Source organism: Dechloromonas hankyongensis, assembly GCF_022012295.1.
Lineage (GTDB): Bacteria > Pseudomonadota > Gammaproteobacteria > Burkholderiales > Rhodocyclaceae > Azonexus > Azonexus hankyongensis.
This window is the reverse complement of the sequence record NZ_JAKLTN010000004.1, coordinates 112525-168506: the sequence shown is the minus strand read 5'-3', so window position 1 is coordinate 168506 and position 55982 is coordinate 112525. Positions and strand designations below refer to the sequence as shown.

52 protein-coding genes (2 of these 52 only partly in view) are annotated in these 55982 nt (G+C 66.3%); 25 read left to right on the top strand and 27 right to left on the bottom strand.

Features of this window, described 5'->3' with window-relative positions; translation table 11 throughout:
* Positions 1 to 2887, bottom strand: the 5' portion of a protein-coding gene (locus tag LZ012_RS17275; protein ID WP_275712149.1) for an EAL domain-containing protein. It extends 98 nt beyond the left edge of the window; the window shows 2887 of its 2985 coding nt (coding positions 1–2887); it begins with the start codon at positions 2885 to 2887; its stop codon lies off the left edge, out of view.
* Positions 2888 to 3093: 206 nt separating this feature from the next.
* On the opposite strand from LZ012_RS17275, the gene LZ012_RS17270 reads away from it, so the two are divergent.
* From LZ012_RS17270 to LZ012_RS17250, 5 genes are read left to right on the top strand one after another with little or no spacing between them, the layout of a single operon-like run.
* Positions 3094 to 3657, top strand: coding sequence for a ferritin-like domain-containing protein (locus LZ012_RS17270; protein ID WP_275712148.1), 564 nt, complete (start codon positions 3094 to 3096; stop codon positions 3655 to 3657).
* Between the two features lie 13 nt (positions 3658 to 3670).
* Positions 3671 to 5833, top strand: coding sequence for a VTT domain-containing protein (locus tag LZ012_RS17265; RefSeq protein ID WP_275712147.1), 2163 nt, complete (start codon positions 3671 to 3673; stop codon positions 5831 to 5833).
* Entirely contained in the window at positions 5830 to 6663 is an 834-nt protein-coding gene (locus LZ012_RS17260; protein WP_275712146.1) for an endonuclease/exonuclease/phosphatase family protein, read from the top strand. Before LZ012_RS17265 ends, LZ012_RS17260 begins: the two co-directional genes overlap by 4 nt.
* Positions 6660 to 7463, top strand: a complete 804-nt coding sequence (locus LZ012_RS17255; protein WP_275712145.1) for a 3-hydroxybutyrate dehydrogenase — start codon at positions 6660 to 6662, stop codon at positions 7461 to 7463. Before LZ012_RS17260 ends, LZ012_RS17255 begins: the two co-directional genes overlap by 4 nt.
* A complete protein-coding gene (locus LZ012_RS17250; RefSeq protein WP_275712144.1) occupies positions 7460 to 8740 on the top strand; it encodes a patatin-like phospholipase family protein in 1281 nt (426 codons plus the stop codon). Before LZ012_RS17255 ends, LZ012_RS17250 begins: the two co-directional genes overlap by 4 nt.
* A gap of 10 nt (positions 8741 to 8750) precedes the next feature.
* Here LZ012_RS17250 and LZ012_RS17245 read toward each other — a convergent pair whose 3' ends face one another.
* The 5 genes from LZ012_RS17245 to LZ012_RS17225 all read right to left on the bottom strand — a co-directional run bounded on the left by LZ012_RS17245 (position 8751) and on the right by LZ012_RS17225 (position 12498).
* The gene (locus tag LZ012_RS17245; protein ID WP_275712143.1) at positions 8751 to 10049 is read right to left on the bottom strand and encodes a cation:proton antiporter; all 1299 of its coding nucleotides are present in this window, start codon (positions 10047 to 10049) and stop codon (positions 8751 to 8753) included.
* A gap of 31 nt (positions 10050 to 10080) precedes the next feature.
* Entirely contained in the window at positions 10081 to 10998 is a 918-nt protein-coding gene (locus LZ012_RS17240) for a transglutaminase family protein (protein WP_275712142.1), read from the bottom strand.
* A gap of 21 nt (positions 10999 to 11019) precedes the next feature.
* Positions 11020 to 11892: a PRC-barrel domain-containing protein gene (locus LZ012_RS17235; RefSeq protein WP_275712141.1), complete on the bottom strand. Its 873-nt coding sequence runs from the start codon at positions 11890 to 11892 to the stop codon at positions 11020 to 11022.
* A 29-nt stretch (positions 11893 to 11921) separates the two neighbouring features.
* Positions 11922 to 12257 (bottom strand): BON domain-containing protein, encoded by a 336-nt coding sequence (locus LZ012_RS17230; RefSeq protein ID WP_275712140.1) that lies wholly within the window; start codon positions 12255 to 12257, stop codon positions 11922 to 11924.
* Between the two features lie 76 nt (positions 12258 to 12333).
* Positions 12334 to 12498: a DUF1328 domain-containing protein gene (locus tag LZ012_RS17225; protein ID WP_275712139.1), complete on the bottom strand. Its 165-nt coding sequence runs from the start codon at positions 12496 to 12498 to the stop codon at positions 12334 to 12336.
* Positions 12499 to 12645: 147 nt separating this feature from the next.
* Here LZ012_RS17225 and LZ012_RS17220 point away from each other — a divergent pair, with 147 nt between their 5' ends.
* Positions 12646 to 12804, top strand: coding sequence for a DUF3309 family protein (locus LZ012_RS17220; RefSeq protein ID WP_275712138.1), 159 nt, complete (start codon positions 12646 to 12648; stop codon positions 12802 to 12804).
* Positions 12805 to 13125: 321 nt separating this feature from the next.
* Here LZ012_RS17220 and LZ012_RS17215 read toward each other — a convergent pair whose 3' ends face one another.
* Positions 13126 to 14547, bottom strand: coding sequence for an RNA polymerase factor sigma-54 (locus LZ012_RS17215; RefSeq protein WP_275712137.1), 1422 nt, complete (start codon positions 14545 to 14547; stop codon positions 13126 to 13128).
* A 266-nt stretch (positions 14548 to 14813) separates the two neighbouring features.
* On the opposite strand from LZ012_RS17215, the gene LZ012_RS17210 reads away from it, so the two are divergent.
* Positions 14814 to 15536, top strand: coding sequence for a DUF4142 domain-containing protein (locus LZ012_RS17210; RefSeq protein ID WP_275712136.1), 723 nt, complete (start codon positions 14814 to 14816; stop codon positions 15534 to 15536).
* Positions 15537 to 15624: 88 nt separating this feature from the next.
* The gene (locus LZ012_RS17205) at positions 15625 to 16380 is read left to right on the top strand and encodes a hypothetical protein (protein ID WP_275712135.1); all 756 of its coding nucleotides are present in this window, start codon (positions 15625 to 15627) and stop codon (positions 16378 to 16380) included.
* A gap of 157 nt (positions 16381 to 16537) precedes the next feature.
* Here LZ012_RS17205 and LZ012_RS17200 read toward each other — a convergent pair whose 3' ends face one another.
* From LZ012_RS17200 to LZ012_RS17160, 9 genes are all read right to left on the bottom strand, one after another.
* Positions 16538 to 17491, bottom strand: coding sequence for a UDP-glucuronic acid decarboxylase family protein (locus LZ012_RS17200; protein WP_275712134.1), 954 nt, complete (start codon positions 17489 to 17491; stop codon positions 16538 to 16540).
* An 8-nt stretch (positions 17492 to 17499) separates the two neighbouring features.
* Complete coding sequence (locus LZ012_RS17195; protein ID WP_275712133.1) at positions 17500 to 18450, bottom strand: glycosyltransferase; 951 nt, start codon at positions 18448 to 18450, stop codon at positions 17500 to 17502.
* Positions 18437 to 19489, bottom strand: a complete 1053-nt coding sequence (locus tag LZ012_RS17190; RefSeq protein WP_275712132.1) for a glycosyltransferase family 9 protein — start codon at positions 19487 to 19489, stop codon at positions 18437 to 18439. The genes LZ012_RS17195 and LZ012_RS17190 overlap by 14 nt, the downstream gene beginning before the upstream one ends.
* Before the next feature lie 23 nt (positions 19490 to 19512).
* Complete coding sequence (locus LZ012_RS17185) at positions 19513 to 20502, bottom strand: glycosyltransferase family 2 protein (RefSeq protein ID WP_275712131.1); 990 nt, start codon at positions 20500 to 20502, stop codon at positions 19513 to 19515.
* Complete coding sequence (locus LZ012_RS17180) at positions 20499 to 22223, bottom strand: carbamoyltransferase family protein (RefSeq protein ID WP_275712130.1); 1725 nt, start codon at positions 22221 to 22223, stop codon at positions 20499 to 20501. The genes LZ012_RS17185 and LZ012_RS17180 overlap by 4 nt, the downstream gene beginning before the upstream one ends.
* Before the next feature lie 25 nt (positions 22224 to 22248).
* Complete coding sequence (locus LZ012_RS17175; RefSeq protein WP_275712129.1) at positions 22249 to 23367, bottom strand: glycosyltransferase family 9 protein; 1119 nt, start codon at positions 23365 to 23367, stop codon at positions 22249 to 22251.
* Positions 23364 to 23981 (bottom strand): D-glycero-alpha-D-manno-heptose-1,7-bisphosphate 7-phosphatase, encoded by a 618-nt coding sequence (locus LZ012_RS17170; RefSeq protein WP_275712128.1) that lies wholly within the window; start codon positions 23979 to 23981, stop codon positions 23364 to 23366. The genes LZ012_RS17175 and LZ012_RS17170 overlap by 4 nt, the downstream gene beginning before the upstream one ends.
* 70 nt (positions 23982 to 24051) lie before the next feature.
* Complete coding sequence (locus LZ012_RS17165; protein ID WP_275712127.1) at positions 24052 to 24783, bottom strand: SDR family oxidoreductase; 732 nt, start codon at positions 24781 to 24783, stop codon at positions 24052 to 24054.
* Positions 24780 to 26054 (bottom strand): glycosyltransferase family 4 protein, encoded by a 1275-nt coding sequence (locus tag LZ012_RS17160; RefSeq protein ID WP_275712125.1) that lies wholly within the window; start codon positions 26052 to 26054, stop codon positions 24780 to 24782. Before LZ012_RS17160 ends, LZ012_RS17165 begins: the two co-directional genes overlap by 4 nt.
* Positions 26055 to 26202: 148 nt before the next feature.
* On the opposite strand from LZ012_RS17160, the gene LZ012_RS17155 reads away from it, so the two are divergent.
* Complete coding sequence (locus LZ012_RS17155) at positions 26203 to 26661, top strand: hypothetical protein (RefSeq protein WP_275712124.1); 459 nt, start codon at positions 26203 to 26205, stop codon at positions 26659 to 26661.
* 20 nt (positions 26662 to 26681) lie between these two features.
* Here LZ012_RS17155 and LZ012_RS17150 read toward each other — a convergent pair whose 3' ends face one another.
* Positions 26682 to 27215 carry a DUF421 domain-containing protein gene (locus tag LZ012_RS17150; protein WP_275712123.1) on the bottom strand — a complete coding sequence of 178 codons (534 nt, stop codon included), beginning with the start codon at positions 27213 to 27215 and terminating at the stop codon, positions 26682 to 26684.
* 87 nt (positions 27216 to 27302) lie between these two features.
* On the opposite strand from LZ012_RS17150, the gene LZ012_RS17145 reads away from it, so the two are divergent.
* From LZ012_RS17145 to LZ012_RS17105, 9 genes are all read left to right on the top strand, one after another.
* Positions 27303 to 28169: an SDR family oxidoreductase gene (locus LZ012_RS17145; protein WP_275712122.1), complete on the top strand. Its 867-nt coding sequence runs from the start codon at positions 27303 to 27305 to the stop codon at positions 28167 to 28169.
* A 151-nt stretch (positions 28170 to 28320) separates the two neighbouring features.
* A complete protein-coding gene (locus LZ012_RS17140) occupies positions 28321 to 29763 on the top strand; it encodes a sigma-54-dependent transcriptional regulator (RefSeq protein ID WP_275712121.1) in 1443 nt (480 codons plus the stop codon).
* Between the two features lie 138 nt (positions 29764 to 29901).
* Positions 29902 to 30246: a hypothetical protein gene (locus LZ012_RS17135; protein WP_275712120.1), complete on the top strand. Its 345-nt coding sequence runs from the start codon at positions 29902 to 29904 to the stop codon at positions 30244 to 30246.
* 117 nt (positions 30247 to 30363) lie between these two features.
* Positions 30364 to 30684: a hypothetical protein gene (locus LZ012_RS17130; protein WP_275712119.1), complete on the top strand. Its 321-nt coding sequence runs from the start codon at positions 30364 to 30366 to the stop codon at positions 30682 to 30684.
* A gap of 1 nt (position 30685) precedes the next feature.
* Entirely contained in the window at positions 30686 to 31531 is an 846-nt protein-coding gene (locus LZ012_RS17125; RefSeq protein WP_275712118.1) for a PIG-L deacetylase family protein, read from the top strand.
* On the top strand, positions 31528 to 32400 hold the full coding sequence (locus LZ012_RS17120; RefSeq protein ID WP_275712117.1) for a glycosyltransferase family 2 protein: 873 nt from the start codon (positions 31528 to 31530) through the stop codon (positions 32398 to 32400). The genes LZ012_RS17125 and LZ012_RS17120 overlap by 4 nt, the downstream gene beginning before the upstream one ends.
* A gap of 128 nt (positions 32401 to 32528) precedes the next feature.
* Positions 32529 to 33593, top strand: coding sequence for a BON domain-containing protein (locus tag LZ012_RS17115; RefSeq protein WP_275712116.1), 1065 nt, complete (start codon positions 32529 to 32531; stop codon positions 33591 to 33593).
* Between the two features lie 63 nt (positions 33594 to 33656).
* Positions 33657 to 34100: a PRC-barrel domain-containing protein gene (locus tag LZ012_RS17110; protein ID WP_275712115.1), complete on the top strand. Its 444-nt coding sequence runs from the start codon at positions 33657 to 33659 to the stop codon at positions 34098 to 34100.
* 49 nt (positions 34101 to 34149) lie between these two features.
* Positions 34150 to 35952: an ABCB family ABC transporter ATP-binding protein/permease gene (locus tag LZ012_RS17105; protein ID WP_275712114.1), complete on the top strand. Its 1803-nt coding sequence runs from the start codon at positions 34150 to 34152 to the stop codon at positions 35950 to 35952.
* A 28-nt stretch (positions 35953 to 35980) separates the two neighbouring features.
* Here the strand turns inward: LZ012_RS17105 and cfa are convergent, their stop codons facing one another.
* Positions 35981 to 37156 (bottom strand): cyclopropane fatty acyl phospholipid synthase, encoded by a 1176-nt coding sequence (gene cfa, locus LZ012_RS17100; RefSeq protein WP_275712113.1) that lies wholly within the window; start codon positions 37154 to 37156, stop codon positions 35981 to 35983.
* A 208-nt stretch (positions 37157 to 37364) separates the two neighbouring features.
* Positions 37365 to 37907 carry a heme-degrading domain-containing protein gene (locus LZ012_RS17095; RefSeq protein ID WP_275712112.1) on the bottom strand — a complete coding sequence of 181 codons (543 nt, stop codon included), beginning with the start codon at positions 37905 to 37907 and terminating at the stop codon, positions 37365 to 37367.
* 138 nt (positions 37908 to 38045) lie between these two features.
* On the opposite strand from LZ012_RS17095, the gene LZ012_RS17090 reads away from it, so the two are divergent.
* A complete protein-coding gene (locus LZ012_RS17090) occupies positions 38046 to 38252 on the top strand; it encodes a DUF2795 domain-containing protein (protein WP_275712110.1) in 207 nt (68 codons plus the stop codon).
* 118 nt (positions 38253 to 38370) lie between these two features.
* Here LZ012_RS17090 and LZ012_RS17085 read toward each other — a convergent pair whose 3' ends face one another.
* The 5 genes from LZ012_RS17085 to LZ012_RS17065 form a co-directional block, all read right to left on the bottom strand.
* Positions 38371 to 39609, bottom strand: a complete 1239-nt coding sequence (locus LZ012_RS17085; RefSeq protein WP_275712109.1) for a type II toxin-antitoxin system HipA family toxin — start codon at positions 39607 to 39609, stop codon at positions 38371 to 38373.
* A complete protein-coding gene (locus LZ012_RS17080) occupies positions 39606 to 39944 on the bottom strand; it encodes a helix-turn-helix domain-containing protein (RefSeq protein ID WP_275712107.1) in 339 nt (112 codons plus the stop codon). The genes LZ012_RS17085 and LZ012_RS17080 overlap by 4 nt, the downstream gene beginning before the upstream one ends.
* Positions 39945 to 40073: 129 nt before the next feature.
* Positions 40074 to 40589: an inorganic diphosphatase gene (locus LZ012_RS17075; protein WP_275712106.1), complete on the bottom strand. Its 516-nt coding sequence runs from the start codon at positions 40587 to 40589 to the stop codon at positions 40074 to 40076.
* Between the two features lie 168 nt (positions 40590 to 40757).
* Positions 40758 to 41246 (bottom strand): hemerythrin domain-containing protein, encoded by a 489-nt coding sequence (locus LZ012_RS17070; RefSeq protein WP_275712105.1) that lies wholly within the window; start codon positions 41244 to 41246, stop codon positions 40758 to 40760.
* A 117-nt stretch (positions 41247 to 41363) separates the two neighbouring features.
* A complete protein-coding gene (locus LZ012_RS17065) occupies positions 41364 to 41573 on the bottom strand; it encodes a hypothetical protein (protein WP_275712104.1) in 210 nt (69 codons plus the stop codon).
* Positions 41574 to 41822: 249 nt separating this feature from the next.
* Between LZ012_RS17065 and LZ012_RS17060 the strand changes: the two genes are divergently transcribed.
* The 4 genes from LZ012_RS17060 (at position 41823) to LZ012_RS17045 (ending at position 45041) form a co-directional block, all read left to right on the top strand.
* A complete protein-coding gene (locus LZ012_RS17060) occupies positions 41823 to 42461 on the top strand; it encodes a type 1 glutamine amidotransferase domain-containing protein (protein WP_275712102.1) in 639 nt (212 codons plus the stop codon).
* 3 nt (positions 42462 to 42464) lie between these two features.
* Entirely contained in the window at positions 42465 to 42779 is a 315-nt protein-coding gene (locus tag LZ012_RS17055; RefSeq protein WP_275712101.1) for a DUF3175 domain-containing protein, read from the top strand.
* Positions 42780 to 42975: 196 nt separating this feature from the next.
* Entirely contained in the window at positions 42976 to 43203 is a 228-nt protein-coding gene (locus LZ012_RS17050; protein ID WP_275712100.1) for a WGR domain-containing protein, read from the top strand.
* On the top strand, positions 43203 to 45041 hold the full coding sequence (locus LZ012_RS17045; RefSeq protein ID WP_275712099.1) for a phage integrase family protein: 1839 nt from the start codon (positions 43203 to 43205) through the stop codon (positions 45039 to 45041). The genes LZ012_RS17050 and LZ012_RS17045 overlap by 1 nt, the downstream gene beginning before the upstream one ends.
* Before the next feature lie 171 nt (positions 45042 to 45212).
* Here LZ012_RS17045 and LZ012_RS17040 read toward each other — a convergent pair whose 3' ends face one another.
* Both LZ012_RS17040 and LZ012_RS17035 read right to left on the bottom strand, forming a co-directional pair.
* Positions 45213 to 46232 carry a ParB/RepB/Spo0J family partition protein gene (locus tag LZ012_RS17040; protein ID WP_275712158.1) on the bottom strand — a complete coding sequence of 340 codons (1020 nt, stop codon included), beginning with the start codon at positions 46230 to 46232 and terminating at the stop codon, positions 45213 to 45215.
* The gene (locus tag LZ012_RS17035) at positions 46232 to 47308 is read right to left on the bottom strand and encodes a ParA family protein (protein ID WP_275712098.1); all 1077 of its coding nucleotides are present in this window, start codon (positions 47306 to 47308) and stop codon (positions 46232 to 46234) included. The genes LZ012_RS17040 and LZ012_RS17035 overlap by 1 nt, the downstream gene beginning before the upstream one ends.
* A gap of 156 nt (positions 47309 to 47464) precedes the next feature.
* Between LZ012_RS17035 and LZ012_RS17030 the strand changes: the two genes are divergently transcribed.
* Positions 47465 to 48736 carry a replication protein RepA gene (locus tag LZ012_RS17030; RefSeq protein ID WP_275712097.1) on the top strand — a complete coding sequence of 424 codons (1272 nt, stop codon included), beginning with the start codon at positions 47465 to 47467 and terminating at the stop codon, positions 48734 to 48736.
* A 671-nt stretch (positions 48737 to 49407) separates the two neighbouring features.
* Here LZ012_RS17030 and LZ012_RS17025 read toward each other — a convergent pair.
* Positions 49408 to 53979 carry a response regulator gene (locus LZ012_RS17025; RefSeq protein ID WP_275712096.1) on the bottom strand — a complete coding sequence of 1524 codons (4572 nt, stop codon included), beginning with the start codon at positions 53977 to 53979 and terminating at the stop codon, positions 49408 to 49410.
* A 308-nt stretch (positions 53980 to 54287) separates the two neighbouring features.
* Here LZ012_RS17025 and LZ012_RS17020 point away from each other — a divergent pair, with 308 nt between their 5' ends.
* Positions 54288 to 55982, top strand: the 5' portion of a protein-coding gene (locus tag LZ012_RS17020; protein ID WP_275712095.1) for a two-component system response regulator. 729 nt of this gene lie beyond the right edge of the window; 1695 of the gene's 2424 nt are visible here — the first part of the coding sequence; the start codon lies at positions 54288 to 54290; its stop codon lies beyond the right edge, outside the window.

Here is a 55982-nt window from a genome sequence, read left to right as displayed (position 1 = left end):
GCAAGTACTGCAGCGTATCTTTCGACTCGATCCCCTCGCCGATCACATCCAGCTTCAAACTGCGTCCGAGCGCGATGATCGCCTCGGTCACGGCTCGGCTTGCCTGATCGCTTTCGATATTGCGCACGAAGGATTGGTCGACTTTCAGCTTGTCGAGCGGCAGGCTCGATAGCCGGCTCAGACTTGAATAACCGGTCCCGAAGTCGTCGAGCGCCACTTTGATCCCCAGTGCCTTGATCCTGCCCAAGATGGCGATCGCCTCATCGATGCTTTCCATGACGGTACTTTCGGTGATTTCGAGCTGGAGGCCGGTTGGATCGACACCGCTATCGGTAAGGATGCTGCCGAGCTTTTCCGCGAAGTCGTGTTGCCGGAACTGAAGCGGGGAAACGTTGATCGCGATGGCGACGCACAATCCTTCCGCCAGCCAGGCATCGTGCTGGCGACACGCCTCGCGCAGGACCCAGTCACCGATTTCCCCGATCAAGCCGGCAGCCTCGGCGATCGGAATGAAGGTTGCGGGTCCGGGCGGAGCACCCCCGTTATCGGCGATGCGAACCAGTGCTTCGGCACCGATCAACTGGCCGCTGCCGATGTCGACCACGGGCTGATAGTGCAGCGCCAGCCGACCATGTTTGAGCACATGCTTGAGCCTCGCCTCTATCGTATAGGCCTCGTCGGCCCGACGATCAAGGTCAGGATTGTAGAAGCGATAGCCCGCGCGGCCCGATTGTTTGGCCTGGTACATCGCCAGGTCCGCCGCGTGGATCAGGGCACCGACATCGGAGGCATGCTCCGGGTAATAGCTGATCCCGATCGAAGGCGATAACGACAGTTCCAGAGGGTCGATCCGGAAAGGCTGGCCGATGCGGTCGAGGACGTTTTGAGCGACGACGGCGGCGCGGCGGCGGTTGATGTCGAGATTGGGCAGCAGAATGACGAATTCGTCCCCACCCAAACGCCCGACGAGGTCTTCGTTCCGCGTGCAGGCAACCAGTCGCTTTCCGACTTCCTGCAACACCTGGTCGCCGACATTGTGACCGTAGATGTCGTTGATCGGCTTGAAGCGATCGAGGTCGATGAACAGCAGCGCACCGTGCATGTGCTTGCGCTGGATGCCGGCGAGCAGGCGGCTGCCGTACTCGAAAACGAGGGCGCGGTTCGGCAGATCGGTCAGCGGATCGTGCAATGCGGCGTGTCGAATGCGCAGTTCGGCCAGCTTGCGTTCGGTGATGTCGGTATGGGTGCCAATCAGCCGGAGGGCTCGTCCGTCCGCATCACGGCCTGCCACGACGGCCTGCGAGAAGTTCCAACGCCAGTCGCCCGATTTGGTCCGTATCCTGGCCTCGAAACTGCACTTGTCACCGTTCCCTGCAACCACGGCCGCAATCCGCTCGGGAAGGCCCGCAGCGTCCTCGGGATGAACGATGGCGAACCAGTCCTCGATGCTTTTCAGTTCGCCCGGCGCATAACCGGCCATCGTGTAGAGCTTGTCTTCTCCTTTGATGATGCCGCTTGCCACCTCCATTTCCCAAACCGCCGAGTCGCCAGCAATCAGGGCCAAGGCTAGACGGCGCTCGCTGTCCAGTAGAGCGTCACGGGTGCGCCTGACCTCCGTGACATCGCGAAAAACGATGGCGAAGCGGCCGGGCGTTGGCCGAAAGCAGGTCACGTCGTAGAAGCGCTGCGTATCGGCGTTGCTGTCCTCCAGATGAACGGATCGGCCCGTTTTCGCTACCGAATCGAAGGCTCCCAGCCAGTGCCATTCCAATCGGGGCAGAAATTCCTTCGCCTGGCGGCCGACAATGCTGCAGGGCAGTCCCGTTTCCCGATAAAAGGCCTCGTTCGCCTCCAGCCAAACAAAATCCACCGGTATTCCGTGTTCGTCGTGGATCATCTCGCCCAAGGCAAACGCCTCAGCCATGTTGGCGAACAGGGTGCGGTATTTTTCTTCGCTTTCCCGCAGCCGTTGTTCCGCCTCCTTGCGGGCCGAAATGTCCTCGGCGGCACCGAACCATTCGATGATTTCGCCGTCGGCGTTGCGGACCGGCACGGCACGCGAGGATGTCCAGCCCAAACTGCCATCTACTCGGCGAACCTGGTGTTCGAATTCAAAAACAGTCCCTGTCTGCAAGGCACCTTTGATTGCTTCCTGCACGCGAGGCTGGCCGTCCGGATGAATGTATTCGTGCAGCCAATTGCGATTCGGCTCTTCGGTGTCGGTAATGAAGTCGCCGCCCCGAAGTTGGCGCATTTCGCTCCAGTCCGGGCTCATCCGGTAGAGGACCTGGGAACTGGCCAGGATCAGGGCGCGATATCGTGCCTCGCTCTCGCGTAGCTGCTTGGCCGCTTCGCGCGCATGAAGGAACATCTCGACCTCGAATTCCTTGATCTGCACGTTGATCGATTGGGTGTCGACAGCCTGCGCAAAATGCTCCTTCATGCGGACGAAATCCGTCACGTCCTCGACACGGTGGACGATGTAGGCAAGCTCGCCGTCAGCGGCGAAAACAGGTGAATTGACCGGACTCCAGTAACGCTCCTCACAACCGCCTCCCTGCTCGGCAGGCTGGTGGACCGCGTACTTCTGGATCGGCATTGTGTCCGGCGCACGGGTCACCAGGACCCGACGGAGGGAAGCCATCAGCGCCCGGACGGCGATAGCGTCCGGGTTCTGCGGCTTGTCGGGAAAGACATCAAACAGCGGTCGGCCAACGATGTCCTCGCGGCGGGTAAAGGTAGCGCGCAAGTAGGCATCATTGACCGCAACAATGGTGAAATCCTTGGCGAGGATCAGGTACGCCGAAGGCTTGGTATCGAAGATCCTCAGAATCTCTTCGGAAGAACGCAAGAATTGCGACGGGAAACGAGCTCGAGGTTGGTCCATGACTCAGCAGCCATAAGCCAAATCAGACAGAGAAAATTGCCTCTCGTTCCAGGCGGCGTGAATCCCGGGTGGAAAGCGCCCGGCGCCAGCCGAGCGGATCGGGAGCAGAGCGCCTAGCTTCACTGATAGGGCGGCCCGTGCCGCGGCCGACCGGGCATGCCGGTTGCAGCTCCATAGGACTTGGAATCTTCTACAAGGAGCCACCCATGATGCCCGCCTCGATCCCCGCCGGCATGTCGGATGTCCAGACCCTGCGCGACCGCGCCCGCCACCATATCGACGAAGGCGCCGTCACCAACGACTACCGGGCCGACCGCGAAACCGTGCTGCAACTGCTCAATACCGCGCTGGCCACCGAAATCGTCTGCAGCCTGCGCTACAAACGCCATTACCACACGGCCAAGGGCCTGACCGCCGTCAGCATCGCCCAGGAATTCCTCGAGCACGCCCGCGAGGAGGAAGACCATGCCGACCGCTTCGCCGACCGCATCACCCAGCTCGGCGGCGAGCCGGATTTCTCGCCCGACACATTGACCCGGCGCAGCCATGCCGAATATGTCGAATGCGACACCATCGTCGACATGATCAAGGAAAACCTGGTCGCCGAGCGCATCGCCATCGACAGCTACAAGGAGATCGTCAATTACCTGGGAAACGACGATCCGACGACCCGCCGCCTGTTCGAGGAGGTGCTGGCCGTCGAGGAAGAGCATGCCGAGGAACTGCACACCCTGATCCACCAGATCGGCACCACCCACTACGCCGTCTGAACGGCGGGCGCCCGTGCCGACCGCCGTCAACTCCGCCAGCCCTCGCAGTCTCTTTGCGCCGGGCCGCAACTGCTGCGCGGTTGCCCATGCCCGGCGCGTCGCGCTGCTCATCGACGGCGAGGCGTATTTCGACGCCTTTCGCCGGGCGGCCGAGCAGGCCAGCCATGCCATCACCGTCCTCGCCTGGGATTTCAGCAGCAGCACGCGCCTGCATTTCGAGCACGGCTGGCACGGTCCGCCGGCCCGGCTCGGCGACTTCCTGAACTGGCTCGCCCAGCGCCGCCACACGCTGCAGATTCGCGTCCTCGACTGGGACTATCCGCTGGTCTTCGGTACCGACCGCGAGCTGCCGCCGGTCTGGGGCTTCGGCTGGCAGGCACACCACCGGGTCGAGGTGACCTACGACAACACCCATCCGGTAGGCGGTTCGCACCACCAGAAAGTGGTGGTCATCGACGACGCCATGGCCTTCGTCGGCGGCTTCGACCTCACCGACCGGCGCTGGGACACGCCGGCCCACCGCATCGACGACCGGCGCCGGCAGGCTGGCGGCTCCGCCTATCCGCCGGTCCACGACCTCATGATGGCGGTGGACGGGGACGCGGCACGCGCCTTCGGCGAACTGGCCCGCAGCCGCTGGCTGGCCGCCACCGACGAGGCGCTGCCGCCGGTTCCGCCAGGGGCCGATCCGTGGCCGTCCGGGCTGGCCGCCGATTTCGTCGACGTCGACGTGGCCATCGCCCGCACCCTGCCGCCGGGCCCCGGCCGGCCCGCCGTGCATGAAGTCGAGGCGCTCTATCTCGACATGATCGCCGCCGCCCGCCACAGCCTCTACATCGAAAACCAGTATTTCACCGCCGCCGCCATCGGCGACGCCCTGGCCGCCCGGCTGGCCGAGCCGGACGGCCCGGAAATCATCATCGTGCTGCGCCTGCTCAGCCACGGCTGGCTCGAAGAACACACCATGCACCTGCTGCGCACCGGGTTGATCCAGCGCCTGCGCGCCGCCGACCGCCACCACCGCCTGTTCATCTACTATCCACACATCGAGGGCCTCAAGGCCGGCACCTGCCTCGACATCCACGCCAAGCTGACCATCGTCGACGACGAGGTGCTGCGCATCGGCTCGGCCAACCTGTGCAACCGTTCGCTCGGCCTCGACAGCGAATGCGATGCCGCCATCGAGGCGGGCGGCCAGCCGGCGGTGGCCGCCGTCATCCGGCAAGTGCGCAACCGTCTGCTCGGCGAACACCTGGCCCAGCCGCCGGAGCGCGTCGAACAGGAAGTCCGCCGCCAGGGCAGCCTGCACGGCGCCATCGCGGCGCTGGCCGGCGGCCGCCGCACGCTCAGGCGCTTCGAAAGCCAGCCCGAATGGCCGGCGGCAGTACTCGAACTGGCCCGTCTGGCCGATCCCGAGCGCCCATTCACCAACGGCATGATCGAAAGCGCCGTGCCGGCCGATCTGGCGGCCGGCGAGGCTGCCGACTGGCGCCAGGGCGCCCGCCGCGTGCTGATCGCCCTGCTGCTGGTCGCCGGCCTGACCGGCCTGTGGCGCTTCACGCCGCTCGCCGACTACTTGCAGCCGGAGCGGATCATGGCCTGGGCGGACGCCTTCGCCGACCGGCCCTGGGCGCCGCTGGCCATCATCGTCGCCTACACGCCGGCCTGCCTGGTGCTCTTTCCGCGGCCGCTGATCACGCTCGCCGCCATCGTCGCCTTCGGGCCGCTGACCGGCGCCGCCTACGGGCTGTGCGGCCTGCTGCTCGCCGCCTTCCTGAGCTACGTCGCCGGCCGCCAGCTGCCGCGCCACACGGTACGCCACTTCACCGGCCGCCGTCTCAACCGCATGGCGGAAACCCTGCGCCGGCACGGCCTGCTCGCCGTTACCGCGCTGCGCCTGGTGCCGCTGGCCCCGTTCGCAGTGGAAGGGCTGGTCGCCGGGGCCATCCATATCCGCCTGTGGCATTTCATGCTCGGCAGCCTGCTCGGCCTGCTGCCCGGCACCTTCGTCACGGCGATCTTCGGCCGAGAAATCGGCGAGGCCCTGGCCGGCCATGCGTCGATCAACGTCGGCCTGATCGCCGGCCTGGCCGTTGCGCTGATCGTCCTCACCCTGCTCGTCCGCCGCTGGCTGTTGCTCGACAGCCGCCGTTCCGGACTGCCGCCCGCCTCATGAACCAGGACACCGAACTGGTCAGCTGGCACAACCTGGACGAACTGCTCGGCCCGGACTGCCTGCGCATCGCCTCCTACAACATCCATCGCTGCGCCGGCACCGACGGGCGCACCGATGCGGCGCGCGTCGCCGGCATCATCGACGAGATCGGCTGCGACACCATCGGCCTGCAGGAAGTGGCCAGCGACCAGGACGGCCGGCATGATTCGGTGCAACTCGACTACCTGGCCGAGAGGACGCACATGCAGGCCATTCCCGGCCACACCATCGTCAACCACACCGGCCATTTCGGCAATGCGCTGCTCACCCGGCGGCCGGTACTGGCCGTGCGCCAGCACGACCTGAGCGTTCCGCAGCGCGAACCGCGCGGCGCCATCGAGGCCGACCTCGACATAGACGGTCTGGTGGTACGCGTCTTCGTCACCCACCTCGGCCTGCGGCCGGGCGAGCGCCGCTACCAGGTGCGCAAGATGCTGGACCTGCTGCACGACGTGCCGCCCGAGCGGCCGGTGATCGTTCTCGGCGACATCAACGAATGGCTGCCGATCGGCCGGCCGCTGCGCTGGCTGCACGGCCTGCTCGGCCAGGCGCCGGCCGAGCGTTCCTTTCCGGCCCGCTGGCCGATTTTCGCGCTCGACCGCGTCTGGGTACGCCCCTACTGGGCCTTGCTCGCTTTCGGCACGCACCGGACGGCCGGCGCGCGCATTGCATCCGACCACCTGCCGGTCAAGGCGATCATTGCCGCCAAGGTCGGCGCGGAGCGGGACGGCGGCGTGCATCGCCCGAATCGGCGGCGGGTGCCGCGTACGAAGGAAAGGAACGCATTATGAGTCACCAGACAAGACCTGAACTGGACGGCCGGGTGGCCGTCGTCACCGGTGCTGCCAGCGGCATCGGCAAGGCCATCGCCACGACGCTGGCACGGGCCGGCGCCGCCGTCGCCATCGCCGATCTCGACCTCAACGGCGCGCGCGCCGTGGCCGGCGATATCGAACTCGAGGGCGGCCGGGCGATGGGCGTCAAGATGGACGTGGCCGACGAAGCCGGGGTGGACCGGAATTTCGATGCCGTTGCCGCCAAGTTTGGTGGCATCGACATCCTGATTTCCAATGCCGGCATCCAGATCGTCAATCCCATTGAAAACTTTTCCTTTGCCGACTGGCGCAAAGTTCTCGCCGTCCATCTCGACGGCGCCTTCCTGACTACCCGCGCCGCATTGCGCTACATGTACCGGCACGAGGCGCGCGGCGGGGTGATCATCTATACCGGCTCGGTGCATTCGCACGAGGCCTCGCCGCTCAAGTCGGCCTATGTCGCCGCCAAGCACGGCCTGCTCGGCCTGGCCCGCGTGGTTGCCAAGGAAGGAGCAGCCCACGGCGTGCGCTCGCATGTCGTCTGTCCCGGCTTCGTGCGCACGCCGCTGGTCGACAAGCAGATCCCCGAGCAGGCCAGGGAAAAGGGCATCAGCGAGAGCGAGGTGATCAGCAAGGTGATGCTGGGCGAGACGGTGGACGGCCAGTTCACCACCGTCGACGAGGTAGCGCAAACCGTGCTGTTCCTGGCCGCCTTCCCGAGCGCCGCGCTGACCGGCCAGTCCATCATCGTCAGCCACGGCTGGCATATGCAGTGAGCCGGGCGATGGAGGAGCGGCCGCTGACCGTCGTCGCCGAGGCCGCGCCGGGCGGGCACACCCTGCGCGCGCCGCCGACGCCTGAGCCGGAAGAAAGGCCGCCCCGACGCAAGCTGCCCTATCCGGTGATCGCCCTTGTGCTGCAGGGCGGCGGCGCCCTCGGCGCCTACCAAGCCGGGGTCTTCCAGGGTCTCGACGAGGCCGGCATCACGCCCAACTGGGTGACCGGCATCTCGATCGGCGCCTTCAATACCGCGATCATCGCCGGCAACGCGCCGGCCGAGCGGACGGTGCGCCTGCGCGAGTTCTGGGAGACGATCTGCCGTTCCCCGGCCTGGATGCGGCCGATGGACGACATGATTGACACCTGGGTGGCCCGCCTGGGCGGCGAAACGCGCAAGAGCTTCAGCGCCTTCGAGGCCTGGCAGGCCATCTGCCAGGGCCAGACCGGCTTCTTCCTGCCACGCCTGCCGCCGCCCTGGCTGTCCCTCGAGCAGCCGCCCGAGAAGGTCAGCTACTACGACACGGCGCCGATGAAGGCGACGCTCGAACAACTCGTCGATTTCGAGCGGATCAACGCCGGCGAAACGCGCGTCACGGTCAGTGCGGTCAATGTGCGCACCGGCAATTTCGAATATTTCGACAACAGCAGCGGCCACTGGAAAGGCCGCCTGCGGGCCGAGCACTTCATGGCCTCGGGCGCGCTGCCGCCGGCCTTTCCGCCGGTCGAGATCGACGGCGAGTTCTACTGGGACGGCGCCCTGGTTTCCAACACGCCGCTGCTCAAGGTGCTCACCACCTGGCCGCGCCCCGACACGCTGGCCTTCCAGGTCGACCTGTGGAGCGCCCGCGGCATCGTGCCCAACAACATCTGGGACGCCCAGGAACGCCTCAAGGACATCCAGTTCTCCAGCCGGACGCGGGCCATCACCGACCTGCTGTCACGCGAACAGCACGTCCGCCACCTGGTGCGCCAGCTGCTCCACCACATTCCCGACGAGCGCCGGTGCTCCGATCCGGTGTGCAAGGAAGCCCGGCTGTGGGCCAGCGACCGCCGGGTCAACGTCATCCACCTGATCTACCGCGACAAGGAATGGGACGGCATGGCCAAGGACTACGAGTTCGGCGCCCTGACCATGCGCGACCACTGGGCCTGCGGCCTCGACGACATGCGCCGCACGCTGCGCCACGAAGACTGGCTGGACCTGCCCGGCCCGGGGCGCGATTTCGTCACCCACGACCTGCACAGTGCCGGCGACGACGGCGCCGAAGGCTGAGCGGGACCGCTCATTCCTCGCCACCCGGCCGCGAGCGGCGGTAGTAGCGCTGCATCAGCGGCGTCGCCGTCAGGCCGTGCACCACGATGGAGACGGCGGTGACCAGCAGCACCGTGGATACCAGGCGGTCGGCCGGCGGCCCGACCAGGCCGGATTGCAGCACGAAGGCGAGGTAGTACAGCGAGCCGATGCCGCGGATGCCGAACCAGGCGATCAGCCGGCGCTGCTCGGCCAGGCAGCCGGTACCGACCAGCGCCAGACCCACCGCCAACGGGCGAGCGATCAGGAACAGGAAGACCGCCAGCGCCAGGTCCCGGATATCCGGCTCGATGCTGGCAAGCAGGCCGCCGAGCACCATGACCAGGAACAGTTCGGCAATGTGTTCGGCCTGCGTGTTGAAGGTGAGCAGCGAGTGCGTGATGTGGGCGGCGGCCCGCTCGGGGTCGATGGCGGCGGCCTTGTCGTCGATGGAGACCCCTTCCGGATTGACGCCGCCGCCCACCGAGATGCGCCGCTCGATATGGCGCAGCGCCAGCCCGGCGGCGAAAACGGCGAGAAATTCCGAGGCGAGCAGTTGTCCGGCGATGCCGAAAGCCAGGCCGATGACGCCGAAGCCCAGGAATTCGTCGAAGCCGGTGGCCAGGCGACGGCGGCGCATCTGCAGCACCAGACGCCCGACCAGCCAGCCGATGGCCCAGCCGACGGCGAAACCGCCAAGCATGAACCACAGCACCTCGACCACCAGCCAGTGCCAACCGAAAGCGCCCAGGTCGTGCCGGCCGAGCAGGCCCAGCCCGAGCAGCACGGCGGGCAGGGCGACGGCATCGTTGATGCCGCCTTCGGCGGTCAGCCCGAAGCGCACCTGGTCGCGGTCGCCGGGGCGGGCGACGTGGACGTCGGCGCCGAGCACCGGGTCGGTCGGCGACAGGATCGCCGCCAGGACCAGCGCCATTCCCGCGGAAAGGCCATAGAGCCACCACGCGGCGCCGGCAAAGAACAGGATGGTCAGCACCAGGGCGGGCAGGGCGAGGCGCAGGGGCACGCGCCAGGCATGGGCGGTCATCGGTACGCGCAACTTGAGACCGACCGCGAACAGCGAGATGGCAATGGCGATTTCGGACAGGCCACGGAGCAGGGCGGCGTCGATGATCGGATCGAGTTCGTGCAGGCCACCGCGGCTGATGGCATAGCCGGCAGCCAGGTAGAGGATGGCGGGTGTCACCGGCAGGCGCTCGACGAGGCTGCCGGTCAGCGCCATTGAGACCAGGACAGCACCGATCACGATGCACCAGATGTCGAGCGGACTCATCTCGACAGGGTAGTCGCCCGCCGGGGCAGGGTCAATTGATGGGCAGGGCGGCGGCGTCCGTGCTCACCGTCACCGACACCTCCATGCCGAGGTAATCGGCCGGCGCCCCGGTCCAGGCGCCGGTCAGCGGCATGGCCTGCTGCGGATCGCGGGCGACCGCGACGCGGATCAGGTTGCGGCCGCCGACGCCGCCGCTGGTCGGGTCGAATTCGACCCAGCCGGCACCCGGCAGATAGATTTGCACCCAGGCGTGGGTTGTCCCGCCGGGCGTGCCGCCGGCCGCCGGATCGCGTTCCGGGTCGTACTGGTAGCCGCTGACGAAGCGGGCGGCGAACCCCAGGCTGCGCGCCGCCTCGATCATCAGCAAGGCGAAGTCGCGGCAACTGCCCTGGCGCCGGGCCAGCGTCTCGGCCGGCGTCTGCGTGCCCTCGGCGTCGCGCCCCTGGTAGGCGAAATCGTCGTGGATCGCCCGCATCAGGCGTTCGAGCATGGGCTGCGTCTCGACCAGGCCGCCGTCCCCGGACGGCCGGGCGAACTGTTTGGCCCAGGTGTCGACCCGATGCTCTGGATCGGGATAGTGGCGTTCTATGGTCCGTCCGAGGTCGGGAATCTCGTCGGCCGAGTAGCTGAACGGATAGCTGCGGGCGTAGTCCTCGATGGGAAAGTCGGGCGTGTCGACGGCGTAGTGCTCGAGCCGGATGTCGCTCTGGAAGCGGAGTTCGGCAGCCGGTGCGGCGAATTCGGCGAGCGCCACCGAATTGCCGAACACGTCGTGCAGCCAGCGCAGCGAAGCGGCCGGCGGGCTGATGGTCAGCGCCGTGTCGAGCAGGCGCAGGTCATGGCTGTCACGCGGCCGGAACATCAGGCGATGGGTGCCGAGGATGACCGGCCGCGCATAGCGGTAGACGGTCACGTGGCGGATGGCGAACATGCCGGAGAGGCTTTCCACTGCCTGCCGGCACGCCGCCGGCTAATCCCGGACTGGGCCGGCCGCACCGGTCGGGCGGGATTTGCCGGCGGAGCGCTGCAGGTAGCTGTCGATATTGCGCTGATAGGCGGGATCGCTGACGTCCGGCCATTTGCCGGCATCGAAGCCTTGCGACATGTCGAGGTCGTTGCGGCCCACCTTCAGCAGAATGTCCTTGCTGCGATCGTTGGGGAAATTGAAGGTGTGCAGCGTGACCGGCACCAGCTTGTCGTTCGGGCTCCAGGCCTTGTCGAGATCGAAAATGGCGTAATGCACCCGGGCATTGCCCATGTTGACCACCAGATCCTTCAATTCGCCGGCGTGGTGGCCTTCGCTATCGTCGACATTCTTGCCGATCAGCTCGCTGGCCCGCACCAGGCGCTGGTTGGGCATGCTTTTCGGGCTCACCGTCGGGCCGAAATAGCGATCGACATCGCCCCGGTAGCTGGACTGGTTCCAGTCCGGCCAGTTCTTGCGCTCGAAGCCCGGCGCCTTCTTCAGGCGCTCCTCGTCGACATTGAGCACCAGTTCGTCGTTGCGTCCCGGTGCCTGCTGGAACAGGGATAGCGGATAGGTGAACAGCTTCTGACCCAGGCCGAGCACACCGCCGAAGGACAGGATGGCGTAAGCCACCCGCTCGTTATTCACATCGACGATCAGGTCGTCGATCTTGCCCAGGTCCTGGTCCTGCGCGTTGCGTACCTTCATGCCGATCACCTTGCTGGCGCGCAGGTCGCGTGTCACCGCCTGGGTGGTCTGGCCGGCGGCTTCCGTCGCCGTCTTGCCGGCCGGCCGGTCAACTGCCAGCAACGGGCCGGCCAGGCTGGCGGCCAGCGCACTGGCTGCCAAGTGCAGTCCGAATCGATGGATGTTCATTGCGCTCTCCTTTGCGCGGCAGCCGCCGCTCAGCGCGGTTTGACGTGGATGTCGTTCTTCACCGACTTGACGCCTGAGACACCACGCGTCACCTCGGCGGCCCGCCGCATTTCCGACTCGGTATCGACAAAGCCGCTGAGCTGCACGACACCCTGGTAGGTCTCGACATTGACCTGCGTTACCCGAACATCCTTGGCTTCGGCCAGCGCCGCCTTGACCCGCGTCGTGATGGTGGCGTCGTCGATGTAGCTGCCGACCGATTGCTGCCGCTCCGTCGAAGATCTCATGTTCGAACAGCCGACCACGGCGGGCAGGGTCGTCATCGCCAGCACGGCGACCAGCAAGGCATTGGATATCTTCTTCATGACGTATTCTCCTAGTGATGACAGCGGCGGCACGACCTGCCAGCCGTGCCTTCCTTCATGTGGGACAGCGTGGCGCCTAGCGTCGTCGGATCATCCCGGCGACCAGCGAAATCACCGCCACGACCAGGAAGATGTAGAAAATGATCTGGGCGATGCTGGCAGCCCCGGCCGCAATGCCGCCGAAGCCGAGCAAGGCAGCGATCAGCGCGATGACGAAAAATACCGCAGCGTAATACAGCATGGATGTCTCCCTTCAACAGGACCGGTCGATCACCGTACTCATGGCAACTGCAAGACGCATACCCGACGGGCACGAAAGCTGCGCTTGCTTCAGCCAGGGCGGCGCCGGGGCGACGCCGCGCATTGCCCATATCGCAAGGAGTGACGCATGAACTTCACCACCATCCTGCTCATCGTGCTGGTGCTGCTCCTCATCGGCGCACTGCCGAGCTGGCCGTACAGCAGCTCGTGGGGCTACGCGCCGAGCGGCATCCTCGGCACCCTGCTCGTCGTTCTGGTCGTTCTCTGGCTGCTGCGCATCCTCTAGCACTCCGTTTCGTCCATGGCGAAACAGGCCACGCGCCCGCCGCGTGCAAATTTGACGTGCCCTTGTAAAAATTTCCGCTCCGGCGGTGCCCCCGAACTGTCTTGTTTTCCTCGGGAGCCGACCGCCATCCGGCTCCGCGGGCAAAAAAAAGGGCTTTCGCTTGGCGAAAGCCCTTTAGAACTGGAGGAGGAGGGCGTCGTCAGGCAAGCGTCGAGACGATTGACCTGACAAAACCGCGGAGGCCCGGTACGCATCAGAATCGACCTCGGTCGATAACGTTGCAAGAAACCGGATGTCGGCGGCCTTTGTGGCGCCCTCGATCTACTGGGTTGCAATGGCTGTGCCCGCCCCGGCCCGGCGCAGTTCGACGCTGGGAATGCGCATCAGGGTCCGGTACTTGGTCACCGTGCGCCGCGCCAGCTTCAGCCCCTGGTCGGCCAGCAGGCGTGTCAGCTGGGCGTCGGACAGCGGGTCGCCCGGCGGTTCGGCGGCGATCAGCTCCTTCATCAGGGCGCGGATGGCCAGGGCCGAGCAGGCGCCGCCGTCGTCCATGGCGAGCTGGCGGGAGAAGAAATACTTGAATTCGAACAGGCCGCGCGGCGTTGCCATGTACTTGCCGTTGGTGACGCGGCAGACGGTCGATTCGTGCAGCGCCAGCTCCTGGGCGATGTCCTTGAGGATCAGCGGTTTCATGGCCGCCTCGCCGTAGCTCAGGAAGGCCCGCTGGCGGGCGACGATGGCATTGGCGACGCGCAGCATGGTGGTGAAGCGCTGTTCGATGTTGCGCAGGAACCAGCGAGCCTCCTGCAACTGGCCGGCGAAAGAGGCATCGCAGCCGCCGCGGCGGGCGGCGAGTTCGGCGTAGTACTGGTTGATGCGCAGACGGGGCTGCACCGCCGGATTGATGGCGCACACCCAATTGCCGCGCTGCCGGCTGACCAGGATGTCGGGAATCACATAGCGCACGTCGTCCGTCCCGAAACAGCTGCCTGGCCGCGGATCGAGCTTGCGGATGAGGACCCGGGCGCTGTGCAGCGCCGCGTCGTCGCAGCCGATCAGCCGCTGCAGGCGGGCGAAATCGCGACGGGCAAGCAGGTCGAAGTGCTCGCCGACCACCTTCAGCGCCACCGGGCGGCCCGGCGTCGTCGCCGGCAGGGCACGCAGCTGCAGTTCCAGGCATTCCTGCAGCGAGCGGGCACCGATGCCGACCGGCTCGAGATGCTGTACCAGGCGCAGGGCGGCCAGGACTTCCTGCGGCTCGACCTCATACTCCGGAGAAACCAGCGCCGCCAGTTCCTCGACCGAGGATTCGAAATAGCCGGCATCGGTCAATTCGTCGATGACCAGATCAGTCAATGCCCGGTCGCGTGGACTCAGCGGGAAAAGCAGCAATTGCCGGCGCAACTGTTCGTGCATGCCGACCGGCGCCTCGGACCAACTCGTCCAGTCGCCATCCTCGTCGTTACCGGCGGCCGGCGCGCTGCTCCAGTCGCCGTCATCGGCCGCCGCCTTTTCCGGCGGGGCCGGTCCCGGGTTCTCGTCCGGGGCTTCCGCCTTGCTGCCGGTGGCCGGCGGCGGTATCACGGTATCCGCCGGCTCCTCGAGAAAGGGATTGCGGGCCAGGGCCTGCTGCACCTCTTCGGCAAATTCCAGGGAGGACAGTTGCAGCAGGCGCAAGGCCTGCTGCAACTGCGGGGTGACGGCCAGATGCTGGCGCAAGCGTAGTTCCATACCGAGGCTCATGGGGTCTCCTTAAGGCAGCCGACGCAGGCCCCGAGACTTTCCCGGCCGGATCAGGACCCCATGCAAGAGCTGCGCCAATTGCCGCCGCCCGCCGACAAGGCTGGCGGGCCGGGACGGGCGGCGGTATCGGCAAGATTTACAGGGAGCCGGTAAGAATTGCGTCGGCGCGCCATCGCCCGCGCCGATCCGGGACATGCCGGGCTTTTCCGGCATGGGCATGGCAAATGCAGGAAAGCTTTGTGTTTTTCCAACGAAAGAGGCTCGCCATGGACCGGTTATTGAATTGGAGCATCGGCACTGTCGCCGTGCTGGCGCTGGCCATGCTCGCCTGCGGCCGTAGCGAGAAGCTGCCCAAGCCGAGCACTGAAAGTTCCGCCCGCGGCAGCACGTCGCCGGAAACGGGTAGCGTGGCGTCCACCGGGACGCCTGCTGCGGCCTCTGCCGCAACGTCCACCACCACGCCATCTACCATGTCGCCCGTGGGCGCCACGACGACGGCGGCGACCGGGCAGGTTGCGCCGACCCAGGCCGGCTTGCCGGTGGCCGCCATCGAGCGCACCTTCATCGCCGAAGCGGCGGCCAGCGGCCTGGCCGAGATCGACGCCGGCCGGATGATGGCGGCGCGCAGCACCGATCCGGGCATCAAGTCCTACGCCCGTCAGCTCGAACGCGAGCACATGAGCGCCAACGACGAACTCAAGCGCATCGCCGAAGGCAAGGGCATCGTGGTGCCGGCCATCGTCAGCAAGGAAACCCGGGAACTGCTCGATCGCCTGCGCGGCATGCCGGCCGCCGAAGGCGACCGGACCTTCGTCCGCGAATTCGGCATCGAGACCCACAACAAGGCCATCCAGCTTTTCGAAAAGGAGGCCCGCGAGGGCCAGGACCCGCAGCTGCGGGCCTTCGCCGAGCAAACCCTGCCCCGGCTGCGCGAGCACCTGACCATGGCGCAGCAATTGCAGAGGCAAGGCAAGGTCACAACGCACTGAATCGCCGGGCCATGGCTCCTTTCGCCCGATGGAGCGGCACGGGCGTCAACCAGGATCGGGCTGCAAGCAAGAAGAGGAAGGATCAACCATGGCCGTCAATATCATTACCCCCACCACCGTCAGCGAACCTTACCACCTGCCTCAGCACGCCCTCAGTTGGGGCGGCATTGTGGCCGGGCTATCCGTCGGCATCGCGATCAACCTGTTGCTGCTGCTGATCGGCGCCGCCACCGGGTTGGCCATGTTCGACGCCGGCGATGCCCGCCAGGCGAGCCAGACCGGCGTGTCGATGGCAGTCGCCATCTGGAACACGATCAGCATGGTGATCGCCGCCTTCGCCGGCGGCTACGTCGCGGCCCGTACCGCCGGCATGCGCCGCGCCTCGGACGGCGTGCTGCACGGCGTCGTGGCCTGGGGCGCGACGCTGCTGATTTCGGTTTTCGTCCTCAGTACGGTAGCCGGCACCACGCTGGGCACGCTGTTCAATGCCGTCACCCCGGCTGAACGCATGGCGGGCAGTGAAATCGCCGGCAAGCTCGACGCCGGCAACCGGCAGGAAGCGATCACCGCCATGCGCGAGCGCTTCGGGCTGAGCAACGAACAGGCCAGTCAGCTGGTCGACCAGGCGCTGGTCCTGTCCGGGCGCGAGAACCAGGCCTCGCCGCAGGCCCGCGAAGCGACCGAAAACACCTTGCACAACGCCTCGATCGCCAGCGGCTGGCTGAGCGTCGCCATCCTGCTGTCGCTGCTCAGCGCTGTCGGCGGCGGCGTGCTCGGCGCCCGCGGCACGCGGCGCGACGTGCGGCGGCCGGTGTCAGAGACTACGGCAAGCACGACGCTCTGACGCCCTCGATTCGTCTTCGCCCGCGTCCCACAGGAATTTCCTTTGGTCGCAGGCGGGAATCCCGGAAAGGCGAAGGTCTTCTGGGATTCCCGCCTACGCGGGAAAGACATTGTCAGGGGAGCGGGAGGGCCCCTACCCGCCCTTTACCCGCCCTTTTTCACCCGTTCCCGTTGGCCGCAAAATGGGCGATGGTCTTGCGCAGGCCGTCGTCCAGTTCGACGCGCGGCTCCCAGGCGAGCAGGCGGCGGGCCAGGGCGATGTCCGGGCGGCGGCGCACCGGATCGTTGAAGGGCAGCGGCCGGTGCACGATGGCCGAGGCCGAGCCGGTCAGCGCGATGATGCGCCCGGCCAGTTCGCGCATCGTGAATTCCTGCGGATTGCCGAGATTGAGCGGGCCTGAGAAGTCGTCCGGGGTCGCCATCAGGCCGACCAGCGCCTCGACCAGGTCATCGACGTAGCAGAAGGCGCGCGTCTGCGTGCCGTCGCCGTACAGCGTCACCGCCTCGCCGGCCAGAGCCTGGACGATGAAATTGGAGACCACCCGGCCATCGTCGGGGCGCATGCGCGGCCCGTAGGTGTTGAAGATGCGCGCCACCTTGATGCGCACCTTGTGCTGGCGGTGGTAGTCGAAGAAGAGCGTCTCGGCGCAGCGCTTGCCCTCGTCGTAGCAGGCGCGCGGCCCAACCGGATTGACGTTGCCCCAGTAGGCTTCGCGCTGCGGGTGCTCGGCCGGATCGCCGTAGATTTCGCTGGTCGACGCTTGCAGGATCTTCGCTTTCACCCGCTTGGCCAGCCCCAGCATGTTGATGGCGCCGTGGATGCTGGTCTTCACCGTCTGCACCGGATCGTTCTGGTAATGGATAGGCGAGGCCGGGCAGGCCAGGTTGTAGATTTCGTCGACTTCGACATAGAGCGGAAAGGTGATGTCGTGGCGCAGCAGTTCGAAATTGGGGCGGGCCAGCAGATGGGCGATGTTGGCGCGCAGCCCGGTGTAGAAATTGTCCACACACAGCACGTCGTGGCCCTCGGCGACCAGCCGCTCGCACAGGTGCGAGCCGAGGAAGCCGGCGCCGCCGGTGACCAGGACGCGCCGGGGGACGAGCTTGGCCATGACCGCTCCTAGCCCGTCACGTCGCGGAAGACGCTCAGCCAATCCGCGACGAAACGGTCGATGTTGAAGCGGTGCAGGGCTTCCTTGCGGGCCTCCCGGCCCATTGCGGCGGCCTCCTCGGGGTGTTCGAGCAGATGGCGCATGGGTTCGATCAGGCGCTGCGGGTCGGTGTCGACAAAACCCGACTGGCCGTTCTTGATCACCGTGACCAGCTCGGTAGTGGCCAGGCCGACCACCGGCAAGCCGATCATCATCGCCTCGATGGCGGCCAGCCCCAGGCTGGTCCACCGGGTGGGGTGGAAATAGAAACGGTAGTGCGCCATGAAGGCCGGCAGCTCGTCGTTGGGCACCTCGCCCAGGCCGCCGCTGCGCTCCGATTCCATGCCCACCAGATCGAGTCGCACCTGGTCGCGGGCGGCGGCGAAGATGTCGGCCCCGACCCGCCGGCCGCGCGGTCCGAGGTGATTGACCACGGCAATACCGCGCGCCAGCCGGCCGTTGTAGCGCACGCCGTCGGGCAGCACCACGCCGTGCTCGACGACGCGGGCGGGCGTCTGGCCGCTGTCCCACATCAGCTGGTTGAAGTGGGTGACATGGACGAGCAGGGTGTTCGGATCGTTGACCGGGTGGCGGGTGTCGGTCGGGTTGTCGCGCGGTGGATCGTGCTCGAGGTAGATGCGCGGCAGGCTGCGCTGCGCCTCGCTGAGCAGTTGCAGGCGATCCTGCTCGTAGCCGCGCCGCGACTGGTAGAGCACGCAGTCGAAGGCGGTGGACCGGGCCTCGGCGAGCGACACCTCGACGACGTTGTCGCCCCACGGCAGGACCCCGGCCCGGCCGGCGTAGCCCGGCGAGCGGGCGGCGTCGGTAAGGACGTAGAAAGTATGCGGCACGTGCGACAGGTAATACAGGTAATTGCCATGCACATGCCAGGTCAGGATGCGTAGCTTATTCCGCAACATGGTGGCTCCTTCGCTGGTTGGAAAGCAGATAAAAGGACTCGCGGACGACGTCCTCGACGCTGACCCCGCGCGCGCAGGCGTGCCCGGTCGGGCATTCGTCGTAGGCACAGGGGCGGCAGGGAACGGGATGGGCGAGCACGCGGTGGCGTTCGCCGTCGAGCGGGCGCCAGCGCCGGTCATCGGCGCCCGAGCAGATGACCACGCTGGGCGTGCCGACCGCCGCCGCGACATGCGACATCCCGGTGTCGTTGCAGACCACCAGATCGGCGGCGGCGACCAGCGCGGCCAGCGTGCCCAGCGTGGTGTGGCCGGCCAGGTCGATGGCCGGCTGCCGCATGTTCTGACGGATGGCGGCAAGCAGCGGCGCCTCGTCGGCGGTGCCGGTGAGCACGATGCCCAGCCCGACTGCCGCCAGGGCATCGGCGACCAGTGCGAAACGCTCGGGCAGCCAGCGCCGGGACGCCAGGCGGGCGCCGGGGTGGATGCAGGCGTAGCCGCGCTCGCCGATCGGCAGCATGGCGCGCAGGGCGGCGAAGGTGGCGGCCTCGGCCGGCAGAATGGGCAGTTCCAGCGCCTCGCCGCGCGACGGCATGCCGAGATGCTCGGTCAGTGCCAGCAGGCGGCGGATTTCCGGCAACTCGTCGGGCCAGGGCAGGAAGGTCTGCGGGTTCGGGCAGGGCTGGTCGGGCAGATAAAAACCGGCGCAGCGCCGGGCGCCAAGCAGGGAGATCAGTTGGTTGGTCAGGATGCCGGAACCGTGCATCTGGATGGCGAGGTCGAAACGGCGGGACTGCGCTTCGGCCAGGAAAATTTCCAGGCTGGCCAGGTCGGGCCGCCGCTCGGGCAGGCCGGGAAAGCCCGGGAATTCCATGAAATCGTTGATATAGGGCAGGCGGGTGGCGAAATCGGCCGCCCACGGCAGACCGATCAGCGTGATGTGCGCCGCCGGCCGGGCATGGCGGATGGCGCGCATGGCCGGCACGGCGCACAGCAGGTCGCCGAGTTGCAGGGCACGAAAGAGGACGATGCGTTCGGACATGGCTGACGTCCTGATGTGGCAATTCATGCGAAAGGCACCCGGAAATGCCAGGCCCCGGCCAGGCGCCAGAACACGGCCAGCGGCGGAATCAGTGCCGAGGTCAGGGCGATGCCAAGCCGCTCCTTCCATTCCCGGCTCAAGCCTTCCAGCCGGCGGCGGGCGAACTGCGCGGTGAGCAGCAGCCAGCCGACGGCCGCCGCCAGCGCCCAGCCCGGCGCCCCGGCGAGCAGGGCGGCGAGCGCCGCCACGAGCAGCAGGACGGTCAGGTAGTAGCGCAACGGCGGCCGGGCGGCGATCTTCTCGCGGTACAGGCGGCGGTGCTTCTTGTAGAGCAGGGCTTCGAAATATAGATTGCGGTGCAGGCGCAGGCATTGCGATGCAGGCGCCTGGCGCGCCGGATGGATGACCAGCGGCTTGCCGGCCTGGACGACCCGTTCGCCATTTTCGAGCAGCGTGAAATAGAGGTCGGAGTCCTCGCGCCACGGCCGCTTGAAGCGCTCGTCGAAGCCATTGACGCGAAGCAGCGCGGTGCGCCGCACGAAGCAGTTGGCGGTGACGAACTCGGCCCCGTCGAGGCCGGCGATGTTGCGCTCGGCATCGGTCGGCCGGGCGCGCAGCGGTACCAGCACATAGCCCCAGGCGGCGGCGATGTCCGGCTCGGCCATGGCCTCCAGCCCGGTCACCAGCCAGTCCGGGGCGGGAATGGTGTCGTCGTCGGTGAAGGCGATGATCGCGGCACGCGCCGCGCGCCAGCCGGCGTTGCGCGCCGCAGCCGGGCCGCGCTGGCCGGGTGGCGGGCACAGGTAGCGCAGTTCGCAGTTGTTGCCATGGCGCGCCATGTCGCGGGCGATCCCGGCCAGCTGGCGGCGCGTATCGTCGGAGCGGCCGTCATCGACGACGATCACCTCGTAGGCTTCCGGTGCCGGATGCTGACTGATGATGGCTTCCAGACAGCGGCGCAGCATCTCGGGGCGAAGGTAGGTGGGAATGACGACCGAAACGAGCGGATTCATCGCGCTTTCTCCACCAGGAAGGAACCGATGGCCAGTGCATCGAGCGGCGTCGACCAGAAGGCGTTGAGGGCGTCGCGCGGCGTGCACACGATGGGCTCGCCGCGCACGTTGAATGACGTGTTGATCAGCACCGGCACCCCGGTCAACCGCCGGAAGGCCTGCAACAGCAGGTAGAAGCGCGGGTTCCAGCGTGGCGACACGGTCTGCACGCGGGCCGTGCCGTCGACATGGACGGCGGCCGGGATGCGTTCGGCCGCCTGGGCCGTGGCGACATGCACAAAGAGCATGAATGGCGACTTGCCGCCATTGGCATGGCCGTCGATGAACCAGTCGCCGACCGCCTCCTCGAGGATGGCCGGCGCCACCGGACGGAAGTCCTCGCGATCCTTGAGTTCGTTGAGGCGCGCCTGCATCGCCGGATCGATCGGTGAGGCCAGGATGGAGCGGGCGCCCAGTGCGCGCGGCCCGAATTCCATGCGATCCTGGAACCAGCCGACGATCTTGCCCTCGGCGAGCAGGCCGGCGACCTGTTCCGGCACGTCGAGCAGGTGGCGGTGGGGCAGCTTGGCCCAGCGCAGCGCGGCCTCGATCTCGTCGTCGTCGTAGGCCGGCCCGTAGTAAGCGTGTTCCATGTGCCAGCGCTCGCCGCCGCCGCGCTCCTGGCGATCGACCCACAACGCCGCGCCGAGCGCCGTGCCGGCATCGCCGGCGGCCGGCTGGACCCAGACCTCGTCGAACAGGCCGCTGTCGCGCAGACGGGCGTTCATCACGCAATTGAGCGCGACGCCGCCGGCCAGGCAAAGCTGCTTTTCGCCGCTGGCCCTGCTCAGCCAGCCGGCCAGTTCGAGCGCGGTTTCCTCCAGTAGTTGCTGCAGCGAGGCGGCGATGTCGAAATGCGCCTGTTCGAGCAGGGCGCCGCGCTTGCGCGGCGGCCCGAGGCAGCCGGCGAGCGGCAGCGGAGGGCGGGTGAAGCCGCCGTCGCCGTCGTAGCGCAACAATTCGCGAAAGACGTCGCGGTAGATCGGTTTGCCGTAGGAAGCCAGCGCCATGACCTTGTATTCGTCGCTCGAATGCAGGAAACCGAGGTGGCGGGTGACGTCCTCGTAGAGCAGGCCGAGCGAATGCGGGTAGTTGATCTGGCGCAGGCGCTGCAGCTGGCCGTCGCGCCACACTCCGAGCGTCGTCGTCGCCCGCTCGCCGCGGCCGTCCAGGGTCATCACCGCCGCCGAGTCGAAAGGTGCGGCAAGGAAGGCGCTGGCCTCGTGCGCCAGGTGGTGCTCGACGAAATGCCAGCGGAAGCGGTCCGCGGCATCGGCGAAACGCGCCTGCAGGTGGTGCGGCACGCCGCCGACCAGCTGGCGCGGAGCATTGACGACATAGGCGTAGAACAGCGGCTCCCAGGGGCTGGCCCAATCCTCGCCCGGCGGCCGGGCCGACGGCTGCAGCGGCAGGCTGATCGAATCGCCCGCGACATGCCCGGGGAGCAGCGCCGGGTCGTAGGAATAGGCGACATGGTCGATATCGGCCAGCCGGATGCCGGCCTCGGCCAGGCAGTAATCGATGGCCGCCCACGGCAGTTCCCACGCCGTGAAAGGCAGCGGCCGCTTGCCGTGCTTGATGCGGTTGAAGCGTTCCTCCTCGGCGGCGGCAACCAGTTCGCCGTCGCGCACCAGGCAGGCGGCGCTGTCGTGGTAGGCGGCATTGATGCCCAGGGTGTACATCGTCGCGGCTCCTTTTTTCAGGTTTTCAGGCCGGCACCGCCGGCCAGCGATCGGCCCCGGCGTCGAGCAGTTCGCGCGCCGCGCCGGCGACGCGCTGCGGATCGAGCAGGTGCAGGCAGTTGTGGTGGCTCTGCGGACAGACGCTGCGGTAGCAGAAGCGGCACGGCACGTCGTGGTAGACGACACGGTGCGGCACCTGCCAGGGTGCGTGCTGCGGGTTGGTCAGGGCGTAGATGTCGACCACCGGCGTGCCCAGCGCGGCGGCGATATGCACCGGGCCGGTGTTGTTGGCGACGAGCAGCGCCGCGCCGGCGATCACCGCGGCCAATTGGCCGAGATCGAGAACGCCGGCCAGCGAGGCGACCGAGCGGTGCAGGCCGCCGCGTATGGTATCGACCAGCCCGCTCTCGACGCGGTCCCCGGTGAACACCAGCTGGCAGTCCGGCCAGGCGCCCAACAGCTCGGCCACCGCCGCGAACTGCTCGGGCGCGTAGCGGCGCGAGGCAGCGCTGGCCCCCGGGTGGAGGACGATCCAGCGCCGTCCGGGATCGATGCCGACCGCCTGCAGGCGGGCTGCCGCCGCTTCCCGGGCGCCCGGCGGCAGACGGAAGGACAGGCGTTCGTCGTCGGTGACGGCGCCGACGCTGGCGACCAGATCGAGCTGGCGGCGGACCTCGTGGCGCACCATTTCGTGCGGCTCGGGCTCGGGTACCCAGTGACTGAGCAGGCGGTAGGGATTTTCGCGGCAATGGGCCAGGCTGAGCGGTATCCCGGCCAGCCAGCAGAGCAGCGCGGCGGGCAGCGGATTCTGGCTGTACACGGTAAAGATCACCACGGCGTCGTAATGGCCGCGGCGCAGCAGATCGACGGTCGCCGCCACCGCCTCCGGCGTCGCATTGCCGTCCGGCATCCACGGCGTGTCGGCGACTACGACGGTGTCGATTTCCGGCACGAAGGGGGCCACCGCCACCCCGCCCGGCGACGTGAGCAGTGTGATGTGGCGGCCGGGTAGCGCGGCGTGCAGGGCGCGCAGGGCCGGTGTGGTCATCAGCACGTCACCCAGGTTGTCGAGACGTACGGCTAGCACGCGATGCGCGGTGGCCCACAGGGGCACCGGAGTGCTGGCCGCAGCGCTACCGCTCATGCCGTTTCCTTTCCCGATACCGTGGCTTCCCGGCCGCCCTGCGCCGGCAGCCAGGCCGCATTCGCGGCCGGGCGCAGGATGGCGGTGGCCACTGCGGCGAAGTCGCGGGCCACGACATCGGGCCGACGGCCAGCGCCGGCACGCCACACGGTTTCCGAGCCGACGTCGAGCAGCACCGACCGGCAGCCGGCGGCATGTCCGGCTTCGACGTCGTCGAGGATGTCGCCGACCATCCACGAACGGCGCAGGTCGATGCCGTGCTCGGCGGCGGCCCGCTGCAACAGGCCGGGCTGCGGTTTGCGGCAGGCGCAGGGCGGGTCTTCGCCGGCCGCGGCAGGCCGGTGCGGGCAGTAATAGGCAGCGTCCAGGCGCACCCCGTGGCGGGCCAGCCGCCGGGCCAGTTCCGCCTCGACGGCGGCGAGGTCGGCCGCGGAAAACCGGCCGAGGGCGAGGCCCGGCTGATTGCTGGCCAGGATCAGCCGGTAGCCGGCCGCCTGCAGCCGGGCCAGCGCGGCGCCGGCCCCGGCCCGCAGGCGCAGGCGGGCCGGATCGGCGCTGTAGGGGCGGTCGTGTACCAGGGTACCGTCCTTGTCGAGAAAGACCGCCGCGTTCATCGGGCGTCCCAGGCGCGGCGCGCCGTCCCGCCCGGCGGGGACAAGCCTTTCCCGGAGCGGTCCGGCAGGCTCATGGCCATGAGGTTTCCCCCATCGGCAGTACGCTGATCTCGGGGACCACGCTGGCCGCCGGCATGAGCAGCACGGCGAGCACCGCCGCCGCGACGCTGGACGGTTCCTGCAGGCAGTTGCGGTCGATGTCGGGAAAGCGGTCGAGCAGGAAGGGGGTGCGCATGCCGCCGGCGATCACCGCGCTGACCCGGATGCCGTGCGGCCGCAGTTCGGCATGCAGGGCGTGCGAAAAGCCGAGCAGCCCCCACTTGCTGGCGTGGTAGGCGGCGGCATTGGGCCAGGCGCGCTTGGCCGCGGTGGAGGCGATGTTGACGATGTGGCCGCCACCGGAGTGCTTCATGTGGCGGGCGGCCAGCCGGGAGAGCAGGAAGGGGCCACGCAGGTTGGTGGCGATGACGTGGTCCCACTGCTCGACTTCCAGCTCGTCGACCGGGCAGGTGTAATCGACGCCGGCATTGTTGATCAGAATGTCGAGCCGGCCGTCGTCGGTAACGATCTCGTCGATGACGCCGGCGACCTGGCTGGCGTCGCCGACGTCGAGGGTCGCCGGGCGCGCCTTGAAGCCCTGACCGGACAGCGTGCGGGCATGCCCCTCGGCCAGCTCGGCCTTGACGTCGGCGACGATCACACGCGCTCCGCTGACGGCGAGCGCCTCGCACAACGCCGCACCGAGGCCACGGCCGCCGCCGGTGACGAGGGCGGTCTTGCCGGCCAGCGGTAGCCCGCTCATGGCGCGGCCATCCCCGCCGTCATCCCGGCCGCCAGCGTCAGCCGCGGCGGCGCCTGCACGGCGGCATAGACGCCGTGCAACTGCGCCACCACCTGCTTCCAGGTAAAGGCGGCGCGTACCCGGCGCATGCCGGCGCGGCCCATGGCACGGCCCAGTTCCGGATTGTGGCGAAGCACGGCGAGGCGGCCGGCGAGGGCGGCGGGGTCGTGCGGCGGGACGAGGAAACCGGTCACCGCATCGACCACGCTGTACTTGATGCCACCGACCTCGGCGCCGACCACCGGGCAGCCGCAGGCCATGGCTTCGAGCGGCGTGATGCCGAACGGCTCGTACCAGGGCGTGGTGACGAAGACATCGGCGGTACAGTAGAAATCGCGCAACAGGTGGCGCGGCTGGCGGCCGGTGAAGATCACCCGGTCACGCACCCCCTCGCGCTCGGCGAGGGCGGCCAGGCGGCCGATTTCCGGGGTCAGCCGGGGATCGGGCTGCTCCGCTTCGCCGCCGACCACCAGCAGGCGGGCGGCGATGCCGTGCTCGCGCTTGAGCACCGCCAGGGCGCGGATCACATTGTCGATGCCCTTGCGCGGCACCAGGCGACCAAGCTGGAGGACCACGAAATCGTCGTCGGTCAGGCCGAATTGGTGGCGCAGGCTGTGCCCGCCGGGGCCGAGTTCGCCCGGGTCAAAGCCGCAGGGCACGATCTCGACGCGTTCCGGGTCGGCAGCGTAGAGCTCGACCAGATCGGCGCGGTCCTGCGGGCATTCGGCGACGATGCGGTCAGCCTGGGCGACCAGTTCCTGCTCGATGGCGATGCGCTCAGGCGGAAAACCGTCGGCCTGGCCCTGGTGCTGGCGCCGCACCTTGCCCAAGGCGTGGAAGGTGATGACGAAAGGCAGGCCGAGCGCCCGCTTCAAGGCCAGGGCGACCTGGCCGGACATGAAGAAATTGGCGTGCACCACGTCGTAGCGCCGGCTGGCCGGCCGGCAATGCTCGACCAGATGCCCGGCGAACTCGGCCATGAACGACAGAAGCCCTTCCTTGGCGACGAAGCGGGGCGGCCCGGCCGGCACGTGGACGACCCGCAGGTTGGGCGCCAGGTGGACGACCGGCGCCTGCTCCGGCTGGTCGCGCCGGGTGAACACGTCGACCCGGTGGCCGCGCCGCGCCAGGTGCGCGGCGACCTGGGCGACATAGACGTTCTGGCCGCCGCTATCGACGCTGCCCGGGCTGGCAAGCGGCGAGGCATGTTCGCTGATCAGGGCAATTTTCATGGTCCGAGGTCCAGAGAAGGGAAGGGGGGAATGAGTCGGAAACGGCTCGCGACTCCCCAGCAATCGCTGTGCCGCGCCCCAGTCGCCATGCCATGCTTCCCGCGCCCACCGCAGGTCGGTGCCGGTTTTGCCCCGGGCGCAGCAAAAATTGCGCGCCACTACGCACCCGATTCGCCGGGTATGCCCCTTGCTGCCCTCCGCCGCCATGAAGCGCCTTTTTCTTCGCCTGCAGCGCCACCATGCCCTGCGCCGCGCCCGGCGCCGGGAACAGCCGGTGCTGCCGCTCTACGCCGAAATGTCTCGCGGTTCGCTGATCGGCCTCGTCGTCTGTCTGCTCGGCGCCATCGCCATCGGCAGCCGCTCCGGCCCGGCGCTGTGGGCCGCCCTGTTCGGTGCCGGGATTGGCGCCTTGAGCGGCCTCCTGGTCTGGCTGGGGTCCGACCAGCTCGACGAACAGCCGGTCGTTCCGCCCCACCGGCCGCGTTGGCGGCCGGAAAATGGGCCACCGCACCGGAGCCGCCCGGGCGAGCGAAGCCTGTCCGCACAGCTGCGCCCCGCCAACAGCGGCCGCCACCCGACCCGCCCGCACGCCCACCGCAAGCGCTGAGCGCTTCCTTTGACCCTCTTCTATTTGAGCGGTCCCTTGGAACGCTGCGCCGCGTCGTCGGATTTACCCGGCTCGCGCTGGATCACGCTGACCGTTCCGTCGCTTTCCATGCACGCCATGCGGACATCGGCCAGATCGTCGATGCCGTGCTCGCGCAGCTTGGCCTGCAGTTCCTCGACGCTGAGGAATTCACGGCGCAGGTTGCGGTACTGGATGCGGCCGTCGCGCACCAGGCAGATTGCCGGCGCCGACAGCAGGCGGCGCAAGGCGGGAAAGCGGTAGGCGAGATAGTCGAGCAGCAGGTTCCAGCCGAGGATGGTCGAGATCAGCACCAGGCCGTCGCTCACCGACCGGTATTCGGCGGCCATCGCGTTCTGGGCGGCATCGGCGACCAGCACGATGACCAGCACGTCGGCGATGCCGACGGCACCGATGTCGCGCTGCAACACGCTGCGGAAGACGGTGAACAGGAATAAATAGATGATCGTGCCGCGGACGACGAGTTCGAGCGGCGAGACGGTGAAGACGAAGAGCGTGTTCCAGTCGGGAGCCATGGCCCCCGCCGTGCAATGGCCGTGCCGCACCGGCACGCCGCTTGCACGCCTGCATTCACTGCCGGTTACCCCACGGAGCTCTTCTCCATGTCCGCCGAATCCAGCAAGACGACCCTGCCGCCCCAGCATCAGGAACGACAGCCCGGCCGCGAAAGCGAAATGCAGCCGCCGCCGGCTTCATTCGCCGACCACTACGTCGGCAGCGGCCGCCTGCAAGGCCAGGTGGCACTGGTGACCGGCGGCGACAGCGGCATCGGACGGGCGACCGCAATCGCCTTTGCCAAGGAAGGCGCCGATGTCGCCATCGCCTATCTCGAGGAATGCGACGATGCGCGGCAAACCCGCCAGGCCATCGAAGCCTGCGGGCGGCGGGCCTTGGCCATCGCCGTCGACCTGGGTGACGAAGCGGCCTGCCGGCAGACCGTCGAGCGCGTGGTCGGCGAATTCGGCCGCCTCGACGTGCTGGTCAACAATGCTGCCGAGCAGCATCCGCAAGACAGTCTGGCCGACATCAGCAGCGCGCAGCTCGAACGCACCTTCCGTACCAACGTCTTCGCCATGTTCTATTGCACCAAGGCCGCCCTGCCGCACCTGCAAGCCGGGGCACGCATCATCAACACCGCCTCGGTCACCGCCTATCTGGGCAGCCCCCATCTGCTCGATTACTCGGCAAGCAAGGGCGCCATCGTCTCCTTCACCCGCTCGCTCGCCCTGCAACTGGTCGATAAAGGAATCCGCGTCAATGCGGTGGCTCCCGGGCCGATCTGGACCCCGCTCATCCCCTCCACCTTCGCCGCCGGGGAGGTCGGCCACTTTGGCGCCAACACGCCGATGGAGCGCCCCGGCCAGCCCGACGAAGTGGCCCCCGCCCTGGTCTTCCTGGCCACCGACGCCTCATCCTACATGACAGGCCAGGTACTCCATCCGAACGGAGGACGCATCGTCAACGGTTAATGCGACCCAGGAATAGTTCTCCCGGACGCGGTATGAACCGCGTCCCCCCGCTGTTGTCCATTGCACATGACTTTAACGAAAAGCCATCGGGAAGGGGAGGCCATTCGTTGACGCCTCGACCAGGTGGCAATTGCAGTCCAAGGAAAGCGGTATGCCCCAGGTGTTGCTTGTTGATGACGACCCCGAGACCGTCGCCTGGATCACCGAACTGGTCCGCAGCGAGGGATTTACCATTGCCAGCGCCAGTTCCCTGCGCGCGGCACGCGCTCATCTCAGCCGTTCGGCCCCGGATTTGCTGATCACCGACCTGACACTGCCGGATGGGCAGGGTATTGAGTTGCTGGCCGATCTCGATCCCGGCAACGTAACCGATGTCGTGGTCGTCACGGGAAATGCCAGCATCGAAACGGCCATCGGCGCTTTGCGCGCCGGCGCTGCCGACTACCTGATCAAGCCGATCGATGTCGAACGGCTGCGCGGCATCCTGCTGCGCATTCCGCGCCCCGAGGAGGTGCGCCGCGAAATCGTCGAACTGCGCGACGAATTGCGTCGGCTCGGCCGCTTCGGCCAAACCCTCGGCCGCTCGCCGCCCATGCACCGGCTCTACGACCAGTTCGCGCGCGTCGCCCCGACCTCGGCCAATGTCCTGCTGATTGGCGAAAGCGGCGTCGGCAAGGAACTGGCGGCGCAGACCATCCACGACCTCAGCCGACGCAAGGCGCAGCCCTTTCTGCCGGTGAATTGCGGCGCCATTTCGCCGCAACTGATCGAAAGCGAGCTGTTCGGCCACGAAAAGGGTAGTTTTACCGGCGCCGACCGCCAGCACCGCGGCTTTTTCGAGCGCGCCCACCGCGGCACGCTGTTCCTCGACGAAGTCACCGAAATGCGTCCCGAACTGCAGGTCAAGCTGCTGCGCGTGCTGGAGACCGGCACCTTCATGCGCGTCGGCACCAATGAGCCGATCGCCGCTGATGTACGCCTGATCGCCGCCACCAATCGCTCGCCGGAAAAGGCGGTGGCCGACGGCACGCTGCGCGAAGATCTGTACCACCGTCTGAACGTCTTTCCCATCCACCTGCCACCGCTGCGCGAGCGGGGTACCGACATCGAATTCCTGGCCCGCCACTTCCTCGACCAGTTCAATGCCGAGGAACACACCCACAAACGCTTCTCGCCGGCCGCCATTGCCTCCCTCTACGCCCACAGCTGGCCGGGCAACGTGCGGGAACTGAAAAATTACGTGCAGCGCCTGTTCATCATGTCCGACGAAATCCTCGATGTCGGCGCACCGCCGGAAAGCCCCTTCCACGAGCCGGAAAGCTCCCTGCTCACGGTGCGCATCGGCAGCACGCTGGAAGAGGTCAACCGTCGTCTGATCGAGGCCACCCTGGCCGAGTGCGGCAACGTCAAGCGTGTCGCTGCCGAAGTCCTCGGCATCAGCCTGAAAACGCTGTACAACCGCCTCGCCGTGTACCAGGGCGGCAAGGCCGAGACCCCGGACGATGGGCTGGATAGCGGCGACAGCCTTGAAAAGCCGCCGCCACCCCACCGGCCCGAGCGGCGGCTGGCCACCAGCAATACCGACACGCGCTAAGCGCCGGGAACGCCAATCGCAGACCCAGCGGTCACCGGCCGGCGTTCCACGGGCGCCCGGCCGCAGCATGTAAGCCTTACATGCCCCGGTAACACTTACAGCCCCGAGCGGGCCAGACCCATCCAGCGAGGTAATCCGATGAAACGCAGCAGCCAGGCAACCAGCGACAGGGAATCGCCCACCCGCGACACGCCGGCCGGTGGGCTCGCCCAGCCCGACGAACGCGACCAAACCCCGGCCGGCACGGCCGTCGACCGTAAGACCATCGGCCCGCGCCAGATCATCCAGCAGGCCGCCCGCGACGTTGCGCGCGGCCTCCAGGACACCGACCTGCACGGCACGTCCACCAACGTGCCGGGGCCGCCGCCACGGCAAGCCGAGCCGATGGTGTCGCCGGCCGGCAACCGGCGCAGCTATGCCGACGACCAGCGCGCCACCCCAGCCAAACCTGTGGATCGCGTTACTCCGCCCAAGAGCAGCTAGGGAGGGCCGGCGCCTTCCCCTTGCCGAAAAGGCGCCGGGCAAAACCCCCGGTTTTTAGGCCCGCCGTTTGCATAAGCCGAGGGGCGCGACCCTCCGCGTCACCTCAAGGAGCGACAGATGCAAACCACCAGCAGCGACAAGCCGGCTGCGCTTTCCGCGTCGGCCGAAGAACTGGCCGCCCAGGCCGGCACGCGTATCGGGCAACTCACGGAAGGCGCCCACAAGACCATAGACCGCGTCGCCGATACGGCCCAGACGACCGCCCGCCGCCTCGGTCTGAAGCGTGCCCAACTGGCGAGTCTGCAGCGCCGCTGGGCCTCCAATTCCTGTCAGACGGTATGCCGACATCCGGTCGCCTCGCTGGCCATCGCCCTGGCAGCCGGCGTACTGATCAGCCATTTTTCGGAAAACCACAAGGACGAGCCGGAGCTGGGCTGACATGGGCGCCGATCGCCTGCCGGCCGGCCTTGGCGACCCGCTGCCGTCCTCGCGCGCCGCCCGTTCAGGCAGGACCGTCCCGCACCTGGCTGATGCCGCTCCATCGGCTACCTTTTCCGCCGCCGAGTTCCCCACGGACGCCCGGCAACTCGGCCGTCTGCTCTTCATTTCGCCGCACCTCGACGACGCCGTTTTCGCCTGCGGCCGCCTGCTCGCCTCGGCCCCCGAAGCGATCGTCGCCACCGTCTTCGCCGCCTCGCCGGCACCCGGCTCGGCCCTGACCGAGTGGGACCGGGCGAGCGGCTTTGCCAGCGGGGACGAGGCCGTCGCCTGCCGCCGCGAGGAGGATCGCCAGGCGCTCGCCGCCCTCGACGCCTGGCCGCTGTGGCTAGACCTGCCGGACAGCCAGTACGCGCCACTGCCGCCGCTCGCCGCGGTGGTCGACTGCTTGCGCCGGCTGCTCTTCCAGTGCGAACCGCAAACTGTCTTCTTTCCGCTCGGCCTGTTTCATAGCGACCACCGCCTCACCCGCGAAGCCGTGCTCACCCTGCTGCCCGCCTGTTCGGGCTGCCACTGGTTCGCCTACGAGGATGCGCTGTACCGCTGCCTGCCCGGGCAGCGCGAGGCGGGCATGACGGCCGTGGTCCAGACTGGCCTCGCGCCCTATCCGGCCCGCTTCGCGGAGACGGCCGATGCCGCCGGGCGCAAGCGCCGCGCCGTCGCCTGCTACGAGTCGCAGCTGCGCGCCCTGGCCACGCCCGGCCGGCCCGGCCACGCCGATCTCACCGCGGGCGAGATCTACTGGCGGATCGGTGGCGCGCAAGCCGCGGGAAACGCAGCATCATGAACGATCCCGGCCGCATCGCCGTCGTCGTCCTTACCCACAACCGCCGGGTGGAAATCCTGCGCACCTTGCATCAACTGTTCTCGGCCGGCGAGAAACCGACAGTCTGCGTCGTGGACAACGCGTCGACCGATGGCAGCGCCGAGGCCATCGCCCAGCTCTTCCCGGCGGTACGCCTGGTCCGGCTGAGCGAAAACCAGGGGGCCGCCGGACGCAACCACGGCGTGTATGCCGTGGCGGCTCCCTACGTCGCCTTTTGCGACGACGACACCTGGTGGGCGCCCGGCGCGCTGGCCCGGGCCGCCGACCTGCTCGACCGTCAGCCGCGCCTGGCCGCCGTCACCGCCCGCGTGCTGGTCGGCCCGACGCAGCGCGAGGACCCGACCAGCACGCTGATGGCGGCCAGCCCCTTGCCCCGGCTGGCCGACCGCGAGGGCATCACCACCGTCACCGGCTTGATGGCCGGGGCCTGCGTCGTGCGCCGGGCCGCCTTTCTCGCCGTCGGTGGCTACGAGCCGCGCCTGTTCCTGGGCGGCGAGGAAGAACTGCTCAGCCTCGACCTGATGGCCGACGGCTGGTACCTGGCTTACGCCCCGCAACTGGTCGTCCATCACTACCCATCGTCGCACCGCGATGTCGGAGCCCGCCGCCGCCTGCTGCTGCGCAACGCACTGTGGTGCGCCTGGCTGCGCCGGCCGCTCGCCGCCGCCCTGCGCGAAACCGCCCGCCGCCTGTGGGCCGCAGCACACGGCCCCGGCCTGGGGCGAACCCTCGGCGACAGCCTGCGCGGACTGCCCTGGGTGCTGAAACGGCGGCGGGTCGTTCCGGCGCATGTCGAATTGCAACTGCAGATGCTGGAGCGCAGCCAGTAGAAGTACGCAGGAAGTGGTGGTGCCGCGACGGGAATGCCGATTGCGGCAAGTTTGGAAGGTCCCTCGGTAAGACTGGATGTCGATTTCCGTTGGGGATCATTTCCGGTCATGCAAAAAGGAGCAACACAATGAGATCGCAACATTCATCATCAGGCCCGTCTCGCGGCGATTGGGAACGTTCCCGCTACGAAGGCGAGCAACAGTCCTCCGAGTACGGCAGGTCCCGCCAGCGTGGTTTTGAAGGCGAAGGCGGGTATTCCGAATCGGAATACGGCGAACGCCCGGAATACCAGTCGCAGTCCGGCCGCTACGGCGGCGGATCGCAACAGGGGCAGGGCGGCTGGGGCGGTGAGTCGCAGTCCTTTCGCGGCGGCTATGGTCAGGGATCTTCCTACCAGGGTTCCGGCCAATCCCGCTCGGGTCAGGGCGGATACGGCGGCTATGAATCCGAAGATTTCGGCCGTGGCCAGGGCGGCGGTCAGGAACGCTATTACGGCCAGTCCTCGTCGCGTCCTTATTCTCCGCGCTATGAGCAAGGCGGGCAGCAGGGCTTCGGCGGCGGCCAGGGTTACGGCCATCAGGAATTCGGATCTTCCGGCTATGGCGGCGAATACGGCGGCGGCCAGTCATTTGGCGGCCAAGGTGGCCAGTTTGGCGGCCAGAGCGGTCAATCGTCCGGTGGACAGTCATTCGGAGGCCAGGGAAGCTGGTCCGGCCAGTCCGGCGGTTTCTCCGGACAGCAGGGTAGCCAGCGTTACGGTCAAACCGGCCAGAGCCAACGTTCGCGCCGTGGGCCGAAGGATTTCGTGCGTTCCGACGAACGGATCCGGGAAGCGGTCTGCGAACGCCTGAGCGAAGAGGATTCGGTCGACATCAGCGAAGTCAGCGTCGACGTCAAGGAAGGTTGCGTCACGCTCGAAGGCAGCGTGCCGGAACGCCGCATGCGCCACACCATCGAGGACATCGCCGACAACTGCTGGGGCGTCAAGGATGTCGAGAACCATGTTCGCGTCCAGTCGACCCAATCCGGCCAGTCCAGCCAATCCGGTCAATCGCAATCCAGCCAGTCCGGCAAATCCGGCCAGTCTGCCCAGTCAGGCAGCACGGGCGAAGGGTTCGGGACGGCCGAATCGACCAAGAGCAGCAGTTCCATGTCCGGCAAAAGCAAGGGGCGGGAAGAGTCGAGCCATTGAGGCGCAGCAGCCCGTGGTTTTCTGGTGCCTTGCATCGATTACCGAAATTACAGGAGAAACGAAATGGCAAGTTCAATTAATCCAGGTAGCACCCAGACGGGCAGCCAGGCCAAGATCGTGGGCGGCACGCCCGGCGAGGGTCCCGGTCCCGAGGTCATGGCGTCTGATACGCTGGAGGGCGATGATGTGGTCAACGTCCAAGGTGAGGACCTTGGCGAGATCAAGGACATCATGATCGACGTGCGCAACGGCAAGGTCGCCTATGCGGTATTGTCATCGGGCGGTTTTCTCGGCATCGGCGACAAGCTGTTCGCCATTCCGTGGAGCGCACTGACGCTGGACGCCAACCAGAAGCGCTTCGTCCTCGACGTGGACAAGGAAAAGCTCAAGAACGCCCCGGGTTTCGACAAGCATCACTGGCCTTCGATGGCCGACCCGACTTGGGCCCAGCAGGTGCATGAGTATTACGGCCAGCGCACTTACTGGACGTCATCCACGGGCGTCTAAAGCGCACCGTTCCTGAACGCGAACGGGTGAATTTCGCCCGTTTTGCGCCATGCCTCCGACACCGTCGTCCTCGACAATCGCCTTCGTGTTGCGGTTGTTGCGTACGGCGGTGTTGCGTTATCGCGACCGCACGCTGGTCGCGCTTGTCCTGGTCGTCCTCGCCAAGCTGGCGGTCATCGCCGTGCCGCTGGCCCTCAAGGCGGTGGTCGATGCCTTCGGCGGCGCCCGGCCGGCCTTGGCCCTGCCGGTATTCCTGCTGCTCGCTTACGCTACCCTGCGTTTTCTTGGCACCCTGTTCGGCGAAATCCGCGATCTGGTCTTCGCCCGCGTCACGCAGAGCATCGTTTCCGGTTTCATGCTGCAGGTCTTCGAGCACCTGCACCGGTTGAGCGTCCGTTTCCACGCCCTGCGCCACACCGGCGGCGTGACCCGCGACGTCGAACGCGGCACGACCGGCGTCGGCTTCCTGCTCGGCGTCGGGCTATTCACCATCCTGCCCACCCTGGTCGAAATCGGCGGCGTGGTCGGCATCATGAGCTTCAACTACAGCCTGTGGTTCACGATCATCATTTTCGTCACCTTCGCGATCTACGGCTCTTTCACCGTCGCCTATACCGAGCGCCGCGCCATCTACCAGCGCCAGCTCAACAAGCTCGACTCGCGCGCCAACAGCCACCTGGTCGACAGCATGCTCAACTACGAGACGGTCAAGTACTACACCAACGAGGATTTCGAACAGCGACGCTTTTCCGGCATCCTGGGGCGCTGGGTCGAAATCGGCGTGCGCAACCAGAGGGCACTGTTCTTCCTGCACGTCGGGCAGAGCGGCATCATCGCCTGCGGCGTCGCCGCCGTCATGCTGCTGGCTGGCCACAACGTCGTCCAGGGCAGTATGACGGTGGGCGACCTGGTGCTGGTCAATGCCTACCTGATCCAGGTCTGCCTGCCGCTCAATTCGCTCGGCTTCGTCTTCCGCCAGGCACGCGACGCGGTGGTCAACGCCGAACGCATGTTCCGCCTGCTCGACGAGCGCCCGGAGATCGCCGACCCGGCGACGCCGGCCGACCTGCGGCTGGAGCGCGGCGAAGTGCGCTTCGAGCATGTCGATTTCGGCTACGAGCCGGGGCGGCAGATACTGCGCGACGTCAGTTTCAGCATCGCGCCGGGCGGCACGGTGGCGGTGGTCGGCGGCAGCGGTTCGGGCAAATCGACGCTGGCCCGGCTGCTTTTCCGCTTCTACGACGTGAGCGCCGGCCGCATCAGCATCGACGGGCAGGATCTGCGCGACGTGCCGCAGCGCAGCCTGCGTGCCGCCATCGGCATCGTGCCGCAGGACACCATCCTGTTCAACGACACCATCGCCTACAACATCGCCTACGGCCGGCCCGGCGCCAGCCTCGACGAGGTCGTCGAGGTGGCCCGCGCGGCGCATGTGCATGACTTCATCACCAGCCTGCCGGAGCAGTACGACACGCCGGTCGGCGAGCGCGGCGTCAAGCTGTCGGGCGGCGAGAAGCAGCGCATCGCCATCGCCCGCGCCATGCTCAAGAATCCGCCGATCATGATTTTCGACGAGGCCACCTCGGCCCTCGACACCCGTGCCGAGCGCGCCATCCAGGACGAACTCGACCGCCTGGCGCAGGAGCGGACGACGCTGATCATCGCCCATCGCCTGTCCACCATCGTCGACGCCGACGAAATCCTCGTTCTCGAACACGGCCGCGTCGTCGAACGCGGCACCCACGGCGCCCTGCTGCGCCAGGCCGGCGTCTACGCCCAGATGTGGCAATTGCAGCGCCAGGAAAGGGAACTGGAGCAGACCGAGCAGAGTCTGGCTGCGCCCGAGCAATGAGCAGGAGGCTTCAGCTAGCCACCGGGCTCTAGCGCACCGAGCGGTACATCGCGCTGCGGGCTCGCTTGCTCATCACCACTTGCCAGAGTTGTCCCTGGCGGGCGCGGAAAAAGCCGGCACAGCTCAACAGGTAATATTTCCACATACGGTAAAAACGTTCGCCATATTTACCGCACAGCGCCGGCCAGGCCCGCTCGAAATTGTCCCACCAGGCCATCAGCGTGCGGTCGTAGTCAGGTCCGTAGTTGTGCCAGTCCTCGATCAGGAAACGCCCTTCGACGGCGCGCGTGATTTCCGCCGCCGAAGGCAGGTGGCCATTGGGAAAAACATATTTGTCGATCCACGGGTCCACCTCGCGGCTGGTCACGTAATTGCCGATGGTGTGCACCAGCAGCAGGCCTTCTTCCGCGAGCACGCGGTCGATGATGGCGAAGAAGGCGGCGTGGTTGCGCGGACCGACATGCTCGAACATGCCGACCGACACCACCTTGTCGAAACGGCCGGCGAGATCGCGGTAGTCGATCAGCTCGATGCGCACCGGCAGTCCGGCGCAGCGCGCCGCGGCGAATTTCTGCTGCTCCCTGGACACCGTGATGCCGAGCACCTCGACGCCGTAGTGCTCGGCGGCGAAGCGGGCCAGCCCGCCCCAGCCGCAGCCGATGTCAAGCAGGCGCTCGCCGGGCTTCAGTTCGAGCTTGCGGCAGATCAGGTCGAGCTTGTCGTGCTGCGCCTCGTCCAGCGTCCGGGCGCGCACCCAGTAGCCGCAGGAATAGCTCATGGTCGGGTCGAGCATGGCCTCGAAAACGTCATTGCCGATATCGTAGTGGTGCTCCCCGGGCACGAAGGCGCGGCGCCTGGACTGCGGATTGACGAGCAGCCGACGGGCCGCGGCGCCGAGCCGGCGCAGGTTGACCCAGCGCTCGATGCGGCGATCGGCGTCGACGCGCAGCAGACGGTGGAATAACTGGTCCAGGCGCTCGCACTCCCACCAGCCGTCCATGTAGGCCTCGCCGAAACCGAGGGAGCCCTGCAGGGCGACGCGCCGGTAGAAGCGCCGGTCGGCAACGGCGATATCCCAGGGATCGCTGCCGTTGAAACGAAAACCGGATTCGGCGGCCAGCCTGTGCAGCAGGCCGGGCGGATGGGCAGCCGGAGAGTCCGGGGAAAACGCCTTGGCAGGCGTGAGATGCTGGCTGGGCTGCATGGGAGGGCCTCCGTGACGGATGCGGGCCGCATCGGTCGCTGCCGGCGAGGGAGCCGGATCGGCGCACCGGCGCCCGCCGGACGATAGCGAACCAGCGTAAGCCGGCCGCGGCCCGGCCGCCCATACCGGATCGCCTGTATTTCGGACTACGGAGAAAAGCGCAGACGGCGGCAGGCGCCGCAGCGTGGCGCAAACGCCGGAGTGGCGTTCAGGAGCGGATCAGCTCGGGCCGCATCGCCTGCAGGACGGGGCGCTCCAGTTCCGCCTGGCGCGCCTCGCGCGCCAAAGCCCGCAGGAAGGAAGCGATGGTGTTGGCATACACCTCGTCGTAGCACGGAAAGGCCCCGCTGACGCCGACCACGATGCCATCCAGCCAGACGCCGCCGGCCAACAGGGTATCGCCATCGCGCAGCAGATGCGGCGACACCTCCTGCAGGCGGTAGCTGTCCATGCCCGCCAGCCAGCTCGTACGGGCCTTGGCGCGGGCAATGGCGGCATAGTCGGCGTCCCAGCGCTGGCGATCGCCGAAGGCATGCTCGTGCAGGATGGCGGCCTCGAAAGTGACCTGCCCGGGCCGCAGGCCGGGATTCATGATCACGATGTAGAGAAAACCACTGCCGACCACGTTGGGATCGGTCATTCCTGCCTCGAGCAGGGGCGTGGCGAATTCGATGGCCTGGCGGGCGGCCTTCAGGTTGACATAGTGGCTGCCGACAGACTGGTCGGGATAGGTAATGGGAGGAAAATTCATGGCGTGTCCAAACAGGCGTGGATCAGTGCTTTGAGAGCATTTCGCCGATCGGGTTGCAAAATCCTTGCATGCCGGAAACATGTTCCGGGCCTCCCGATTGCTCGCCCGCTGTTGATGATTGACGCGAAGGAGTCAGCCATGCCCGCGAAACACGAAGCCCCCAACCCGATCCAGGTCCAGAAGTACCTGGGCGGACTCGACTACCCGGCAAAGAAGCAGGACATCGTGCAGAAAGCCCGGCAGAAGGGTGCCGACGACCACATCCTGCAGATTCTGCAGAAAATCCCCGACCAGGAATATCCCAGCCCGGTGGCGCTGTCGCGCGAAGTCAGCAAGATTCACTGAGCCTGCGGTCTCCCCCGTCACTCCCGCTTCCCACAGAGACCTCCTTGGGTCGCAGGGGAGAATCCGGCGCGTCGCTTTTTTCGGATCCCCGCCTCTGCGGGATGACAATTCCGCTTCCCTAGAAACCGTCGCGCTGCCCGCGCAGATGCGGCCGGTCGATGGCGGTAGCCAGCAGTTCGATGTCGCCGGCGCCCACCCCGCAGGCGGCGAAATGCGCCTGCCACCCGGCCACCGCGGCGATGACCCGACGTACTTCGGCGACCGCCTGGTCGCGCTTCAGGCCGAACAGGCGGGCCTCGCTGAGCGCGTTGTCGAGGGTCGAGTCGTTGGCCTGCAGGCCGACCCGCATCTGCTGGTAGCCCAGCGCCTGGGCGGCGGGCAGGACGTCGAAGGCGGGCGCCAACCGGTAATGGCCGGCCGTATCGACGAGCAGGGCATGGTTCTTTTCGTGGTCGTCGGTGTTGTCGATGAGGATGTTGAAGACCATGCGCCGGAACAGTTCCCGCATCTGTTCGAGGTAAAGATTGCCCTCGACCACCCCACGCCGGCGCAGCAACAGCGCCAGTTCCGGATAGCCCATCTCCTTCTCGCCGGCGGCGCGCAGCGCGACGTGGGCGCTCAGGGCGTGCAGGCGGCGGCCGCCGTCGCGGTCGAAGCGCTGCACGGCGACGGCATGCCCTTGCGCCAGCGGCACGGCGCGCGTCGCGGCGACTGCTATCCCGGCGCGGGCGGCCAGCGTCATGCTGGCGTGCTCGACGAGCGGGGCGTCGAACGGATCGCCCTCGCCGAACTTGAGCACCCATTGCCGGCCGTCGATTTCGAGCAGCGCCTTGGGCCGGGCGCCGCCCAGCGTGCCGGGCGCGAGCAGCCGCTTCTGGTCGGCCGGCACCGGTTCGCCGTTCATGACCCGGCGCACCAGTTCATGCAGTTCATCGACATCGCCCAGCGAAGGCAGGGGGCCGTGCCAGCGCGGCTGGTAGGCGCGGTCCGAGGTCGACACGCCGAGCGCGCCGAAACGCTCGTCGCCGGCGAAAAATAGGTATTCGAGCAGCGACAGCCGCGGCGGCTTGTCGAGGTAGCGGATGACCCGCTCGCCCCAGCGGTCGGGCCGCGCATCGTCCACCGCGCCGACGATGCCGTCACGTTCAGGCAAAAATTCAATGTCGCGCAGCGGCAGATCCTCGCTCAATGCGAAGCCCTGAGCCAGCCAGGCCGGCGCGTAGCGCAGCGAGATGCCGCGCAGCGACTTGACCAGGGTCAGCGTGCCGACCAGGCGCGGCGCAGCCGGATCGGCCAGCCACCACAGGTAGAGGGAATCGGCAGGCTGGTAGGAAGGCGCTTCGGCAAGCCGGCTCATGCCTCACCGCCATCCGGACGGCGCTGCGAGCGCCGGCGGGCCTGCTGCACTTCCTGCTCCAGCGCGCCATGGTCGAGGGCCGGGTTGGCCAGTTCGGCTAGTGCCGGAATGCGCCCTATCATCCACAGCGCGGTGGCGTAGATGCCGGCGGCGACGCCGGGGTCGCCGCGTTCCATGCGGGTCAGCGTCGGCACTGAAACGCCCAGGCGCTGCGCCCAGACCTGGCGTGACTCACGCCGGCGCTTGCGGGCGACCGCCAGGTTTTCCCCCAGTTCGACCAATGCCGCAGTCACCGCAGGGGGCAGACTGGACAAAGCGAGCGAAGGTTTTGGCATAACGTTGATATGCGTAAATTTTTGAAAATAGTAACATGATTGTTACGTTTCAACATGAAGAGCCCACGCTTCCGCTGGCCCTTGCCGATGATATGCCGGCCGCGGGTTCCATCGGGAAAAGTTGGTTGCCTATTTCAAGGCCTGCCGGATCAGCTTCACGGCGGTATTCGGGCCATGCTGCCCGGTGATCCGCAGGTTCTTGCCGTCGAGCACACCATATGAAGTCAGGAAAAACGCGATCTGCTCGCGCAAGGCCGGCGCCATATCCCTGAGCCGGCACAGGGTGGCGTATTGGCGGGAGACGAGCGGAACGGCCAGGATGCGGTCATTGCGCACGCGCCTGCCTTGTTTGGCCGACTGTTCCGCCGTCAGGGCACCGATCGGCCGGGCCGGCACGACGCAGCCCGGCGCCGTGCCCGCTTCGGCGACCAGCAGGATATCGACCGGATCGCCGTCCTCGGCCCGGGTGCCGGGAACGAAGCCGAAATCGAAAGGAAAGACGAATCCTTCCGGCAGGATCCTGCCCAGCGCGAAAGCGCCTGACGCGGCTTCGTACTTCAGCTTGCAACGGGAGCCGGCCGACGTTTCGACCACCACGTTGATCGCTCCGTCGTCGCGAAAGGGCGGTAATTGGTCAAAAGACATGCGCGGCCCCGGAAAGTCGGTTGCGCCATGGCCCGGCTTGCCACCGATCCGCTCGGCAGGCCGGGCCGCTGTCCCGCTGATCCGCCGGCCGAAGCGCCCGTTCCCGCTTCGCTTCCGGCGGCGCGGACAGCATCGGCCCCAGCTGGAGTCCCGCCCGGCAGCTACCGGTCAATGCTTGGCGGCGCGCAGATCGTCGAAGCGCTCGGCCATCCGTTCGCCCAGCTCGGCCAGGTCGAGCGACGATTGCTTGACCTTGCGGAACAGCTCGCCTTGCTCTTCCTTGATGTGGTGCTTCACGTATTCCGAAAGCACCTTCATCCGGGCGTCGTACATTTCACCGCCTTGCTCGTCGTCTTCGATCTGGGCGATCAACTCCTTCATCACCGCGTGCTCGACGGTGGCTTCCGGCACAAGTGTCTTGTCCTTGAGCGCCGCCTTGACCTCGGGGTAGAAGAGTTCCTCTTCGACCTGGGCATGCACCGTCAGCGCAGTGCAGATCTCGACCGCCAGTTTCTTTTTCTTGCTGGCCGTGTGCGTTTCCTCAAATTCCTCAAACATTTGGCTGACCTTTTCGTGGTCGGCCTTCAGCAGTTCAAGGGCGCTTTTTTCCTTGGCATGCGCTTTTGTCGTGGTGTCGGTTTTTTGTTCGGGTCTCATGGCAATTCCTTTCTCAATGAATGTGCTATCACGCTCGCTCTCGGGCCATTCATCCATCCCCGCCCAGAAGCCGTTCCATCCCCGCCCGTCCTCACGGCAGTCGTGTGCCGTCGACGATCAGGCGCCACCGATACCGCCGATGACATAGCCAGTGCCCTCGCAGTCGGGACAGTCAACGCCTTCGACCTCGCCGCTGCCGGCGCAATGACTGCAGACAACCTGGCCGGTACCCGGCGTTCCCTCCGGCGCTTCGTCGCCGGGACTCATGCCGCCGGGAAAACGCTGTGATGGCTGGTAAGCTGGCTTTTTGGAAATATCGTCGGGCATGATCAAGACTCCTGAGGGCGGTGGTAACCGCTACCCAGCGTGCAAGCACCGTTCCCGTAGCGGCTTTGCCCAGCGCCCACCGGATGCTCGGCGCAGAATCCGGTGGGCGCCCATTGCCGGCACTGCCGCGATGCAATTCTTACAGCGCAGTGGCCGTCTTTACCGGCCACCGCCCATCTCCCTTGCCGGGACCGCCGACTGCAGGCAGCTAGGCGTTCCGGCCGCATTCCCCGGTGAAGGAGATACCAAATGCCAAGCACCCAAAGTCCCGCCCTGCAGGGCAAGAAAATCGCCATCCTGATGACCGATGGCGTCGAAGAGTCCGAATATATCCAGCCCCGCGCCTTTCTCGAGCAGCACGGCGCGCGGACCATCCTCGTCGCGCCGAAGCCGCCGGGCAGCGAATTGCAGGGATATCACCATTCCGAGCCAGCAGGCCGCTTTCCGGTCGACCTCGACGTCCGCGACGCCCAGCCCGGCGATTTCGATGCCCTGGTCCTGCCCGGCGGCGTCGCCAACCCGGACCGCCTGCGCCTGAGCACCGAGGCGATCACCTTCATCCGCGAATTCGCGCGCGAGGACAAACCCATTGCGGCGATCTGCCACGGCCCGTGGACGCTGATCGATGCCGGCATCGTCAAGGGCAAGCAGGTCACCAGCTGGCCTAGCCTCAAGGAAGACCTGCGCAATGCCGGGGCGCTATGGAGCGATGCGCCGGTGGTGGTCGACGGCAAGCTGGTCACCAGCCGCAAGCCGGAGGACATTCCGGACTTCGATCAGGCCATTCTCGATGAATTGACCAAAACCGACACGGCAGCCCGCGACCTCAACGTCAGCGAACGCCAGCACAACGTCCAGGAGGAACCGGGCAGCCAACTTACCGGGTAAACAATGGCAGCCAAGGCGGGGTCGGGCGACACCCCCCGGCGCTGGTCGCAGCAGGTGACGGAAATCAGCCACGCCCTCGACCTTGAACCGGGAGTATTTTCGCTGTCCGATCCGCGGGAAATCGCCCGCTCGCTGCAGCGCTCGGCCGAACACAGCCGACAGCGCAAGGCTGGAGCGTTCCAGTCAGCGATGTCGATGCTCAACTTCTACGTCAACCGCGCCGGCCGCAAGCTTCCCGCCGAACGCCGCCGCTGCCTGGAAGCCGCCAAGGACGAACTCCGCGCCATCTACGGCCGACCACGCCACCAACAAGGTTAGGCGGGCATAACGGCCGCTGCTGGTCGATGCGCGGGATTGAGGCGTGGCCTTCGTCAAAGAACGCAATTTGCGCACGATTTCCGCATCCGAAAGCGTATCTCGTTTCTTATTATTGCCTGATAATTGTTATTATCGGGTCTGCGTTTATGGTGAATTTTCGGCATAATGCAAGCTTCGGCACACTAAGGGCCTATTCATGCTTCCGTTACCGCGTCGCTTCGAAACCGCACATCGTTACTACGTGTTGTGCTGCAGCCGTGATTTGTGGGGCGAACTGGTCGTTTCCCGCTATTGGGGCGGTAAGGACAATCAGCGCGGCCAGCAGCGCCATGAAGTGGTCGCCAATGTGGCCATGGCCGAGCAACGGGTTACTGCGCTCGCCCGGCAGCGCCAGCAACACGGTTATCGCGAGGTAGCCGGCTGATGGCGCAGCACAATGAGGTTCTGCTGCACGCCAGACATTTCACCCGGGTCGATTTCACAGCCTTGCGGGCTTGGCTGAATCGTCTGCCCTTGCATCAGATCAGCGCGTTGTATTACCACGAGGACGATCTGCAGGTCCTCGACTGCAACAGCGACGGAAAACTGCAGAATCGGCTGGAGGAATTGCGCGATCGGCTGATCGAACGCGCCATCGACAACAACGCCCATGTCGCGGAATTGCTACGCAACGCCCGGCGCAGCCATGCCTGGTCGGGCAAGCTGGTCAATTTTCTGGTCCAGGCAGCGGATACCCAATTCAGCAAGCCGGAGCGCAACGATCCGGTATCCGCATGGTTCCGGCCGGCGATAGCCCGGCTTCTGCGCGCCGAAGGTGCGCGCAGTCTGGGCGACCTGATGGCGCTGATTGCAACGCGCGGCAACGGCTGGTGGAAACCTATCCCGCGTATCGGCGCCGGCAAGGCCGCCCGCATCGTCGCCTGGTTGCAAAGCCAGGCAAGCGAGATCGGTGAGCTGACGCTCGGGGCCGATATACAGCCCGATCCAGCGTCCTGTGTCGTACTGCGCCCTGGGCAGACGGATCTGGCGCCGATCGAGCGCATTCTGCTGCCATACGAACTCGATGGCCATGAAGGCCGCAACCGACACAGCGGGCTGTGCCTGATCTCGGCTCGCCATGACCGCGATGCCATAGACGCCTATCTGTACAAATTCCGCGCCCAGGAAAAAACCCGCCGCGCTTACCAGAAGGAGATCGAGCGCTTCCTGCTCTGGTGCATCACGGTGCGTAGCACGCCGATGTCGGCGGTACTGCAGGACGACTGCGAAGCCTACAAGGATTTCATCGCGTCCATTCCCCCAAACTGGGTGGGGCTGAAACGGAAGCGCCATGACCATGGATGGCGTCCCTTCGCCGGACCCTTGTCGCCAGCGAGCCAGCGCTATGCCATCCAGGCCATCCGCCTTTTCTTCAACTGGCTGGTCAATGTCCGCTACCTCGGCGGAAATCCGTGGATGACGGTTGCCGATCCGCGGGTCGCGACGGCGATACATCCTATCCAGATCGACAAGGCCTTGCCCGAAGCCCTGTGGTCGAAACTGATCGCCGGCGGCGGCCTGATCGACCAGTTGTGCACCACCCCGGACGAGGTGCTTCGCCAGCGTTATCGGCTGCGCGGCGCAACCGCGCAATTGTCGATGTCGGCCCAGTTCCGCCTGGTACGGGCCGCCTTGCTGTTGATCGGCGATACCGGGATTCGTCGCGAAGAGGCCGCCTACGCCACGCGCGACAAGCTCAAGTCGTTGCCGGACACGCCCGATCTGTGGGAACTGGATGTCCTTGGCAAGCGCAACAAGTGGCGGACGGTATTTCCCACAAAGCGGGCGGTTGATGCCTTACGCGCGCACTGGGCCGATCGCGGCAGCGATTTTTCCTACGGCCTGAGTGAACTGCCACTGCTTTCACCCTTGATGGCCCCGCCGACACAAAGCGCCCAGGCCAAGCATCTCGACGAGCAGCAGCAATTGCTGGAACGCGGCTTTTCGGTCGACGGACTTTACCAGGTCATCAAGACAGCCCTGCGCCGCATCGCCACCGACGAAACTTTTCCGCTCGACGAATGGGAGCGTGGCCAGCTGCATCGAGCCGCCCCGCATGCTTTCCGCCATACCTTCGGCACGCATGCGGTAGCCAGCGACGTTCCGCTTGATGTCGTACAGAAAGTGCTGGGCCACGCCAGCCTGCAGACGACCACTATCTATGTCCAGGCCGAGAAAAAACGCAGCATCGCCGAACTGGGAAAGTTTCTGCGGAATACCTAGAAGCGGCATCTGAAGAGTCGGCGGACGACACGCTTGCCGCGAGCCGATTGTTTTCGGATAAAGACGTCCGGCCGGCGCGGAACGGGCAAACAGCACACCAGGCCGTCGCTCAATGGAAAACGCCCCAGTGAAGGGGCGCTTTCGGGCAAGGCAGGATTTAGACTCTAAATATCAGACCAGCAGATCGTCCAGATTGGCTTCGATGAGCTTTTGCAGCTTCTCGATATTCAGCCCCTCGGCCTGGATCTTTGCCTCACGATCCGTGTAGGTCAGTTTGATCGGTGCGGTCAGGCCCGGGCGGGTGATCTTCACGAAATGGCTGCGCCGCATGCGCAGCGATCCGGATTTCAGCTTGGCGTCGATCCAGGACTCGATACGGTTCTGCTGGAGCTTGCCGGCAACCAGTTGCATCAGCGCCTCGGTGAACAGATCCGGTTCGGCTGTCGCGACATCTTCGAGCTTGCGTGCCGCATCGTAACCGAGCAGATTCGGATTAGCTTCGAGAATGGCCTTCGCACCCGCCGGGAACGAGTCGAACGCCTTCATCTGCGAAACCTGGGCCGGAGAGACCCCCAGCACGACGGCAATTTCGCGACCGGTTTTGCAGAAGCCCTTGTCGGCGAGCATCTTGGCGTGCTTGTAGCGTTCGTAGGCACCCAGTTCCTTGCGCACGAAGTTGTCGGAAGTCAGCGCCATGGCCGCTTCGGCGTCGGTCATGGCCTTGATTTCCACTGGCACGGTCGCGTGTCCTAGGCGGCGGCAGGCTTCGAAGCGATGGTGTCCGGCAATGATCTCGTAGCCGCTGTTAACCGGGCGAACGACAATCGCGCTGATGACGCCGGATTGCTGGATGCTTTCCATCAGCTGCTCGATGTATTCCGGGTCGGCCACCGATCTGACCTGATAGGCCGAGTGGCGAATTTCGGAGACCGGCAGGAATTTAGAGTCTAAATCCTTGCGCTGGGCTTCCTTGAGCAGAAACTGCGGCACCTGGACCGGAGCCGTTTCGACGACGGCGTCGCTGGTCGCACCAGCGTTTTCGGCCAGCACCTCATCGATGCTCTTGGAAGGGCCGGCCGGCGGATGCGTCATGACCATGCCGGCGCTGGGCGCCGGTTTTGCCGACTCACGCTGGGCGCGGGCCAAAGCCATGAAATCCTCTTCGCTGCCGCCTTTTTTTGCCTTCGCCATCACTCAATCACTCCCATCTTGGTCAGCAGGGCCTTCGCCACGGAACGCAGTTCGTCGCTGGCATCGCTGGTCGGCTTGGCCAGGCACAGCGGCGGCAGGTCTTCTTCCTCGGACAGGGTCTTGGGGAATTCCTCCGAACGGCGGATCACGTTATCCAGCAGGGCGCCCGGATATTCCTTCGACAGCACCGACATCTGGTTAATGACGCGCAAACGATTCGGCGTATGGAAATTGCCGACCACCAGCAACTCGGGCGAGCGGCCGACGTCGTCGCGCATGTCGTTGAGCACCGAAGACAGATAGGAAATCGCCTTGGTCGAGAACTTTTCCATCGACACCGGCGAGATCACGAAGTCGCTGGCCAGCAGGGCGCCACGCGTCATGCGGTTCTTGGCCGGGGCGGCGTCGAACAGGATCAGATCGTAGCCGGTCAGGTCGAAATCGGGATTCCTTCCGGACAGGCCTTCCTGAACCAGGGCCGCGATCTTGAGATCGCTCTTCTTTCCTTCGAGCGCATCGTAGGTCAGGATGGTGTCGAGCCGGTCGAGCGTCAGGTCGGCCGGAATGATGTGCGGGCCATGCTCGCCGAACGGTTTCTTGATCACGTCCTGCAGAGCGGAGCGGCCATACGGCCAGCCCGGGATCAGGTTGCCGAAGTGATTTTCGACGACCTTTTCCTCGGGCAGGTTCAGTTCGGCCGCTTCCTCGAGGGTGAGTTCGGAGTCGTAGCCGAAAGCCAGCGTCAGGTTGGCCTGGAAATCGAGGTCGATGACCAGGGTCTTGATCCCCATGAGCGGGAACAGGCAGGAGAGATTGGCCGCGATGGTGGTCTTGCCGACCCCGCCCTTGGGCGCGTAGATCGTGGCAATCACCTTCTTCCTGATCTTGGTCTTCTGGCGATGCGCCTGGCGCCAGGCTGCCAGGTCGAACACGTTGTCCAGCGAGAACTGGCGGGTGCGCGGGCCATTTTCCTGGCGTTCGACCTCGATACCTGATTCCTCGATGTGACGACGTACAGAATCCACCGTTGTTTCCAGCAAATGCGCGACTGCCTGCACTTTTAGCTTGCGACTCATGGTTACTCCTAGAATTCCAATAGTTCGAACTATACTCGTCGCAATTTATCGATGCAAGGATTTATCGATGCATCTGTGTTTTTTCCTTGCATCGTGATTTTTATGGTGCTATTCTCCCCCACCATGCGCTGAAGAACTCCTGAAACCGAGAGCGAAATGGACGAGCATTACACTGTGGAAAGTTATCGAGACTATCTGATCAAGAATGGTCTCGATCCGGCTATTGCCGCCCAGGTCGCCGAGAAGACGAAAGGCGCTGCGGCCGCGAAGACGGCTCCGGCCGTCCCCACCCTGAAGGATGCCGAGCCGCCGGTAACGCCCGCAGCCGACACTGCCGAAGCACACCCGACGGGAGACGTACCGCAGGCAGAAGAAGCGAAGAAACCGCGCGTTTCCCGCAAGAAATCGACCTCTCCGGAGACCTACGACTTCCGCAGCAGCAAGCCGGTCCCGTCGTGGATACGCGAGGTCATCGAAACCCACCTCGCCATCGAAACCGAGGACGCCAAGAAAGCCGGCGCGCTCGGCTTCATGGCCCGCGCCCTGGTCATCGCGACCATGCCGTACAAGGACCAGAAGAACCCGGACGGCACGCCCAAGGAATCCTTCACGCGCCAGAACGGCGATTTCAAGCTGCGCATCGTCGCCGGCTACGATGGCGGCATCCCCTTCGGCATCTATCCCCGCCTGCTGATGAGCTGGGTGACGACAGAGGCGGTGCGCAAGCAGTCGCCGGTGATCGAACTGGGCGACTCGCTGAGCGTCTTCCTGCGCGACGTGCTCGACCTGCGCAGCACCGGCGGCGGCAAGCGCGGAACGGCAACCCGGGTTTCGGAGCAGATGCGGCGCCTGTTCGGCTCACTGATCACGGCCCAGTATTCCGGCACCCAGGAAAAGCGCGGCTTCGTCATGAAGAACGTCCTGATCGCCGACGAACTCGAAGTCGACGAGAGCGAGGAAAACGCGCTGTGGACGCCGCAGAAAGGCCATGAAGCCGGGACCTGGCGCTCGAAGGTGAAGCTGACCAACAACTTCTTCCAGGAATGCATCGCCAACCCGGTCCCCATCGACCTGCGCGCCTTCAAGGCGCTGCGCGGTTCGCCGCTGGCCATGGACCTCTACACCTGGCTGACCTACCGGATGAGTTACGTGCAGTCGAACACCCGTCCGATCACCTGGGAAGCGCTGATGCTGCAGTTCGGCAGCGGCTACGGCAGCATGGCCAATCCGTCGCCGACGGCGATCAAGCAGTCGGTGCTGGACTTCAAGAAGAACTTCCTGCGCGCCCTCAAGCTGGTCCATACGGTGTACCCGGAAGCCCGCCTGACCTACAACGATTCGGGCCTGATCCTCATGCCGTCGCCGACGCACGTCACCGCCATTGCCAGCAACGACAACAAGACCGACCGCCAGTCCCCGCTGTTCTGACCGGCCGGTCCCCACAGGCGTCTGCGAATGGGCGCGCTGAAGAACTCCTGAAATAAATGTAAGTGCTCACTATACAGAAATACCCATATAAATATGGGTACGGTAGCAGTGGGCAACGGTTTTCGGCAGTGGATTCGGGCGGATCCGTCCCTGCGCAGGCAGCGATGCGCTGAAGAACTCCTGAACCTCATCGCGGCGCGAACCGTACGCTGAAGAACTCCTGTGGCAGCCGATGATGTGGATAAGGCCTGTGGATAAGCCGGGTTATCCACGCCGATCTACTCCTGAACGGATTGTCGTTCATTTTCAATATGTTAGGATTTCAACCCCGGTTATCCACGCTGATCTGCTCTTGCTCCCGTGCGCTGAAGCACTCCTGAAAACGGGCGCCAAATTCTTCTGGATTCCATTGTGCTGCAACGGTTTCGATGGATGGCCGCGGCAGCCCCCTATAGTTATAAATGTTTACCTATATGGTTTACCTGTAGTCCACCTGGCTACGCCCGTGGATAACGCTGCGCGTTACGCCACCGGCTTTGCCAGGAGACGATCCCCTTTTATGAATTAAGGGGAAAGTCAAAACCGATCCTCCACACATGCGGTGCAGAACGTTCACCCAGTAGAAAACAAGTCAGCCCGTGGCCGGTCAGACCGGCATCACGCCTCTGCGCTCAAGGCTGAGGAGAAATCTCGCTGTCGTGGATCAAGCCGGACTCGAACCGGTCGATGGCGTTGCGTAGCGTTACCATCGCTTGACTGAGTTCCTCGAACAAGGCGTCGGTTCCGGGCAGGCCATCGTGCAACGAAGTCTCGACGCTGCCGGCGAGACGGGCTAGATTCGTTGCCTTGAGATAACCGGCCACGCCGCGCAGATCATGCACCAACCTGATGGCCTCGGCTGAGTTGCCAGCCGCGAACAGCTCGCGCGCCCGTTCGGCATCGCCACCGTGGTGGGTTATGAACTGGCGCAACAGGCCGGCATAGGCGACTGGATCGCGCCCGAGAGCGGTTCGCCGGGCGGCGGCCAGGTCGAGGCCGGGCAACCCTTTGCTTTCCGGCATCAGCGACGTATTCGAGCCGCGGGAGACCGGTAGGATGGCGCTCAGCACGGTCAGCAGGTCATCGACATCGACCGGCTTGACGATATGCCCGGCCATGCCGGCCTGACGGGATTTCTCGTGATCCTCGGGACGGGCGTGGGCGGTAACCGCGATGATGGGCAAATCGCTGCGGCCCGGCAGGTGGCGGATGGCGCTGGTGGCCGCGTAGCCGTCCATGACCGGCATCTGGATGTCCATCAGCACCGCGTCGAAATGGGCATCGGGCGCGCGCAACAGGTCGACGGCGATCTGTCCGTTGGCGGCGAGGGTGACCTCGGCGCCGGCCCGGGTCAGGATCTGCTCGACCATCTCCTGGTTGAGATCGTTGTCCTCGGCAACCAGCAGACGCAGGCCGGCCAGTCGTCTATCCTCGCCGCCGGGCAGGAGCGGCATCTGCAACGGTTCGCCGCGGTAGGCCTGGCGGACCGCATCGAACAGGGCGGCCGGCGTCAGCGGCTTGGTGACGATGCCGTCGAGATAGAGGTCATCGCCCGCCGCGACGGCCTGGGCCAGTTCGCTGGCGGGAACCATCAGGACGACCAGCGGCAGGCCGATCTGCGGCCGTTCACGGGCCAGCTTGAGCATGTCCATGCCGTTGATTTCGGGCATGTGCCAGTCGAGCAGCAGCAGGTCATAGCCGTTACCGTCGGCGGTGCAGGCCTCGAGCGCAGCCAGGCCGGCGGCAGCGGAATCGAGTGCCGTCGCCTGCCAGCCGAAGCCGGCGCAGGTACGCTGCAGGATGTCGCGGGCCAGTGGATGGTCGTCGACGATGAGGATGCGCAGGGAAGGCAGCACGCTGTCCTCTGCCGGCACGGCAGGCGTCGCTGGCAGGTCGAGGGTCACGGTGAAGCTGAATTCGCTGCCCTGGTCCGGTTCGCTATCGACGCCCAGGCGGCCGCCCATGGCATCGACCAGGCGGGCGCTGATCGCCAGGCCGAGGCCGGTGCCGCCGTACTTGCGGCTGGTCGACGAGTCGGCCTGGGTGAATACCTTGAATATGTGACCGAGCTTTTCCGGCGGAATGCCGATACCGGTGTCGCGCACGGCGAACTGCAGGTTGGCCTGGCCGGCCGGCCCGGCGAGCCGGCGTACCGAAATCACGATGGTGCCGCGTTCGGTGAATTTGACGGCATTGCTGCACAGATTGAGCAGGATCTGCTGCAGACGCAGTGAGTCGCCGACCAGCGTGTCGGGAATGCCGGGCCCGATGTCGAAGAAGGCTTCGATGTCCTTGCCGCGAATGCCGCCCGAAACCACCGCCGCCGCAGCCTGGAGGATGGCGTTGAGAGCGAACGGCGCCTGCTCGAGCTGCAGCGAACCGGCCTCGATCTTGGAAAAGTCGAGAATGTCGTCGATCAGCGTGCACAGTACCTGCGCAGCATTCTGGATCTTGTCGGTGTAATTGCGCTGGCGCCGGTCGGTGAGCAAATCGGCGAGCAGCCGGGTGAGCCCGGTCACGGCATTGAGCGGGGTGCGGATCTCGTGGCTCAGGGTGGCCAGGAAGTCGCTCTTGGCGCGGTTGGCCGATTCCGCTTCCTCGGCGCGGTGGGCCAGCTCGATGTTGAGCTGGCCGATCTCGCGTGTGCGTTCGGCCACCAGTTGCTCCAGGTTCTGTCGGTAGAGTTCGAGTTCGCTGCGCGCATGCAGGCCCTGCAGGCCGAAGGAGACGTTGGTGGCCAGTTCCTCGAGCAGGCCCAGTTCCTCGGGGCCGAAGGCTTCGGCTTCTGCGGCATACAGCGTCAGGGCGCCGTGGATGCGGTCCTGGTTGTGGATGGGGAGGGCGACGACCGACTGGCAGTGCGGTTGGACCGCGTTGCCGGCCCACGGGCGCAGGGGCTGGCAGTTCTGGTTGGCCTGGATAGTGCCGCTGCGGATGGCGAGGCCGGTCGGTTCGCAATTGTTCCCGGCATTCTCGGTCCACGACAGGCGTTGTTCCGGATAGTCGGCCCGGTTCCCGGAGTGGGCGACCAGGCGGATGGTCTTCGCCTGGTCCTGCTCGGCCACGCCGAACCAGGCCGCCAGATAGCCGCCCGAGTCGACGACCAGGGTACAGATGTCGTCGAGCAGCTGCTGTTCGCTGGTGGCGCGCATCAGCGCGACGTTGCAGTCGCCGAGCAGGCGCAGCGCCCGGTTCAGCCGGCGCTGCTCGGCCTCGGCGCTGGACAGCTCGGCGGTGCGCGCGAGCACCATCTCCTCGAGGTGTTCGCGATAGCTCTTGAGGCCCAGTTCCGCCTGTTTTTGCTTGGTGATGTCGATGATGATGCCAAGGTAGCGTAGTACCCGGCCGTCCTTGTCGCAGACCGGACGGGCCCGCTCCATGACCCAGTGCGGCTCGCCGCCGGCCGGCGAATTGAGGCGCCACTCGACTTCGAAGCCGGTTTGCCGGGCGACGGCCGTTTCGATGATCGCCTCGACTCGTTCCAGATCATAAGGATGGATAACCTTGCGCCAGGTGGCGAACGAGGTGGTGTCGATGTCCGCTACCACGCCGCACAGCGTGTACAGTTCTTCTGACCACGACGTGGTACCGGTCTCGACATTCCATTCGTAGCTGCCGGCGCTGGCGCCCTCCAGCGCCAGACGGAGTTTGGCGGTGTTGTCGCGCACGTTTTCCTCGGCCCGACGCTGTTGCGTGATGTCCATGACGGCACCGAGCATGGAGTTAGGTCGACCGGATGGATCGAAAGACGCTTCGCCGACTTCCATCATCATCCGTTCACTGCCGTCGTCAAGAAGCACGCGGTATTCCATTTGCCAGGGACGCTTTTCGGCCAGCGCAGCGAGTGCCATGTCGAGCGCAGCCTGGCGGTCGTCGGGGTGGATACGTGCGAAGAAATCGCCGGCTGTCGGCTGGGAAAGCTTTTCCGGCTGGTAACCCAGAAGCTGATACATTTCGACCGACCACTGCACGGGAGTTCTATCGAAATTATCGAAATCGGGCTGTTCCGTGGACCACACCCCGAGCCGGGCGATGTGCGTTGCCTGGCTCAGCGTCATCTCGCTGCGCTGCAGTCGTCTTTCAGCCTGTTTGAGGTTGTTCATCTCGATCTGCAGACGGTCGCGCGACACGGTGCCTACCCGCAGGGCGTTGGCCATTTCCTCGAGCGAGCGCCAGAGTTCGGCGAATTCGTCGTCGCGTGCGGCCTGGTCGGCGGTGATGGCCAGATCGCCGCTGCCGACGCGTCGGGCAGCATGGGATAGCGCCTTGATCGGTCGCATCAGGTAGTAGTTGCTGACCAGATAGATCAGGACAAGAGTGGCAGCTAGGATGGCCAGGGCCCAAGCCAGGCTGGTGAATAAATGGCGACGGGCCTCCGCTTCGATACCTTCCGTCGGCAGGCTCAACACCAACTGGTAGTGTGCGCCAAGCCCCGCCTGCAAAAGAGGGGTGTGGGCGACCAGCGCCGGAACTCCGTCAAGATCGGTGGTGGCGATGATTCCCTCATGGGTTTCGCTCGCCATGCGCTGGATCAAGGGGGGGTTGAGCAGATGCCGGTCGATTTGAGGTTCGGGGTCGGGAAAACGGACCGCCACCGTGCCGCGGCTGTCGATCACCGCGACATGCGACTCGGCGGGGAGGTCGGATTTGAGCAGTTCCTGCTCGAAGCGCCGCAGGTCGAGGGCCAGGAAAAAGACGCCGCGCACGTTTTCCGCATCGTCGCGCAGGGCCTTGCCGAGCATGATGCGGGGCGGGCCCGCGGCATCGAGGACATCGGAGACGACCATGGCCCGGGCGGCCAGGGCCTGCCGGAACCACGAACGGTCGGCCAGGTTGCTGCCATTCCCGACCCCCGGCGTGGCACACAGCACGCTGCCGTCGGCGGCCGCCGCACCCAGCCCGAAAAAGGCCGGCTCCGCGCTGAGATGCTCGGCGAACAGCCGCGGGCAGCGGCCGGGTGCCAACTTGTCGCGCAAGGCGGTGACCAGCATGGCGTTGTTGAGAACGGCGTCGCCGCGGGCGATGACCGCCTGCTGCCGGGCGGCGAGCAGCCGGGCGTCGTTGAGCAGGCGCTCGCCGGCGGCCCGTCGGTACTCCTCGTGCTGAATCAGCGAATTCCAGACGATCAACCCGGACAGCGCGACGAAGGCGACGAGCAGGATCAGGACGAGGCGGCCGCGCAGGCCGACGGAGGGAGTGAGCATGATGAATGCAAGGATAACCAAGTGCCCAAGCGCTGACTACCGGCCTGGGGAAAGCCCCAGCAAGCCCGCGGGAGAAGGGGCTGGAATTGTTTTCCGGCCGCCGGGTCCAACGCCGGAACGGGGATGGGAGGAAGAACATCAATGTCCCCCCGGAGCACCGTAGAGGCAGGAGTGAAGTTGTCGTTACCTGGAAATGGATGCCATGTCGGTCGATGCGAACCGGAAGGTAATGGCGGATTGCCGTTGCCGGCGGGGCGTCGGCTGAGTGTCACGTTGCCGTTCGGTCGCCGGGCGGTACGGGAAATGCCGTGAGCGACAGCCCGGCGGTCCGCCTTCTGCTGGTCGAGGCGGAGGGTGTTGCGTCCCGGATCGAAGAGCAGTTGCGGGATTACGGCTACCGGGTCGAAGCCGTGGTCGCCAGCGGCGAGCAGGCCGTCGAGCAGGTGGAACACCTGCGCCCCGATCTCGTGCTGATGGACATCCAGCTTGCCGGGCCGATGGATGGCATCGACGCCGCCATCGCCATCCGCGAGCGTTACCGGATTCCCGTCGTCTTCCTGGCCGCCTATGCCGAGGACGACACCTTGCGGCGTGCTCTCGACAGCCGGCCCTTCGGCTACCTGATCAAGCCCTGCCAGGGGCGCGAACTGCACGCCACCATCCAGATGGCGCTGGCCCGCCGCGAGGACGAGGCTGCCATCGAACAGAGCGAGGAGCGCCTCAAGCTGGCGCTCGATGCCGCTTCGCTCGGCGTCCTCGAATGGCGTCCGGTCGCCGGCCGGCTGACTGGCGACAGTTTTCTCGGCATGCTGTTCGGCAATCGGCCGGTCCCGTTCGACGAGGACTGGGCGGCTTTCATCGAGCGCATCGATCCCGACGACCGCGAGCGCGTCAGCACGGCCCTACGGGGCAGGATGGTGGACAACGAGGCCATCTGCGTCGAATTCCAGACTCTCTCCGGCCAGGGGCCGCCGCGCTACATGGAGGCTTACGCCAAATCCTACGGTGACGGGGAAGCGGCCCGGCGCGTGGTCGGCATCGTCCGCGACATTACCCGGCGCCACCGCGACGAGGAGCAGCTGCGCCAGTCCAGCGCGGTCTTCCAGACTACCGCCGAAGCGATCGTCATCACCGATGCCGGCCGACGGGTGATCGCCGTCAACAAGGCTTTTTCGCGCATCACCGGCTTTGCCGAGGACGAAGCCATTGGCCAGGACCCGGACCGCTTGCTGCGCGTCAATCCCGGCCTGGAGCGCTACGTGCTGTTCCTCGAACTCGACACCGCCGGCTTCTGGCATGGCGAAGTGCGCTGCCATCGCAAGGACGGCAGCGATTTCCCGGCCTGGCAGAGCGTCAGCGTGGTACGCGATGGCAAAGGGGCGGTCAGCCATTTCGTCACCGCTTTTTCGGATGTCACGGCGATTTTCGACGCCCAGCGCCAGCTCAACTACCTGGCCCACCACGATCCGCTGACCGGCCTGCCCAACCGCCTGCTTTTCGACGACCGCCTCGAGAACGCCATGGAGCAGGCCCTGCGCAACGAGCAGCGTTGCCTGCTGCTGTTCCTCGATCTCGACGGCTTCAAGGTGATCAACGACACCCTCGGCCACGCCGTCGGTGACGAATTGCTGCGCGTCGTCGGCGACCGCCTGAAGGGCATCCTGCGCGCCAGCGACACGGTGGCCCGCCTGGGCGGCGACGAATTCGTCATCCTGACCGGCAGCATGAATTCGGATTACGCACCGCAACTGGCCAAAAAGATACTCGGCCTGCTCAGCCAGCCGATCCCGGTCGCCGGCGAACTGCTGTCGGTCACCGGCAGCCTGGGCATCGCCGTCTTTCCCGACAACGGCACGGACGGCCAGCAACTGATGCGGGCCGCCGACATGGCGATGTACACGGCCAAGGCCGAAGGGCGCAACCGCTACCATTTCTACGCCCACGACATGTCGGAGCGCGCCCACGAGCGGATGTCGATCGAGCAAGGGCTGCGCCGGGCCATC

What these genes read in the sequence shown, in the direction of transcription:
- LZ012_RS17270 (WP_275712148.1), top strand. Translation starts at nt 3,094, where the DNA reads ATGATGCCCGCCTCGATCCCCGCCGGCATGTCGGATGTCCAGACCCTG.
- LZ012_RS17260 (WP_275712146.1), top strand. Translation starts at nt 5,830, where the DNA reads ATGAACCAGGACACCGAACTGGTCAGCTGGCACAACCTGGACGAACTG.
- LZ012_RS17255 (WP_275712145.1), top strand. Translation starts at nt 6,660, where the DNA reads ATGAGTCACCAGACAAGACCTGAACTGGACGGCCGGGTGGCCGTCGTC.
- LZ012_RS17245 (WP_275712143.1), bottom strand. Translation starts at nt 10,049, where the DNA reads ATGAGTCCGCTCGACATCTGGTGCATCGTGATCGGTGCTGTCCTGGTC.
- LZ012_RS17235 (WP_275712141.1), bottom strand. Translation starts at nt 11,892, where the DNA reads ATGAACATCCATCGATTCGGACTGCACTTGGCAGCCAGTGCGCTGGCC.
- LZ012_RS17230 (WP_275712140.1), bottom strand. Translation starts at nt 12,257, where the DNA reads ATGAAGAAGATATCCAATGCCTTGCTGGTCGCCGTGCTGGCGATGACG.
- LZ012_RS17225 (WP_275712139.1), bottom strand. Translation starts at nt 12,498, where the DNA reads ATGCTGTATTACGCTGCGGTATTTTTCGTCATCGCGCTGATCGCTGCC.
- LZ012_RS17220 (WP_275712138.1), top strand. Translation starts at nt 12,646, where the DNA reads ATGAACTTCACCACCATCCTGCTCATCGTGCTGGTGCTGCTCCTCATC.
- LZ012_RS17215 (WP_275712137.1), bottom strand. Translation starts at nt 14,547, where the DNA reads ATGAGCCTCGGTATGGAACTACGCTTGCGCCAGCATCTGGCCGTCACC.
- LZ012_RS17210 (WP_275712136.1), top strand. Translation starts at nt 14,814, where the DNA reads ATGGACCGGTTATTGAATTGGAGCATCGGCACTGTCGCCGTGCTGGCG.
- LZ012_RS17205 (WP_275712135.1), top strand. Translation starts at nt 15,625, where the DNA reads ATGGCCGTCAATATCATTACCCCCACCACCGTCAGCGAACCTTACCAC.
- LZ012_RS17200 (WP_275712134.1), bottom strand. Translation starts at nt 17,491, where the DNA reads ATGGCCAAGCTCGTCCCCCGGCGCGTCCTGGTCACCGGCGGCGCCGGC.
- LZ012_RS17195 (WP_275712133.1), bottom strand. Translation starts at nt 18,450, where the DNA reads ATGTTGCGGAATAAGCTACGCATCCTGACCTGGCATGTGCATGGCAAT.
- LZ012_RS17190 (WP_275712132.1), bottom strand. Translation starts at nt 19,489, where the DNA reads ATGTCCGAACGCATCGTCCTCTTTCGTGCCCTGCAACTCGGCGACCTG.
- LZ012_RS17185 (WP_275712131.1), bottom strand. Translation starts at nt 20,502, where the DNA reads ATGAATCCGCTCGTTTCGGTCGTCATTCCCACCTACCTTCGCCCCGAG.
- LZ012_RS17180 (WP_275712130.1), bottom strand. Translation starts at nt 22,223, where the DNA reads ATGTACACCCTGGGCATCAATGCCGCCTACCACGACAGCGCCGCCTGC.
- LZ012_RS17175 (WP_275712129.1), bottom strand. Translation starts at nt 23,367, where the DNA reads ATGAGCGGTAGCGCTGCGGCCAGCACTCCGGTGCCCCTGTGGGCCACC.
- LZ012_RS17170 (WP_275712128.1), bottom strand. Translation starts at nt 23,981, where the DNA reads ATGAACGCGGCGGTCTTTCTCGACAAGGACGGTACCCTGGTACACGAC.
- LZ012_RS17165 (WP_275712127.1), bottom strand. Translation starts at nt 24,783, where the DNA reads ATGAGCGGGCTACCGCTGGCCGGCAAGACCGCCCTCGTCACCGGCGGC.
- LZ012_RS17160 (WP_275712125.1), bottom strand. Translation starts at nt 26,054, where the DNA reads ATGAAAATTGCCCTGATCAGCGAACATGCCTCGCCGCTTGCCAGCCCG.
- LZ012_RS17150 (WP_275712123.1), bottom strand. Translation starts at nt 27,215, where the DNA reads ATGGCTCCCGACTGGAACACGCTCTTCGTCTTCACCGTCTCGCCGCTC.
- LZ012_RS17145 (WP_275712122.1), top strand. Translation starts at nt 27,303, where the DNA reads ATGTCCGCCGAATCCAGCAAGACGACCCTGCCGCCCCAGCATCAGGAA.
- LZ012_RS17140 (WP_275712121.1), top strand. Translation starts at nt 28,321, where the DNA reads ATGCCCCAGGTGTTGCTTGTTGATGACGACCCCGAGACCGTCGCCTGG.
- LZ012_RS17135 (WP_275712120.1), top strand. Translation starts at nt 29,902, where the DNA reads ATGAAACGCAGCAGCCAGGCAACCAGCGACAGGGAATCGCCCACCCGC.
- LZ012_RS17130 (WP_275712119.1), top strand. Translation starts at nt 30,364, where the DNA reads ATGCAAACCACCAGCAGCGACAAGCCGGCTGCGCTTTCCGCGTCGGCC.
- LZ012_RS17125 (WP_275712118.1), top strand. Translation starts at nt 30,686, where the DNA reads ATGGGCGCCGATCGCCTGCCGGCCGGCCTTGGCGACCCGCTGCCGTCC.
- LZ012_RS17120 (WP_275712117.1), top strand. Translation starts at nt 31,528, where the DNA reads ATGAACGATCCCGGCCGCATCGCCGTCGTCGTCCTTACCCACAACCGC.
- LZ012_RS17115 (WP_275712116.1), top strand. Translation starts at nt 32,529, where the DNA reads ATGAGATCGCAACATTCATCATCAGGCCCGTCTCGCGGCGATTGGGAA.
- LZ012_RS17110 (WP_275712115.1), top strand. Translation starts at nt 33,657, where the DNA reads ATGGCAAGTTCAATTAATCCAGGTAGCACCCAGACGGGCAGCCAGGCC.
- LZ012_RS17105 (WP_275712114.1), top strand. Translation starts at nt 34,150, where the DNA reads ATGCCTCCGACACCGTCGTCCTCGACAATCGCCTTCGTGTTGCGGTTG.
- cfa (WP_275712113.1), bottom strand. Translation starts at nt 37,156, where the DNA reads ATGCAGCCCAGCCAGCATCTCACGCCTGCCAAGGCGTTTTCCCCGGAC.
- LZ012_RS17095 (WP_275712112.1), bottom strand. Translation starts at nt 37,907, where the DNA reads ATGAATTTTCCTCCCATTACCTATCCCGACCAGTCTGTCGGCAGCCAC.
- LZ012_RS17090 (WP_275712110.1), top strand. Translation starts at nt 38,046, where the DNA reads ATGCCCGCGAAACACGAAGCCCCCAACCCGATCCAGGTCCAGAAGTAC.
- LZ012_RS17085 (WP_275712109.1), bottom strand. Translation starts at nt 39,609, where the DNA reads ATGAGCCGGCTTGCCGAAGCGCCTTCCTACCAGCCTGCCGATTCCCTC.
- LZ012_RS17080 (WP_275712107.1), bottom strand. Translation starts at nt 39,944, where the DNA reads ATGCCAAAACCTTCGCTCGCTTTGTCCAGTCTGCCCCCTGCGGTGACT.
- LZ012_RS17075 (WP_275712106.1), bottom strand. Translation starts at nt 40,589, where the DNA reads ATGTCTTTTGACCAATTACCGCCCTTTCGCGACGACGGAGCGATCAAC.
- LZ012_RS17070 (WP_275712105.1), bottom strand. Translation starts at nt 41,246, where the DNA reads ATGAGACCCGAACAAAAAACCGACACCACGACAAAAGCGCATGCCAAG.
- LZ012_RS17065 (WP_275712104.1), bottom strand. Translation starts at nt 41,573, where the DNA reads ATGCCCGACGATATTTCCAAAAAGCCAGCTTACCAGCCATCACAGCGT.
- LZ012_RS17060 (WP_275712102.1), top strand. Translation starts at nt 41,823, where the DNA reads ATGCCAAGCACCCAAAGTCCCGCCCTGCAGGGCAAGAAAATCGCCATC.
- LZ012_RS17055 (WP_275712101.1), top strand. Translation starts at nt 42,465, where the DNA reads ATGGCAGCCAAGGCGGGGTCGGGCGACACCCCCCGGCGCTGGTCGCAG.
- LZ012_RS17050 (WP_275712100.1), top strand. Translation starts at nt 42,976, where the DNA reads ATGCTTCCGTTACCGCGTCGCTTCGAAACCGCACATCGTTACTACGTG.
- LZ012_RS17045 (WP_275712099.1), top strand. Translation starts at nt 43,203, where the DNA reads ATGGCGCAGCACAATGAGGTTCTGCTGCACGCCAGACATTTCACCCGG.
- LZ012_RS17040 (WP_275712158.1), bottom strand. Translation starts at nt 46,232, where the DNA reads ATGGCGAAGGCAAAAAAAGGCGGCAGCGAAGAGGATTTCATGGCTTTG.
- LZ012_RS17035 (WP_275712098.1), bottom strand. Translation starts at nt 47,308, where the DNA reads ATGAGTCGCAAGCTAAAAGTGCAGGCAGTCGCGCATTTGCTGGAAACA.
- LZ012_RS17030 (WP_275712097.1), top strand. Translation starts at nt 47,465, where the DNA reads ATGGACGAGCATTACACTGTGGAAAGTTATCGAGACTATCTGATCAAG.
- LZ012_RS17025 (WP_275712096.1), bottom strand. Translation starts at nt 53,979, where the DNA reads ATGCTCACTCCCTCCGTCGGCCTGCGCGGCCGCCTCGTCCTGATCCTG.